General features: G+C 62.8%; 56 protein-coding genes and 2 tRNA genes (2 of these 58 running past the window's edge). 40 read left to right on the top strand and 18 right to left on the bottom strand.

Annotated features, from left to right (window positions below; translation table 11 throughout):
• Together GRI42_RS06475 and GRI42_RS06470 are read left to right on the top strand one after the other, a co-directional pair.
• Positions 1–188 carry the 3' end of a phosphatidylserine decarboxylase gene (locus GRI42_RS06475; protein ID WP_160607497.1) on the top strand. It extends 562 nt beyond the left edge of the window, so 188 of the gene's 750 nt are visible here — the last part of the coding sequence; its start codon lies off the left edge, out of view; its stop codon occupies positions 186–188.
• Positions 185–1,024 carry a CDP-alcohol phosphatidyltransferase family protein gene (locus GRI42_RS06470; RefSeq protein ID WP_160607496.1) on the top strand — a complete coding sequence of 280 codons (840 nt, stop codon included), beginning with the start codon at positions 185–187 and terminating at the stop codon, positions 1,022–1,024. Before GRI42_RS06475 ends, GRI42_RS06470 begins: the two co-directional genes overlap by 4 nt.
• On the opposite strand, the gene GRI42_RS06465 is transcribed toward GRI42_RS06470, so the two are convergent.
• Positions 993–1,232, bottom strand: coding sequence for a hypothetical protein (locus tag GRI42_RS06465; protein ID WP_160607495.1), 240 nt, complete (start codon positions 1,230–1,232; stop codon positions 993–995). The two genes, GRI42_RS06470 and GRI42_RS06465, sit on opposite strands and share 32 nt — an antisense overlap.
• Positions 1,233–1,585: 353 nt before the next feature.
• Here GRI42_RS06465 and rpsB point away from each other — a divergent pair, with 353 nt between their 5' ends.
• From rpsB to rpmE, 13 genes are all read left to right on the top strand, one after another.
• A complete protein-coding gene (gene rpsB / locus GRI42_RS06460) occupies positions 1,586–2,335 on the top strand; it encodes a 30S ribosomal protein S2 (RefSeq protein ID WP_160607494.1) in 750 nt (249 codons plus the stop codon).
• A 112-nt stretch (positions 2,336–2,447) separates the two neighbouring features.
• Complete coding sequence (gene tsf, locus GRI42_RS06455; protein WP_160607493.1) at positions 2,448–3,374, top strand: translation elongation factor Ts; 927 nt, start codon at positions 2,448–2,450, stop codon at positions 3,372–3,374.
• 384 nt (positions 3,375–3,758) lie between these two features.
• Entirely contained in the window at positions 3,759–4,484 is a 726-nt protein-coding gene (pyrH, locus tag GRI42_RS06450) for a UMP kinase (protein WP_160609108.1), read from the top strand.
• Positions 4,485–4,513: 29 nt separating this feature from the next.
• Complete coding sequence (gene frr / locus GRI42_RS06445; RefSeq protein WP_160607492.1) at positions 4,514–5,071, top strand: ribosome recycling factor; 558 nt, start codon at positions 4,514–4,516, stop codon at positions 5,069–5,071.
• A gap of 136 nt (positions 5,072–5,207) precedes the next feature.
• Entirely contained in the window at positions 5,208–5,849 is a 642-nt protein-coding gene (gene uppS / locus GRI42_RS06440; RefSeq protein ID WP_160609107.1) for a polyprenyl diphosphate synthase, read from the top strand.
• A gap of 4 nt (positions 5,850–5,853) precedes the next feature.
• Positions 5,854–6,540, top strand: a complete 687-nt coding sequence (locus GRI42_RS06435; RefSeq protein WP_234033876.1) for a phosphatidate cytidylyltransferase — start codon at positions 5,854–5,856, stop codon at positions 6,538–6,540.
• A complete protein-coding gene (dxr, locus tag GRI42_RS06430; protein ID WP_160607490.1) occupies positions 6,537–7,694 on the top strand; it encodes a 1-deoxy-D-xylulose-5-phosphate reductoisomerase in 1,158 nt (385 codons plus the stop codon). Before GRI42_RS06435 ends, dxr begins: the two co-directional genes overlap by 4 nt.
• Positions 7,695–7,719: 25 nt before the next feature.
• On the top strand, positions 7,720–8,829 hold the full coding sequence (rseP, locus tag GRI42_RS06425; protein WP_160609106.1) for an RIP metalloprotease RseP: 1,110 nt from the start codon (positions 7,720–7,722) through the stop codon (positions 8,827–8,829).
• Positions 8,830–8,962: 133 nt separating this feature from the next.
• A complete protein-coding gene (bamA, locus tag GRI42_RS06420; protein ID WP_160607489.1) occupies positions 8,963–11,674 on the top strand; it encodes an outer membrane protein assembly factor BamA in 2,712 nt (903 codons plus the stop codon).
• The gene (locus GRI42_RS06415; protein ID WP_160607488.1) at positions 11,674–12,354 is read left to right on the top strand and encodes an OmpH family outer membrane protein; all 681 of its coding nucleotides are present in this window, start codon (positions 11,674–11,676) and stop codon (positions 12,352–12,354) included. Before bamA ends, GRI42_RS06415 begins: the two co-directional genes overlap by 1 nt.
• 25 nt (positions 12,355–12,379) lie before the next feature.
• Entirely contained in the window at positions 12,380–12,832 is a 453-nt protein-coding gene (fabZ, locus tag GRI42_RS06410) for a 3-hydroxyacyl-ACP dehydratase FabZ (RefSeq protein ID WP_160607487.1), read from the top strand.
• 75 nt (positions 12,833–12,907) lie between these two features.
• Positions 12,908–13,876, top strand: coding sequence for an acyltransferase family protein (locus GRI42_RS06405; RefSeq protein WP_160607486.1), 969 nt, complete (start codon positions 12,908–12,910; stop codon positions 13,874–13,876).
• 110 nt (positions 13,877–13,986) lie between these two features.
• Positions 13,987–14,211 carry a 50S ribosomal protein L31 gene (gene rpmE / locus GRI42_RS06400; RefSeq protein WP_160607485.1) on the top strand — a complete coding sequence of 75 codons (225 nt, stop codon included), beginning with the start codon at positions 13,987–13,989 and terminating at the stop codon, positions 14,209–14,211.
• Positions 14,212–14,277: 66 nt separating this feature from the next.
• Here the strand turns inward: rpmE and GRI42_RS06395 are convergent, their stop codons facing one another.
• The 3 genes from GRI42_RS06395 to GRI42_RS06385 all read right to left on the bottom strand — a co-directional run bounded on the left by GRI42_RS06395 (position 14,278) and on the right by GRI42_RS06385 (position 15,724).
• Positions 14,278–14,595: a TraR/DksA family transcriptional regulator gene (locus tag GRI42_RS06395; RefSeq protein WP_160607484.1), complete on the bottom strand. Its 318-nt coding sequence runs from the start codon at positions 14,593–14,595 to the stop codon at positions 14,278–14,280.
• 69 nt (positions 14,596–14,664) lie between these two features.
• Positions 14,665–15,087: a GFA family protein gene (locus GRI42_RS06390; RefSeq protein WP_234033874.1), complete on the bottom strand. Its 423-nt coding sequence runs from the start codon at positions 15,085–15,087 to the stop codon at positions 14,665–14,667.
• Between the two features lies 1 nt (position 15,088).
• Positions 15,089–15,724 (bottom strand): prolyl hydroxylase family protein, encoded by a 636-nt coding sequence (locus GRI42_RS06385; RefSeq protein WP_160607482.1) that lies wholly within the window; start codon positions 15,722–15,724, stop codon positions 15,089–15,091.
• Between the two features lie 195 nt (positions 15,725–15,919).
• Here GRI42_RS06385 and GRI42_RS06380 point away from each other — a divergent pair.
• The 11 genes from GRI42_RS06380 (at position 15,920) to GRI42_RS06335 (ending at position 24,619) form a co-directional block, all read left to right on the top strand.
• Positions 15,920–15,996, top strand: a tRNA-His gene (locus GRI42_RS06380).
• 48 nt (positions 15,997–16,044) lie between these two features.
• Positions 16,045–17,109 carry a Leu/Phe/Val dehydrogenase gene (locus tag GRI42_RS06375; protein WP_160607481.1) on the top strand — a complete coding sequence of 355 codons (1,065 nt, stop codon included), beginning with the start codon at positions 16,045–16,047 and terminating at the stop codon, positions 17,107–17,109.
• A 65-nt stretch (positions 17,110–17,174) separates the two neighbouring features.
• Positions 17,175–17,897: a heme ABC transporter permease CcmC gene (gene ccmC / locus GRI42_RS06370; RefSeq protein WP_160607480.1), complete on the top strand. Its 723-nt coding sequence runs from the start codon at positions 17,175–17,177 to the stop codon at positions 17,895–17,897.
• Position 17,898: 1 nt separating this feature from the next.
• Positions 17,899–18,039 carry a hypothetical protein gene (locus GRI42_RS13825; protein WP_170290004.1) on the top strand — a complete coding sequence of 47 codons (141 nt, stop codon included), beginning with the start codon at positions 17,899–17,901 and terminating at the stop codon, positions 18,037–18,039.
• Positions 18,036–18,497, top strand: a complete 462-nt coding sequence (ccmE, locus tag GRI42_RS06365) for a cytochrome c maturation protein CcmE (protein WP_160607479.1) — start codon at positions 18,036–18,038, stop codon at positions 18,495–18,497. Before GRI42_RS13825 ends, ccmE begins: the two co-directional genes overlap by 4 nt.
• Positions 18,494–20,446: a heme lyase CcmF/NrfE family subunit gene (locus GRI42_RS06360; protein WP_160607478.1), complete on the top strand. Its 1,953-nt coding sequence runs from the start codon at positions 18,494–18,496 to the stop codon at positions 20,444–20,446. The genes ccmE and GRI42_RS06360 overlap by 4 nt, the downstream gene beginning before the upstream one ends.
• Positions 20,446–20,973, top strand: a complete 528-nt coding sequence (locus GRI42_RS06355) for a DsbE family thiol:disulfide interchange protein (RefSeq protein ID WP_160607477.1) — start codon at positions 20,446–20,448, stop codon at positions 20,971–20,973. The genes GRI42_RS06360 and GRI42_RS06355 overlap by 1 nt, the downstream gene beginning before the upstream one ends.
• Positions 20,970–21,374 carry a cytochrome c-type biogenesis protein gene (locus GRI42_RS06350; protein ID WP_160607476.1) on the top strand — a complete coding sequence of 135 codons (405 nt, stop codon included), beginning with the start codon at positions 20,970–20,972 and terminating at the stop codon, positions 21,372–21,374. The genes GRI42_RS06355 and GRI42_RS06350 overlap by 4 nt, the downstream gene beginning before the upstream one ends.
• A complete protein-coding gene (locus tag GRI42_RS06345) occupies positions 21,371–22,018 on the top strand; it encodes a tetratricopeptide repeat protein (RefSeq protein ID WP_160607475.1) in 648 nt (215 codons plus the stop codon). Before GRI42_RS06350 ends, GRI42_RS06345 begins: the two co-directional genes overlap by 4 nt.
• A gap of 119 nt (positions 22,019–22,137) precedes the next feature.
• Positions 22,138–24,075: a potassium transporter Kup gene (locus GRI42_RS06340; RefSeq protein ID WP_160607474.1), complete on the top strand. Its 1,938-nt coding sequence runs from the start codon at positions 22,138–22,140 to the stop codon at positions 24,073–24,075.
• A gap of 73 nt (positions 24,076–24,148) precedes the next feature.
• The gene (locus GRI42_RS06335; RefSeq protein WP_234033873.1) at positions 24,149–24,619 is read left to right on the top strand and encodes a hypothetical protein; all 471 of its coding nucleotides are present in this window, start codon (positions 24,149–24,151) and stop codon (positions 24,617–24,619) included.
• Here the strand turns inward: GRI42_RS06335 and GRI42_RS06330 are convergent, their stop codons facing one another.
• Genes GRI42_RS06330 through GRI42_RS06310 form a run of 5 tightly spaced genes read right to left on the bottom strand, consistent with a single transcriptional unit; the run spans position 24,620 to position 29,850 of the window.
• Entirely contained in the window at positions 24,620–25,267 is a 648-nt protein-coding gene (locus tag GRI42_RS06330; RefSeq protein WP_407692154.1) for an inner membrane-spanning protein YciB, read from the bottom strand. It abuts the gene before it with no gap.
• Positions 25,264–26,187, bottom strand: a complete 924-nt coding sequence (gene ftsY / locus GRI42_RS06325) for a signal recognition particle-docking protein FtsY (RefSeq protein ID WP_160607471.1) — start codon at positions 26,185–26,187, stop codon at positions 25,264–25,266. Before ftsY ends, GRI42_RS06330 begins: the two co-directional genes overlap by 4 nt.
• Positions 26,184–27,359 carry a MiaB/RimO family radical SAM methylthiotransferase gene (locus GRI42_RS06320; RefSeq protein ID WP_160607470.1) on the bottom strand — a complete coding sequence of 392 codons (1,176 nt, stop codon included), beginning with the start codon at positions 27,357–27,359 and terminating at the stop codon, positions 26,184–26,186. The genes ftsY and GRI42_RS06320 overlap by 4 nt, the downstream gene beginning before the upstream one ends.
• The gene (gene dapF, locus GRI42_RS06315) at positions 27,356–28,165 is read right to left on the bottom strand and encodes a diaminopimelate epimerase (protein ID WP_160607469.1); all 810 of its coding nucleotides are present in this window, start codon (positions 28,163–28,165) and stop codon (positions 27,356–27,358) included. The genes GRI42_RS06320 and dapF overlap by 4 nt, the downstream gene beginning before the upstream one ends.
• A 41-nt stretch (positions 28,166–28,206) precedes the next feature.
• A complete protein-coding gene (locus GRI42_RS06310) occupies positions 28,207–29,850 on the bottom strand; it encodes a putative bifunctional diguanylate cyclase/phosphodiesterase (protein ID WP_325065307.1) in 1,644 nt (547 codons plus the stop codon).
• Positions 29,851–30,052: 202 nt separating this feature from the next.
• On the opposite strand from GRI42_RS06310, the gene GRI42_RS06305 reads away from it, so the two are divergent.
• Entirely contained in the window at positions 30,053–30,463 is a 411-nt protein-coding gene (locus GRI42_RS06305) for an EVE domain-containing protein (RefSeq protein WP_160607468.1), read from the top strand.
• A gap of 115 nt (positions 30,464–30,578) precedes the next feature.
• A complete protein-coding gene (locus GRI42_RS06300; RefSeq protein ID WP_160607467.1) occupies positions 30,579–30,761 on the top strand; it encodes a CsbD family protein in 183 nt (60 codons plus the stop codon).
• A 71-nt stretch (positions 30,762–30,832) separates the two neighbouring features.
• Here the strand turns inward: GRI42_RS06300 and GRI42_RS06295 are convergent, their stop codons facing one another.
• Positions 30,833–32,500 carry a thiamine pyrophosphate-binding protein gene (locus tag GRI42_RS06295; protein WP_160607466.1) on the bottom strand — a complete coding sequence of 556 codons (1,668 nt, stop codon included), beginning with the start codon at positions 32,498–32,500 and terminating at the stop codon, positions 30,833–30,835.
• Between the two features lie 149 nt (positions 32,501–32,649).
• On the opposite strand from GRI42_RS06295, the gene GRI42_RS06290 reads away from it, so the two are divergent.
• The gene (locus GRI42_RS06290; protein WP_160607465.1) at positions 32,650–32,844 is read left to right on the top strand and encodes a hypothetical protein; all 195 of its coding nucleotides are present in this window, start codon (positions 32,650–32,652) and stop codon (positions 32,842–32,844) included.
• Here the strand turns inward: GRI42_RS06290 and GRI42_RS06285 are convergent, their stop codons facing one another.
• Entirely contained in the window at positions 32,845–34,188 is a 1,344-nt protein-coding gene (locus GRI42_RS06285; RefSeq protein ID WP_160607464.1) for an MFS transporter, read from the bottom strand. It lies immediately after the preceding gene.
• Between the two features lie 114 nt (positions 34,189–34,302).
• On the opposite strand from GRI42_RS06285, the gene pgsA reads away from it, so the two are divergent.
• Positions 34,303–34,896 (top strand): CDP-diacylglycerol--glycerol-3-phosphate 3-phosphatidyltransferase, encoded by a 594-nt coding sequence (gene pgsA, locus GRI42_RS06280; protein ID WP_160607463.1) that lies wholly within the window; start codon positions 34,303–34,305, stop codon positions 34,894–34,896.
• Here the strand turns inward: pgsA and GRI42_RS06275 are convergent.
• Positions 34,893–36,359, bottom strand: a complete 1,467-nt coding sequence (locus GRI42_RS06275; protein ID WP_160607462.1) for an oligosaccharide flippase family protein — start codon at positions 36,357–36,359, stop codon at positions 34,893–34,895. The two genes, pgsA and GRI42_RS06275, sit on opposite strands and share 4 nt — an antisense overlap.
• A 199-nt stretch (positions 36,360–36,558) precedes the next feature.
• Here GRI42_RS06275 and GRI42_RS06270 point away from each other — a divergent pair, with 199 nt between their 5' ends.
• Positions 36,559–36,828, top strand: coding sequence for a hypothetical protein (locus GRI42_RS06270; RefSeq protein ID WP_160607461.1), 270 nt, complete (start codon positions 36,559–36,561; stop codon positions 36,826–36,828).
• On the opposite strand, the gene GRI42_RS06265 is transcribed toward GRI42_RS06270, so the two are convergent.
• The gene (locus tag GRI42_RS06265) at positions 36,825–37,721 is read right to left on the bottom strand and encodes a hydrogen peroxide-inducible genes activator (protein WP_160607460.1); all 897 of its coding nucleotides are present in this window, start codon (positions 37,719–37,721) and stop codon (positions 36,825–36,827) included. The genes GRI42_RS06270 and GRI42_RS06265 overlap by 4 nt on opposite strands.
• The gene (rnd, locus tag GRI42_RS06260) at positions 37,718–38,920 is read right to left on the bottom strand and encodes a ribonuclease D (RefSeq protein WP_160607459.1); all 1,203 of its coding nucleotides are present in this window, start codon (positions 38,918–38,920) and stop codon (positions 37,718–37,720) included. Before rnd ends, GRI42_RS06265 begins: the two co-directional genes overlap by 4 nt.
• Positions 38,921–39,075: 155 nt before the next feature.
• On the opposite strand from rnd, the gene aspS reads away from it, so the two are divergent.
• Both aspS and GRI42_RS06250 read left to right on the top strand, forming a co-directional pair.
• The gene (aspS, locus tag GRI42_RS06255) at positions 39,076–40,863 is read left to right on the top strand and encodes an aspartate--tRNA ligase (protein WP_160607458.1); all 1,788 of its coding nucleotides are present in this window, start codon (positions 39,076–39,078) and stop codon (positions 40,861–40,863) included.
• Between the two features lie 88 nt (positions 40,864–40,951).
• Entirely contained in the window at positions 40,952–41,950 is a 999-nt protein-coding gene (locus GRI42_RS06250; protein ID WP_160607457.1) for a hypothetical protein, read from the top strand.
• A gap of 14 nt (positions 41,951–41,964) precedes the next feature.
• On the opposite strand, the gene GRI42_RS06245 is transcribed toward GRI42_RS06250, so the two are convergent.
• On the bottom strand, positions 41,965–43,941 hold the full coding sequence (locus GRI42_RS06245) for a serine hydrolase domain-containing protein (protein ID WP_160607456.1): 1,977 nt from the start codon (positions 43,939–43,941) through the stop codon (positions 41,965–41,967).
• Positions 43,942–44,092: 151 nt separating this feature from the next.
• Between GRI42_RS06245 and GRI42_RS06240 the strand changes: the two genes are divergently transcribed.
• From GRI42_RS06240 to GRI42_RS06220, 5 genes are all read left to right on the top strand, one after another.
• On the top strand, positions 44,093–44,329 hold the full coding sequence (locus GRI42_RS06240) for an acyl carrier protein (protein WP_006834437.1): 237 nt from the start codon (positions 44,093–44,095) through the stop codon (positions 44,327–44,329).
• Between the two features lie 93 nt (positions 44,330–44,422).
• Complete coding sequence (fabF, locus tag GRI42_RS06235) at positions 44,423–45,682, top strand: beta-ketoacyl-ACP synthase II (RefSeq protein WP_160607455.1); 1,260 nt, start codon at positions 44,423–44,425, stop codon at positions 45,680–45,682.
• Position 45,683: 1 nt separating this feature from the next.
• Positions 45,684–46,658, top strand: a complete 975-nt coding sequence (gene mltG, locus GRI42_RS06230; RefSeq protein ID WP_160607454.1) for an endolytic transglycosylase MltG — start codon at positions 45,684–45,686, stop codon at positions 46,656–46,658.
• A complete protein-coding gene (locus GRI42_RS06225; RefSeq protein ID WP_160607453.1) occupies positions 46,655–47,173 on the top strand; it encodes a 2'-5' RNA ligase family protein in 519 nt (172 codons plus the stop codon). The genes mltG and GRI42_RS06225 overlap by 4 nt, the downstream gene beginning before the upstream one ends.
• A gap of 77 nt (positions 47,174–47,250) precedes the next feature.
• Positions 47,251–47,327, top strand: a tRNA-Met gene (locus tag GRI42_RS06220).
• Positions 47,328–47,608: 281 nt separating this feature from the next.
• On the opposite strand, the gene nhaA is transcribed toward GRI42_RS06220, so the two are convergent.
• The gene (nhaA, locus tag GRI42_RS06215) at positions 47,609–49,078 is read right to left on the bottom strand and encodes a Na+/H+ antiporter NhaA (protein ID WP_199800437.1); all 1,470 of its coding nucleotides are present in this window, start codon (positions 49,076–49,078) and stop codon (positions 47,609–47,611) included.
• Positions 49,079–49,192: 114 nt separating this feature from the next.
• On the opposite strand from nhaA, the gene fumC reads away from it, so the two are divergent.
• On the top strand, positions 49,193–50,584 hold the full coding sequence (gene fumC / locus GRI42_RS06210) for a class II fumarate hydratase (protein ID WP_160607452.1): 1,392 nt from the start codon (positions 49,193–49,195) through the stop codon (positions 50,582–50,584).
• Positions 50,585–51,296: 712 nt separating this feature from the next.
• Positions 51,297–53,129, top strand: a complete 1,833-nt coding sequence (locus GRI42_RS06205) for a tetratricopeptide repeat protein (protein WP_160607451.1) — start codon at positions 51,297–51,299, stop codon at positions 53,127–53,129.
• A 128-nt stretch (positions 53,130–53,257) separates the two neighbouring features.
• On the opposite strand, the gene GRI42_RS06200 is transcribed toward GRI42_RS06205, so the two are convergent.
• A complete protein-coding gene (locus tag GRI42_RS06200; RefSeq protein ID WP_160607450.1) occupies positions 53,258–55,507 on the bottom strand; it encodes a copper-transporting P-type ATPase in 2,250 nt (749 codons plus the stop codon).
• Between the two features lie 158 nt (positions 55,508–55,665).
• Positions 55,666–56,299, bottom strand: partial view of a class I SAM-dependent methyltransferase gene (locus tag GRI42_RS06195; protein ID WP_160607449.1) — the 3' portion only. 200 nt of this gene lie beyond the right edge of the window; only the last 634 of its 834 coding nucleotides appear in the window; its start codon lies off the right edge, out of view; the stop codon is at positions 55,666–55,668.

Genomic DNA, 56,299 nt, shown 5'->3' with positions numbered 1-56,299 from the left:
TCGTGAAGCCGGGCGACACTCTGGGCGTTGGGCAAAGAGTGGGGCTGATCCGCTTTGGCAGCCGCGTCGACGTCTACCTGCCAGCAGGCACCGGCTCTCGCGTGATGCTGGGGCAGCGGGTAGTGGCCGGCGAGACTGTCATTGCCGAACTGGGCAAGCAGCCCCTGCGTGAAGGAGTGTCGCAATGAGCTTGCCCCCGGCCGGACCACACGGCGATTTCGAGGAGCGTGCGCGCCTCGGCCCCAAGTCGGCCGAGGACGAGAAGCCCTTGATGGGCCGTTCGCGCGGGCTGTCGCTGCGGGCGATGGCTCCCAATGCGATTACCGCTGCGGCGCTGTGTTCGGGCCTTACTGGCATCCGCTTCGCCATTTCCGACCAGTGGGCCGCTGCGGCAGTCGCGATTATCGTGGCCGGTATCCTCGACGGGATGGACGGTCGCATCGCGCGCCTCCTGAAAGCCCAGTCGCGCTTCGGGGCGGAACTCGACAGTCTTGCCGATTCGCTGAGCTTCGGCACGGCGCCGGCGATCATCATCTATCTCTGGTCGCTGTCGGCCGAACCGCGCTGGGGCTGGTTTGCCGCTTTGGCGCTGGCCATCTGCTGCGCCCTGCGGCTTGCGCGCTTCAACGCGCAGATCGACATGGAGCACCAGCCGCACAAATCGCTGGGCTTCCTCACCGGCGTCCCTGCGCCGATGGGGGCAGGGCTGGCCTTCATGCCGTTCTTCCTGTGGTCGGCCACGGGGCTCGACATTTTCCGCGAGCCGATCGTGGTGGGGCCGTGGGTGCTGGCCGTCGCACTCCTGATGATTTCGAGCATGGCGACACCCAGCTGGGCATCGCTTCGTCCGCGTCGGGGCATTCGCTTGTGGGTGCTGGCCTTTATCGGCCTGGTATTCGCGGCGCTGCTTTCAGAACCGTGGTGGACGCTGAGCGTGATCGGGATCGGTTACCTGGCGCTGCTGCCGTTCACGCTGATCCGCTATGCGCGGATCAGGCGGCGCGCCGAACCGTCTGGCGCGTAACCGCAGCTACGCGGCCGGGGCGGGTAAAGCCGCCGTGGGCAAGCGCCGGGCGCATTCCGCTTTCGCAGACCTGTGCTTCCGTGGGGAGCTGGAGGCGATGCCGCAGCTGGCCGAAAGCGGACCACCAACGCAGTCCGCCATCGACGAGCAGGGCCACTGCCGCAATTGCGGCGAGGGCGGAAACGGCAGTCAGGAACAGTGCGAACATCCGAGTATCTCCTGTCCCGGGCCTGTCGACAAAGCTGTTGACAGCCTGGGCAATTCTACGGGAAAACACCTATGGCCCACCGGTTGTTCCGGTGACGAGGACAATGTTCCTGTTTTGTTCCCGCCTGTCAAGCGCTTTTCGCGCCCGGATTCCCTTTTTTAGCGGTGAATCGAGTCTGGATTTGCCTGCAAAAGCCCGCTAAGGGCGCGCCGTTCGCTTGAGATTCGGCCAATTCGGGCCGGTCATACAGCGGGCAAATCCACATGGAAGGCGCACATACCGGTGCCCGGCCGCGGGATATTCCGCACCACGGGTTCCTGCCTTCCAGAGGTATAACCGGAAAGGAAATGACCATGGCGGCTCCTACCGTCACCATGCAGCAACTGATCGAGGCCGGCGCACACTTCGGCCACCAGACCCACCGTTGGAACCCGCGCATGAAGCCGTACATCTTCGGCGCGCGCAACGGCATCCACATCATCGACCTGTCGCAGTCCGTGCCGCTGTTCGCGCGCGCGCTCGACTTCATCAACCAGACTGCCCGTTCGGGCGGCAAGGTGCTCTTCGTCGGCACGAAGCGCCAGGCACAGGACGCGATCCGCGAAGCCGCGCTCGCCTCGGGCCAGCACTACGTCAACCACCGCTGGCTGGGCGGCATGCTCACCAACTGGAAGACCATCAGCGAGCGTATCAAGTACCTCAAGACCCTCGACGAGCGTCTGGCGGGTGACAACGCCGGCCTGACCAAGAAGGAAATCCTCGACCTGACGCGCAAGCGCGACAAGCTCGAGATGTCGCTTGGCGGTATCCGCAACATGGGCGGTATTCCGGACGTGATGTTCGTGATCGACGCCAACATGGAAGATCTGGCCATCAAGGAAGCCAACGTTCTCGGCATCCCGGTCGTCGCCGTGCTCGACACCAATGTCGACCCGAGCGGTATCGCCTTCCCGATCCCGGGCAACGACGACGCTGCCCGCGCCATCAAGCTCTACTGCGACGCCGTCAGCGAAGCAGCCCGTTCGGGCAAGGGCGAAGGCATCCAGGATTCGGGTGCAGACGTCGGCGCGATGGAAAATCCGCCGGAAGAAGCCGTCGCCTGACCGGCAATTGACTGACGGGCGCGCCATGCGCCCGTCACAATGCGACGATACGCGCCGGGCCGCTCCTCCAGCTGGCCCGGTGCCCGCACACTGATTTGAGAAGGAAAGTATCATGGCTGCATTCACTGCCGCTGACGTGAAGGCCCTGCGCGAGAAGACCGGCGCGGGCATGATGGATGCCAAGAAGGCTCTCGAAGCCGCCAATGGCGACATCGAAGCCGCAGTCGACGCACTGCGCGCCAAGGGCCTGGCAACGGCCCAGAAGAAGTCGAGCCGCACCGCTGCAGAAGGCCTCGTCGGCATCGCCGTCGAAGGCACCAAGGGCGTTGCCGTCGAAGTGAACTCGGAAACCGACTTCGTCGCCAAGAACGACAAGTTCCAGGACTTCGTGCGCAAGACCACGCAGACCGCGCTCGCCACTGCCGGCGACGACGTCGACACGCTCAAGGCTGCTGCTTACCCCGATGGCGGTACCGTCGGCGAAAAGCTGACCGACAACGTCGCGACTATCGGTGAAAACCAGCAGATCCGCCGCATCAAGACCGTCTCGGTCACCAACGGCGTGATCGTGCCCTACATGCACAACGCTGTCGCTCCCGACCTCGGCAAGATCGGCGTGCTCGTCGCTCTTGAAAGCGAAGGCGACAAGGCCAAACTGGAAGAACTGGGCAAGAAGCTTGGCATGCACATCGCCGCTGCTTTCCCGCAGGCGCTGACCGCAGAAGGCCTCGACGCCGAAGTGATCGCGCGCGAGCGTGCCATCGCTGCCGAAAAGGCTGCCGAAAGCGGCAAGCCCGCCGAAGTGCAGGCCAAGATGGTCGACGGCGCGGTCAACAAGTACGCCAAGGAAAACGCCCTGCTCAGCCAGGTCTACGTGATCGACAACAAGACCCCGATCGCGCAGGTTGTCGAGCAGGCCGCCAAGGACGTCGGCGCCAAGGTCGAACTGGTGGACTACGTCCGCTTCCAGCTCGGCGAAGGCATCGAGAAGGAAGAAAGCGATTTCGCAGCCGAAGTGGCTGCCGCCGTCGCCGGCTAAGCCTCCTTCCAGGCAAATTCGAAAAGGGGCTGTCCGCCATGCGCGGGCAGCCCCTTTTTCATGCCTGCGGCCAATTGTGCAGATTAAGGGGTGGGGGGGCGACCCTGCCACAAAACCGACTTTTTTCGCGCGGGAACTCTGCTACATCGCCATCGTCACCTGCGGGCTTTCGCGCGCCCCTGATCCCTTCGGGTCGCACCGTTGAGAGAAATTGGGTAGCCCCCGGGAAACGGGGAGGTGGCACTTCTTTTTCCCTCACGCTCCTGTCGCGCACAACGGCTGCGTCCCGCTTCCGCCAGGGTTCGTGGGGCTTTCCCTTTGCGCGCATCCGTCTTCATGGCTAAGGAGCCGCATCCCACCATTCATACGGATTCTCCGCCTGCCATGACTCTCCCCAAGATGAACCGCGTCCTCCTGAAGCTGTCGGGCGAGGTGCTGATGGGCGACCAGCAGTTCGGGATCGATCCCGCTTTCGTCCTCGAACTGGCGAAGGAAGTTAAGGCGGCCAAGGAAACGGGCCTCGAAATCTGCCTCGTCATCGGCGGCGGCAATATCTTCCGCGGCATGGCCGGGGCGGCGCAGGGCATGGACCGCGCGCAGGCCGATTACATGGGCATGCTGGCCACGGTCATGAATGCGCTGGCAATGCAGAGCGCGCTCGAACAGCTCGGCGTCCAGACCCGCGTGCAGAGCGCGGTCCAGATGGACCAGGTGTGCGAGCCGGTGATCCGTCGCCGTGCCGAACGCCACCTCGAAAAGGGTCGCATCGTGATCTTCGCCGCCGGTGTCGGTGCACCCTATTTCACCACCGACAGCGGTGCTGCGCTGCGCGCTGCCGAAATGAATTGCGACGCGCTGCTCAAGGGCACCAGCGTCGACGGCGTCTACGACAGCGACCCCAAGTCCAACCCGTCGGCCACGCGTTACGAAACCGTGAGTTACGGCAAGGTGCTGGCAGACAATCTCAAGGTCATGGATGCGAGCGCAGTGGCGCTGTGCCGTGACAACGACATTCCGATCGTGGTCTTCTCCATCCGCGAGAAGGGCAATCTGGCGCGCGTCCTGTCGGGCGAGGGCGTCCAGACCGTCGTTACCGATCACACCGCATAAGAACACACGAGAGAGACGAGGAAGCCACCATGGCCAAATACGACAAAGCCGATATCGAGCGCCGCATGAAGGGCGCCGTGGAAAGCCTCAAGGGCGACCTGTCGGGCCTGCGCACCGGCCGCGCCAACACCAGCCTGCTCGATCCGGTCGTGGTCGAAGTCTATGGCGCGATGATGCCGCTCAACCAGGTCGCCACCGTGTCGGCCCCCGAACCGCGCATGCTCAGCGTGCAGGTGTGGGACAAGGCCAATCTGATCGCGGTCGAGAAGGGTATCGCCAAGGCGAACCTCGGCCTCAACCCGATGATCGACGGCCAGACGCTGCGCCTGCCGATGCCCGACCTCACCGAAGAACGCCGCAAGGACCTCGCCAAGCTGGCGGGCGAATATGGCGAGAAGGCCAAGATCGCGATCCGCAACGTGCGCCGCGACGGCATGGAAGCGCTCAAGGACGACGAGAAGAAGAAGGAAATCTCCGAAGACGAGCGCAAGCGTTCGGAGGACGAGGTCCAGAAGCTGACCGACACGCACGTCGCCGAAACCGACGCGGCGGTCGAGAAGAAGGTCCAGGAAATCCTGACGAAGTGAGCCGCGCGGCGCCAGCCTGCCGCGGCCCCGGGCCGTTAGGGCAGGCAGGGGCGCCGATGCGGCCCGCCTTCGCCCTGTGCGATCGGATGGCCCTGTGACCTCTCCCGAAAAGACCGCCCGCCACGTCGCCATCATCATGGATGGCAACGGCCGCTGGGCGAAGCGCAAGCACCTGCCGCGGGTGATGGGCCACAGGAAGGGCGTGGAGGCCGTGCGCGAGCTCGTGCGTAGCCTGAAGGACACCTCGATCGAGTGCCTGACGCTCTACGCCTTCAGCAGCGAGAACTGGAAGCGTCCGGAAGAAGAGGTCGACGACCTGATGAACCTGATGCGCAAGTTCATCAAATCGGACCTGCCCGAATTCATTGCCAATGACGTCCGCCTCAAGATAATCGGCGACTGGCAATCGCTTGCGCCCGATATCGTCGAAATGCTCGAGGATGCGCTGGCGAAGACCGCGCACGGTTCGCGAACGCTGGCCGTCGCACTCAATTACGGGGCGCAGGCGGAAATCGTGCAGGCCGCGGCCAAGGCGGCAGCGGCTGGCGAGGTGACCGAGGAAAGCATTGCCGCCAACCTCTATACCGCCGACTTGCCGCCGCTCGACCTGCTGATCCGCACCAGCGGCGAAGTGCGCCTGTCCAATTTCCTCTTGTGGCAAGCGGCGTATGCGGAAATGATCTTCACCGACGTGTTGTGGCCCGACTTCACGCCGGCGCACCTGATGGATGCGCTCGACCAGTTTGCAGGGCGGGAGAGACGATTTGGGGGACGCTGAGGCCTTGGCGCCGAAAAAGAATGCCGATTTGCCGGTCCGGATCGCCTCTGCGGTCGTAATGCTGGCGGTGGCGATCGGCGCACTTGTCGCAGGCGACCCGTGGCTCGACTGGTTCATCATCGCGGTCGTGCTGGCGACGCTGGTGGAATTCGTCCTGCTGGTGCTGAAGGCGACCGGAAAGGCGGCCAACCGCTTCGTCGGCATCATCGCCGGCACGCTCTACATCGCGGCAGCGGGCATCATCCTGACCCGCTTTCCGGCGCCCATGATTGTTGGCGTGGTGGGAACGGTCATCGCCGTCGATACCTGCGCTTATTTCTTCGGGCGCGCACTAGGCGGGCCGAAGATCGCGCCTTCCATCAGCCCGTCCAAGACCTGGGCCGGCCTGCTCGGCGGTATCGTCGGGGCAAGCACATGGCTTGCGGCTTTCATCTATTTCGCAGCCCGCCAGACGAGCGGCCCGACCACCATGGGCTTCGACCCGCGCGAGACGGGCATCATTGTGCTGATCGGCACGGTGCTGGCGGTTGCGGCACAGTCGGGTGATTTTCTCGAAAGCTGGCTCAAGCGGAAGGCGGGCGTGAAGGACAGTTCGAACCTGATCCCGGGTCATGGCGGCTTCTTCGATCGCACCGACGGCATGATCCCCGTGGTGTTGATTGCAGGCCTGTTCCTCGGCATGCCTGCATGACGCGTAGCATTTCCATCCTCGGCGCCACCGGATCGGTCGGCGCCTCCACGCTCGACCTCGTGCGGCGCAATCGCGGTGAATGGCAGGTGGCGGCGCTGACCGCCCATTCAAACGTCGCGGACCTCTCCCGGCTGGCGCGCGAATTCGAGGCAGAGGTCGCGGTAATCGCGGACGAGCGGCATTACGATGCGCTGAAGGACGCGCTGGCAGGCTCCGGCATCGAGGCTGCCGCAGGGCGCAAGGCGCTGTGCGAAGCGGCTTCGCGCAAGGTCGATATCGTCATGGCGGCCATCGTGGGCTGTGCAGGGCTGGGCCCGGTCATGGCAGCGATCGAGCAGGGCACCACTGTCGCGCTCGCCAACAAGGAAGCGCTGGTGTCGGCCGGCGAGGTCATGACTGCGGCCGTAGCCAAACACGGCGCACGCCTGCTGCCCGTCGACAGCGAGCACAATGCCATTTTCCAGTGTCTTCAGGGCGGCAGGATGGAAGAAGTGCGCACCATTACGCTGACCGCCAGCGGCGGGCCGCTGCGCACCTGGACGAAAGAGCAGCTCGACAAGGCGACGCCTGCACAGGCCATCGCGCATCCCAACTGGGACATGGGCGCCAAGATCAGCGTCGACAGCGCGTCCATGTTCAACAAGGGCCTCGAACTGATCGAGGCGCATCACCTGTTTCCCGTCGGCCTCGACCGCATCCGTATCGTGGTACACCCGCAAAGCGTGATCCATTCGATGGTCGAATATCGCGACGGATCGACGCTGGCGCAGCTCGGGCCTTCTGATATGCGCGTGCCGATCGCCTCCTGCCTCGCATACCCTGCACGCATGGAAACGCCGATGGACCCGCTTGATCTCGCGGCCATCGGCGAGCTGACCTTCCACGCGCCGGACGAGGAGCGGTTTCCCGCCACTCGGCTGGCGCGCGAGGCGGCGCAAGCGGGCGGGGCGGCCCCGGCCGTGCTCAATGCCGCGAACGAGGTAGCGGTGGCGGCCTTCCTTGGAGGTAACATCCCGTTCAGCCGGATTGCGCTAATGGTGGAGCGCATTCTTACGGAAACCGAACTTCCATCACCGCCGCGGACCCTGGAAGAGGTCCTGCGCGTTGACGAGGATGCGCGGATGCGCGCAAGCGCCATGCTGGAGCATTGCTGAGTTGGACGGATCGATCCCCTTCTGGATGTACATCATCGGTTTCCCGCTGCTGCTGGGGCCGCTGGTAACGTTGCACGAACTGGGCCACTATCTCGTGGGTCGCTGGTTCGGGGTTAAGGCGGAAGCCTTCTCGGTCGGTTTCGGCAAGGAAATCGCAGGCTTCACCGACAAACATGGCACACGGTGGAAATTGAGCGCCCTGCCGCTGGGCGGCTATGTCCAGTTCAAGGGCGACATGAACCCGGCCAGCGTTCCCAACCCCGAAGAGATCGCCAATGCGACGCCGGAAGAGCGGGAAGGCAGCTTCCACCATGCCAGCCTCGGCAAGCGTGCGCTGATAGTCTTTGCCGGTCCGGCGATGAACATCCTCGTGACGCTCGCGATCCTCGCCAGCTTTTTCATGATGTTCGGCAAGCCGGTGATCGCCGATCCCGAACAGACCAACGTAGTGGTGCGCTTTTCCGAGGAATCGGCTGCGCGCGATGCCGGGATCGAGGAAGGCGACCGGATCGTCGCCATCGATGGCGACCGTGTGACGGAATTCGACGACATCCAGGACCGGGTCATGATGTACCCGGGCAAGGACATCGTCATGCGCGTGGAACGCGACGGCGGCACGATCGACGTTCCGGTGACCATCGCCGACGTCGAGGAAGAGGACCGCTTCGGCAATGTCTCGCGCATCGGACGCATCGGAATCTATTCCTCGGCCATGTCGTTCGAGCCCGTGGGCGTGATCGAGGCGACGCGTCTGTCGGTGGAGCAGACCGGCAAGCTGGTCGACATGATGGTGACCGGAATCAAGCAGATCGTCGTGGGCGACAGGTCGGTCAAGGAACTGGGCGGACCGGTCACGATCGGCAAGTTTGCCGGCGAACAGTTGAGCCTCGGGCCGCTTGCATTTTTCAACCTGGCAGCGCTGATCTCGCTTAACTTGGCATTCATCAACCTCCTGCCAATCCCGGCGCTCGACGGCGGACACCTGGCATTTTACGCAGCGGAAGCAGTCCGCCGCAAACCGCTGGGCCCCCGTAGTACGGAGGTGGCCTACCGGGCCGGTGTGGCAATCGTGCTTGCACTGATGGTATTCGTCACCTTCATCGATATCGCCAAACTCCCGTTCTTCGGGAATTAGGCGGGGACAGGGCCTTGTGAAGGCGCGTTTGCGGCGTCACACGGCTTGATTGCCTGGCGCGCATGGGGCAGGGGGCCTCCAGACGCTCCGCAAGGCGTCTTTTGTATTTTTGAGGACGGGAACTCCCTTGTCGATGACTGGATTTGCGAACGCCGCGAGCAATAGGAAACCCCACGGCGCGCGTCTCGTCGCCGGACTGCTGGCCGGAACGGTGCTGGCCGGCGTGCCGGTGGTGGCACTGGCGCAGGACACCCAGGAAGGCGAGCAGGCTGCCCCGCAGTCGATGTTCCGTGAAGACACGGTCCGCTCGATCGCCGTTGCCGGTGCCCAGCGTCTCGAACCGCAGACCATCCTGTCCTACATCCGCCTTCGTCCGGGCGATGCCTATACCGCCGCAGCAGGCGACCAGGTCATCAAGGACCTGTCGGCGACCGAACTGTTCTCCACCGTCTCGGTGACGAACAACAACGGCGACGTGGTCATCACCGTGGTCGAGAACCCGGTGATCAACCGCATCATCCTGGAAGGCAACGACCGGATCAAGAACGACAAGATCCTGCCGGAAATCCGCCTCGCGCCGCGCCAGATCTTCACCCGTTCCAAGGTCCGCGCCGACGTTGCGCGCATTATCGAGCTCTACAAGCGCCAGGGCCGCTTCGCCGCCACGGTCGAACCCAAGCTCGTCCAGCTGAGCCAGAACCGCGTCGATATCGTCTTCGAGATCGAGGAAGGTCCCAAGTCGAAGATCCGCCAGATCAACATCATCGGCAACGAGGCGTTTTCGGACGGCAAGCTGCGCGGCGAAATGGTCACCAAGCAGTCGCGCCTGTGGACCTTCTTCAGCTCCAACACGAGCTACGATCCCGACCGCCTGGCCTTCGACCAGCAGCAGCTGCGCACCTTCTACCTGACTCAGGGCTATGCCGACTTTCGCGTCGTTTCCGCCGTCGCCGAGCTGACGCCGGACAAGGAAGACTTCATCATCACCTACGTGGTGGAAGAGGGCGAGCGCTACAAGTTCGGCGATGTGAAGGTCGAAAGCCAGCTGCGCGACTTCGACAGCGACACCATGACCCAGCGCCTGCCGATGCAGAGCGGCGAATGGTACGATGCCGAACGCGTCGAAAACACCGTCGAGCAACTGACCGAACTGGCCGGCACCTTCGGCTATGCCTTCGCCGACGTAGCCCCGCAGTTCACGCGCAATCCGGAAACCCTGACCATGGACGTGACCTTCGCCATCCGCGAAGCGCCCCGTGTCTATGTCGAGCGTATCGACGTCAACGGCAACACGCTGACGCAGGACAAGGTCGTGCGCCGCGAATTCCGCGTGGCGGAGGGCGATGCCTTCAACAGCCTTGCGATCAAGCGCTCGGAAGCGCGCATCAACTCGCTCGGCTATTTCCAGGAAAACTTCGAGATCGCCCAGTCGGAAGGCAGCGCCCCCGACCGCATCGTGCTCGAAGCCAATATCGAGGAACAGCCGACCGGCGAACTGCAGCTGTCGGCCGGTTTCTCCTCGATCCAGAGCTTCATCCTCGCCGGCTCGATCCGCCAGCGCAACTTCCGCGGCCGCGGCCAGACCATCGGCCTCAGCGTCAACTATTCGCGCTATTCCAAGTCGGCGCAGGTGAGCTTTGCCGAACCCTATGTGTTCGACCGCAACATCTCGCTCGGCGCGGACATCTATCACCGCGAATACGACAACGACTTCTTCGCGACCGATTTCAACCGCTACAAGCAGGCGCAGACCGGCTTCAGCCTGCGCGCCGGCGTGCCGCTTTCGGAATACATGTCGCTCGTCGGCAGCTACACGCTGCAGTATGAAGACGTGTCGATCGGCAGCGGCTTCTTCTCGGACATTGACGGCGACGGCGAACCAGAATGCCAGCAGTCGCGCTTCATCTGTGAAGCGGTCGGCACGCGTACCGTGTCGATCCTCGGCGCGACGCTGAACTTCGACAATCTCGACAGCCGCATCCGTCCCACGCGCGGCGAACAGATCAGCATCACCGGGGAATTCGCCGGCCTCGGCGGCAATGTGAAATACCTGCGCATGCGTTCGCGCATGGGCAAGTGGTTCGACCTCGGCAGTGGCCTCATCTTCTCGCTCAACGCGGAAGGCGGCTGGATCCACGCGCTCAGCGAACGTGCGGAGCCCGGCTTCGACGACGTGCGCCTGACCGACCGCTTCTTCCTCGGCGAACCGCAGTTCCGCGGCTTCGACATTCGCGGCGTTGGTCCGCGCGTGGTGCGCCTGCAGTATCTCGACGACGATGCCGATCCGACGACGCCGCGCGTCCTCGAGACGATCGAGCAGTTCCGCGAGACCAAGAACCGCGCCTTCGACGATGCGCTGGGTGGTCGTGCCTATTACCTCGCCCGTGCAGAGCTCGAGATTCCGCTGGGTTCGGGCGTGCGCGAAATGGGCATCCGTCCCTCGCTCTGGGTGGACGTAGGCTCGCTCTTCGCAATCGATACGCCGCAGCTCGACGATTTCCCGAACAGCTTCCAGCGCAGTGTCAGTGGCCAGCTGGTTTATACCGGCCCGCTGTATGACGAGGACGGCGATCCGCTCCTGAATACGGACGGCGATCCGATCATCGGCGACACGTTCGACCAGTTCGATGCCGACGGCAACGCCAACGCCATCTCTCTCGAACCGAGCGGCTATTACCGCGAAGTCCTGTTCGGCGACAGCATCAGCCCCCGCATCACCGCGGGTATCGGGGTCAACTGGAACTCGCCCTTCGGGCCGTTCAGGATCGATCTATCCCAGACGATCAAGAAACAGCCGGGTGACGACACCAAGACCATTTCCTTCAATGTAGGAACGCAATTCTAATGAAACTGATTTCCAAGACGCTCGCCGCTGCGGGCCTTTCCGCCGCCGCAATGGCCGCCACGCCTGCTGCCGCGCAGGTCAGCGGCAACATCGGCATCGTGAGCGCGCCGGCTGCCATCGCCGCCACCACGGCCCGTGCGACCGCCTACCAGCAGATCTCGACGACCTATGCCTCGCAGATCCAGCAGATCCAGCAGAAGCAGCAGCAGGCGCAGACCCTGCTCCAGCAGCTCGACACCAACAAGGACGGCCAGCTCGACGAAGCCGAGCAGCAGGCTGCCCAGAACACACCGCAGGCAACCCAGCTGCAGACGTTGGACCGTGAAAGCGCCCAGCTTTCGGCCCAGATCGACAGCGCCCGCGTCTACGCGATCGAGCAGATTCTCCTGCAGTACAACGCTGCCCTGCAGACCGTCGTCCAGCAGAACAACGTTCAGGTCGTCTTGGCTCCCGACGCCGTCGCCTACTCGGTCCCGGCCGCAAACATGACCGAAAAGGTCGTGGCTGCGCTCAACGCCCGCGTGCCTTCGGTGCAGATCACGCCGCCGCAGACCTGGCAGCCCAGCCAGCAGGCGATCGGTGCCTTCCAGCAGGTCCAGCAGATCCTCATGGTCGCTGCCGCCCGCCAGCAGGCTGCCGCACAGCAGCAACAGCAGCAGCCGGCACCGACCGGCCGCTAAGCAGCGCAAGACAGGGAGCAGGGGCATGAGCGAGACCGGTTTCGACGTCGTCGAGGTGCTGAAGCGCCTTCCGCATCGCTATCCCCTGCTGCTCGTCGACCGCGTCAAGGAACTCGTCCCCGACGAGAGCATCCACGCGATCAAGGCGGTCAGCTTCAACGAAGACTTCTTCCAGGGCCATTTCCCCGGCGCACCGATCATGCCCGGCGTGCTCCAGATCGAAGCGCTGGCGCAGGCCGCCGGCGTGCTCGCGGTGGAAAGCCTCGGCCTCGCAGGGTCGGGCAAGCTGGTGTATTTCATGGCGATCGAGAACGCCAAGTTCCGCGCGCCGGTCACGCCCGGCGTGCTGCTCGACCTCAAGGCGAGCTTCGTCCAGAAGCGTGCCCGCGTGTGCAAGTTCGCAGGCGAGGCCAGCGTCGACGGCAAGGTGACGTGTGAAGTGCAGTTCACCGCGATGATCGCCGACGCGCCGGAATAGGCGCCTCCCAAACGCGCAATCGTCCGCACCGGACGCTAACTGCCTGATAACCCTAATCTGCTAGTAACCGCTGCGATGATGCAGGGTTCACGCTACGCGACTCTCGATGCCATGAGGGGCATGGCCGCGATTGCGGTGATGGTCTGGCATACGCCGGGCGGATCCGACCTCGTGCCCGGCGGTTTTCTAGCGGTCGACCTGTTCTTCGCCATGAGCGGTTTTGTCATCGCGATGAGCTATGGCGAAAGGCTGGCGGCAGGCCTTCCGGCCGCGACCTTCATGAAGCTTCGTATCGCGCGCCTCTGGCCGATGCTCTTCCTAGGGGCGGTTCCTACGGTGCTCGTCGGCGGTTGGGCAGGGTCACTGATCCTCGTGCCCGATCCGGACGCGCGATCGCTCTTCCCGCTCACGCCGGTTTACTGGTCGCTCCTGTTCGAGATGATCGCCTATGTCGTATTCGCCTGCGGGCTCTACCGTCTGTCGACGCGCACGCTTGTCCTGATGTGCGGGACGTGCGGCATCATGCTGGCAGCACTGGTGCTGGGCAAAGGTCCGCCATTCCACGAATTCGGGGCTTTCTGGTTTGCACTGCCGCACGGTCTGGCACGTCTTGCGTTCCCGTTCGTGCTCGGGATGCTCGCATACCGCCATCTCGCCGGAGCCAATGCGGTCCGCAAGGAAACCGCGCTTGCCTGGCTGGTACCGACAGGTGCGGTCGCCGCCATGTGCATGGTGCCGACGAAGGACGATATTGCCGCACTGGCATTTGTTCTGCTTGCAGTCCCTGCTGCCCTGCTCTTCGCGCTGCGGTTCGAAGTGCCGCAGGTGCGGATCGCGGACCGGCTCAGCGACCTGTCCTATCCGCTTTACTGCATCCATGTGACCGGACTTCTGGTGCTCGACGCGGCTGGTGTTCCGGCCAGCCTGTCCTGGGCCTTGCTGATCGTTCTGGCCCTGTATCTCGACAAGATCTGGGACAGGCCAGTCCGCAATTGGCTGCGCGATGTGCTTACGCGGCGGGTACGAAGCCGGCAGCCGGCCTGACCGGGCGAGCGATAAGGCTTGCAAATCGGCGCGTGCGGCGCTACCCGCGCGCCTTCTCCACAAACAGCTGGACCGGTCGGAACCGTTCCGAAGCTATAAGGACGTTTATCATGAAGGCCGAAGGGCACCCCGATTATCACACGATCACGGTCAAGATGACCGATGGTACGGAATTCCAGACGCGCTCGACCTGGGGCAGCGAAGGCGATACGCTGACGCTCGACATCGACCCGACGAGCCACCCGGCCTGGACCGGCGGCAAGCAGCAGATCGCCGAAGGCGGCCGCGTTGCAGCCTTCAACAAGCGTTTCGGCGGCCTTACGCTCAAGAAGTAAGCGTTCCGGCGATCGACAGATCAGGGAAGGGCGGTCCGGTCGGGCCGCCCTTTCTCGTTGGGGATCCTAGTCGGCGCAGTCGATGCAGCGCGTGGCGATCGGGCGTGCCTCGAGCCGCGCGCGGGCGATGTCTTTCCCGCATTTGGCGCAAGTGCCATAGGTGCCGTTCTCGATCCGCTGCAGGGCGTAGCGGATCTGCACGATCTCGGCGCGAAGCACATCGTCGACGCCTTCCAGCGCTTCGTCATCGGCAAGGTCGACCGCCTGCTCGCTCGAATCGGCATCCAGCGGGTGGCGCAGATCGTCCTCAATCACCTCTGCGCGTTCGAGCAGGTCGGCAAGGCGTGTCTTCAGGCGGTCCTGCAGGTCGCTGTATTCGGTCATTCCTCGGTCCCTTCGGTCTGTCTCGCTTCGTAGGCTAGCGCGTAGGATACCCCAAGGGATTGATCGGGATCAATTTCGGTGGCGTTCGAACCGCATTACCCCGACATATCCGTATTCGCCGCCGTCACCTGGGTGGTTCTGGCCATCGAAGACGGGAATCTCCGGCAGGTCGTAGATGGTCATGCCCTCGATACAGGCCAGGTTGATGCCGTAATGATCGGGTTCGGACCGCAGCTGGTGGAACGGGTGGATTCCGCATTTCGAACAGAAGCGGTGCTTCGCCTGCCCGCTGCCGAAGGTGTAGAGGGTGAGCGCGTCTTTCCCCTGCAGGATTTCGCAATCGGCGATCGACACGTCGAGCATTACTACGCCCTTCATGGCGCAGATCGTGCAGTTGCACCGCCGGATCACGGGCTCTGCCGGCATGGTGAAGCGGAACCGCACCGTGCCGCAATGGCAACCGCCTTCGTAAGTCTTGCCGCCCTCGATCATGTCACCAGCTCCAGGGCCTTTCGCGGTACCACTTGGTGATGACATATTTCACGCCGCGCCGCACTTTCATGCCGTGATGGATGGTGTTGGGGTTTTCCCGCCCGTCGGGGCGCCAGTTGTTCCAGCACACCAGCTTGCCCGCTTCGGGCTGGAAGCTCTTGCCGATCGCCTTGAACCGCGTGGCGCCGCCCGCCTCGACATCGTTCAGGTAGACCATGAAGGTCCAAGTCCGCTGGCCCGAGACCGAGCAGAACCTTTCCCAGTCGCGCCCGTCGCGGTTGAAGTAGTCGCAATGCGCCTTGAACTCCTGCCCGACGTCGTAGCGCTGGCCCTGCAGCGGCTCCCCATGCGCGGGATCGATCCCGTTGAGGGCGGCGAAGAGCGCTTCCATCTCGCGCACGGCAGGCTCGTCCGCATCGAGATCGCAGGTCTCGCTGGTCCGGAAATACCGGTCGTCACCCGCATCGGCCAAGGTGGAAGGGCGGCGATCCTTCTCGATCAGGGCGATCAGCCTGGCGCACAACTCGGGACCGACGAAATCGCGCAGCTGGAAAAGCTCCAGCCGGTCGGTGGGTACACGCTGCACGCCGGGGCGCGACAAGAGCAGTAATGCCGAGGATTCGCCGGGTCCGATCATGGCTTTGCACGATAGCTGTGACTGCAAGCCCTGCAAGGGCCTGAAAGATAGTTGCGCAGATGGCCCGCCTGACGCTTTTTCGCTTCCCATTCGAAGCGCATTGTGCAACAGGCACGCGCCGTTGCGGAAGGCGGGTTGACGCCCGGTTCCCCGCGATTATGTGCCGCCTACCCGGCTGCGTTCCGGGGGCGTGTGGCGATCGTAGCTCAGTTGGTTAGAGCGCCGGTTTGTGGTACCGGAGGTCGCGGGTTCGAACCCCGTCGATCGCCCCATTTTTTCCCCATTGCGCAGTCACGTACAACTCCTTGCAGGGGCATGCGATGACGGCTTTCTGGACCGAAGCGGATTACGACGATCACGAGCTGGTGCAGCTCGTACGCGACGCGAAGAGCGGCCTGACGGCGATTATCGCGCTTCATTCCACCCATCTCGGCCCCGGCGCAGGCGGCACGCGTTTCTGGCACTATGCCGAGCCCGCGGATGCCATGCGCGATGCGCTGCGCCTGTCGCGCGGCATGAGCTACAAGAACGCCATGGCCGGCCTGCCCATGGGCGGCGGCAAGGCGGTCATCCTGGCCGGTGCCAACAAGACCAAGACTCCCGAAATGCTCGCGGCCTTCGCGGACGCGGTCGAAGCGCTCGGCGGCAAGTACGTCACGGCCGAAGACGTCGGCATTTCCGAAGCCGACATGGCTGCTGTAGCGCAACGCACCCAGTATGTTTCCGGCCTCCCGGTCGAGGGCGAGGACGCTGCAGGCGGCGATCCCGGTCCGTTCACCGCGCTCGGCATCTTCCTCGGCATCAAGGCCGCGGTGAAGCACAAGCTCGGCAAGGACAGCGTCGAAGGCGTCCACGTCGCGATCCAGGGCACCGGCAGCGTCGGGGGCGGCGTTGCTCGCCTGCTGGCCCGCGACGGTGCGAAGCTGACCGTGTCGGACATCCACATGGACCGTGCAGAAGCGCTCGCCACCGAAATCGGTGCCGACACCGCTGCGCCGGACGCGATCATGTCGGTTACCTGCGACGTCTTCAGCCCGAACGCGCTGGGCGCGATCCTCGACGATGCGGGCATTGCCCGTCTCGATTGCAAGGTCGTTGCCGGCGGCGCGAACAACCAGCTGCAGCGGCCCGAACATGGCCCCATGCTGGCCAAGCGCGGCATCCTCTATGCGCCGGATTACGTTATCAACGCCGGCGGCATCATTTCTGTGACGCTCGAATACCTCTGCCGCAACGACAAGGCGCCCTGCGACATCAACGAGGTGCGCAAGCGTATCGCGCTGATCCCGGGGCGGCTGGAACAGATCTGGCAGGAAAGCGACAGCACCGGCGAATCGCCCGACCAGGTCGCCGACCGCATGGCGCAGGCGCTCATCGGGCGCTGAGACCTTCGATCACCCCTTGCGGGGCAGGGCCGCACCTGTAAAAGCGCGAGCGACGGCTCATTATCATGCACGGCTTTGCCAATCCCAAACGGTTCCTCGGTCTGGCTCGGTGGCTCACCCCGCTGCTGCTGGCCCTCGGCCTGTTGCTGACGGGAATCGCGCTGTTCTGGGGCATGACGTCGGTTCCGCCCGACCGCCTGATGGGCGAAACGGTGCGCATCCTCTTCATCCATGTCCCGACCGCGTGGCTCGGCATGGGCGGGTGGAGCGCGATTGCGATTTCCAGCCTCGTTTTCCTCGTCTGGCGGCACCCGCTGGCGGCCATCGCCGCGCGCGCCGCTGCCGTGCCGGGACTGGTCTTTACCGTGATCTGCCTCGTCACCGGCTCGATCTGGGGCCGCCCGACCTGGGGCACCTGGTGGGTGTGGGACGGCCGGCTCACCAGCATGCTGGTGCTCGCCTTCCTCTACATGGCCTATATCGCGCTCGCCCAGGCGGCGGAACGTGAAGGCGTATCGGCGCGCATCCCGGCCATTTTCGGCCTGCTCGGCGCGATCAACATCCCGATCATCAACCGCAGCGTGGTGTGGTGGAACTCGCTCCACCAGCCGCCCAGCATCACCATGGGCAAGAGCACGATCGACGCGGTCTTCCTGCAGCCGCTGCTGCTCGCGGTGCTCGGCTTCTCGCTGATTTTCGGCGGCGTGGTGCTGGCCCGGATGCGCGCGCTGCTGGCCGACATCCAGGCCGAAGCCCGCCTGCGTCGACGCGCGATGGAGGCGGACTGACATGCGTGAAGCCCTGGACCAGTGGGATTTCGTGGTTGCCGCCTATGTCGTCGCGATCGCCGGCACGCTCGCCATGATTGCGTGGAGCTGGATCGCGATGAAGCGCGCGGAAAAACGGCGCGAGGAGGCGAGGCGCAAGTGAAGGCGAAACACCAGAGGCTGGTCCTGATTGCGCTGGCGCTGGTCGCGCTGGTCGGCGCGGGCCTGCTCGCTGCCTATGCGCTGCGCAACCAGGCGAGCTATTTCTACCTGCCCGAACAGATGGCGGCGAACCCGCCGGAACCCGGACAGGCAGTGCGCCTCGGCGGCATGGTCGAGCCCGGCTCGCTCGAGACGTTGCCGGACGGCGTGACCGTGACCTTTGCTGTTACCGGACGCGAGGATTCGCGCATTCCCGTGCGGTTCGCCGGCATCCTGCCCGACCTCTTCGTCGAAGGTTCGGGCGTGGTGGCGGAAGGCAGGCTTGGGGCGGACGGCACCTTCGTGGCCGACAACCTCCTTGCCAAGCACGACGAGAATTACGTGCCGCGCGAACTGGAAGGCATGAGCGAGCACCAGGCCGCCGAAATGGCCGAAGAGACCACGGTCGGCCTCGAATGATTGCAGAACTCGGCCATGCAGCCCTGTGGCTGGCGGCGGCGCTGGCGTTGCTCCAGCTTGTCGGCGGGGCGCTGGCGCTGCGCGGGGGCGAGGCGGACGGCATTACCGGTCTCGCGCGGCCTGCCGCCGTCCTGCAGGGCGGTCTGGCCGGATTTGCCTTCTTTGCGCTGCTTTATGTCTTTGCCGTCACCGACCTGTCGGTGAAGCTGGTCGCCGCGAATTCGCATTCGCTCAAGCCGCTGATTTTCAAGCTTTCGGGCGCATGGGGCAACCATGAAGGCTCGATGCTGCTGTGGGTGACGGTCATGGCGTTGGCCGGCGGCCTGATCGCGGCGGTGGAGCGCCGCCTGCCTGAAAACACCATGCAGGCCACGCTGGCTGCGCAGGGGTTCGTGGCGCTCGGGTTTTATGCCTTCCTGCTCCTGAGCTCCAACCCGTTCGAACGGCTGCCGGAACCGGCCATGGAAGGCCTTGGCCTCAATCCGCTACTGCAGGACATCGGCCTCGCGCTGCATCCGCCAACGCTTTATTTCGGCTATGTCGGCCTGTCGGTTGCCTTCAGCTTTGCTGTGGGCGCCATGCTGACCCGCTCCGTCACGCCCGATTTTGCCCGCGCCATGCGGCCTTGGGTGCTTGGCGCGTGGGTGTTCCTGACGCTGGGTATCACCGCCGGCAGCTATTGGGCTTATTACGAGCTCGGCTGGGGTGGCTGGTGGTTCTGGGACCCGGTGGAAAACGCCTCGCTCATGCCGTGGCTGGCAGCGACCGCGCTGCTGCATTCGGTGAGCGTGCTCGCCAGCCGCGACGCGCTGCGGGTGTGGACCATCATGCTGGGCGTCGTCGCTTTTTCAATGAGCATGCTCGGCACATTCCTCGTGCGCTCGGGCGTGTTGACGAGCGTCCATGCCTTTGCGGTCGATCCCGAACGCGGCAGCTTCATCCTGGCGCTGCTCGCCATCTATATCGGCGGAGCGCTGCTGCTGTTCGCCCTGCGCGCCTCGTCGATCAGCGAGGGGGAGCGCTTCGCCGTTGCCAGCCGCGAAGGCGCGCTGGTGTTCAACAACGTGATGCTCAGCGCCATCCTGGCGGTGGTGCTGCTCGGCACGCTCTACCCGCTGCTGACCGAGGCCTTCGATGTGCGCGTTTCGGTCGGACCGCCGTATTTCAATCCTGTCTCCGCGATCTTCACCATCCCCATGCTGCTGGCCATGGCAGTCGGCCCGCTGCTGCGCTGGCGCGGGGATAGCTGGGCGCGGATATCGAAGGAACTTGCGCTGATTGCCGCCTTGGTGATCGCGGGCCTCATCTTCTTCGCACTGTTCGAAGGCGGCGCGCTGCTCCCGCTGCTGGGCCTAGCCATTGCAGTGATGCTGGCAGTGGCAAGCTTCCTGCCGCTGAGGGGCCGCAATCTGAAACGCCTTCCCATTGCCGTTTGGGGAATGGTCATTGCCCACTTCGGGATCGCGGTCGCATTGTTCGGCATGGCGAGCGAAAGCGCTTTCTCGACCGAGCGGCTCGCCGCGCTGGAAGTGGGTCAATCGGCCACGGTCGGCCCGTGGGAAGTCGAACTTGCATCGGTTCAACCTGTTGCAGGGCCGAACTGGACCGCAATCGAGGGCAGAATGCTCGCCAGTTACCGGGATGGTGAAGCCCAGCCGATCGCACCGCAGTCGCGCAATTTCTGGGCTCCGGCGCAGCAGACCACCGAAAGCGTGCTGCTGACCCGCTGGAACGGGCAGCTCTATGCGGTGATGGGTAACGAGGCGAATGACGGCCGCTGGCAGCTCAGGCTCTGGTGGAAGCCCTTCGTGACCTTCATCTGGTACGGCGGCATGCTGGTCGCGCTGGGCGGTGTTCTCGCCATTATCGGCAGGGTGCAGCAGGACCTCAAGCGGCGCTCGATCCGGCGCATGGGCGCGGTGCGTCGCGCGGACATGGGGACGGTGTGATGGGCTGGCGCATGTGGCTTCCGCTGATGTTCTTCGCCCTGTTTCTGGGGCTGGCGGCCTATCAGCTGACCCAGCCGAAGGACGAATTCGTCGAAAGCAGGATGATCGGCCAGTCGCTGCCCTATTTCGATCTTCCCGCTGCGACCGACGGATTGCCCGGGGTCAGCAGCAAGGACTTCGCCGACGGCAAGCCCCGCCTGCTCAATATCTGGGCCAGTTGGTGCCTTCCCTGCATCGCCGAGGCGCCGCAGCTCGAAGCTCTGAAGGAACAGGGCGCGGACATCGTCGGCGTTGCCATCCGCGACGATCCGGCAGACGTGGCCGAATTCCTCGCGCGCCACGGGAATCCCTATTCGCGTATCGGTCGTGACGACCTGTCCGAAGTACAGCTGGGCATCGGGTCTTCCGGTGTACCGGAAACCTTCGTGATCGATGGCAAGGGAACGATCACCTACCAGCACATCGGCGACATCCGTGCAGACGACGTACCGGTCCTGCTCGAGAAACTGCGCGAGGCCGGGCAATGAGGGGGCTGCTCGCCCTCTTGCTGGCGGCCATGGCCATGCCGCTCGTCGCGCAGGGCAATGCGCCGCCTGCGCCCTATGCCTATCGCCAGCTGGACGATCCGGCGCAGGAAGCCGCTGCGCAGGAACTCATGGAGACGCTGCGCTGCCTGAAGTGCCAGTCGCAGTCGATTGCCGACAGCGATGCGCCGATGGCGGGCGATATGCGCCACCAGGTCCGAATCCGTATTGCCGCAGGTGAGAAACCGGAGGACATCCGGTCCTGGCTCATGCAGCGCTACGGTGATTACGTGAGCTATGCGCCGGTCGTCAGCGCGCGTACTTGGCCGCTCTATGCGTTGCCGGTCGTGTTCCTGCTTATCGTCGGCGCGATCCTATGGCGCCGCTTCCGGAGGCGCGCATGAGCTGGCTGCCGATCGTTGCTCTGGCGCTCGTCGTCTGCGTGGTTGCGGCATTCCTGTTGAAGCTGCCGCGTGCCTCGTGGACGATCCTTGGGGCCGCCCTTTTGGTCGGCCTTGCCGGCTATGCGATCGAAGGGTCTCCCGGGCAGGCCGGATCCCCCAAGGACGCAGCGCGCATGCAGGCCGAAAGCGGCGAACTCATCGTTGCTGCCCGGCGCCAGTTCTTCGGGAAGGGACAATTGCCGAGTCGCTGGGTGGTAACCGGGGACGGCTTCGCTCGCCGCGGTGATTTCACGCAGGCTTCCGGTCTTTATGCCAACGCCACCGAAGAGAATCCGGCGGATACCGAGGCCTGGCTCGGCCTCGGCATTGCACTCGTCGAGCATGCCGAGGGCAATCTTACGCCCGCAGCTCTGCATGCTTTCGAGAAAGCGGCTGCACTTTCGCCCGAGAACGGCGGGGCGCGCTACTTCCTCGGCCTAGCTTGGCTGCGCGCGGGCGAAGTGGGCAGGACGCGCGAGCTCTGGGCCGAAGCGCTCGAGGCTGCACCTGCCGATGCCGAGTGGCGCGAATTGCTGGCGTTGCGGCTGGAAAGGCTCGATGCGATCATCGAAATGGCCCAGGAACAGGGCGATACCGCTCCGTGACAGGCGCTACGCTCGCCATTGCGGGCGATGCGCAGCGGTGCTAAGCGCCGCGACCTTGCGAAGAGCACGGGCCCTTCGGGACAGGCAGACCATCTGATGCAGCCGGACACCATCTTCCCATGAGCGACAGCGCGACCGTAGGTGATACGGCCCCCGAGGGCGCATCCGGCCAGCATGGCAACGGGCACGCCGCCTCGCGCACTGCCCTGGCAGTGGGCGCGATCGGCGTCGTGTTCGGCGACATCGGCACCAGTCCGCTCTACGCATTCCGCGAAACCTTCTCCGGCGCGGTCGATATCGCGATTGACCGGATGCACGTGCTCGGCGTGGTCAGCCTCATTTTCTGGTCGATGACGATCGTCGTGGCGATCCAGTACGTCACGATCCTCATGCGTGCCGACAACAAGGGGCAGGGCGGCAGTCTCGCCCTGATCGCGCTGATCAGCCGCCACATCGGGCAATCGAGTTACGGCTGGCTGGTCGTCTTGCTGGGGGTCTTCGCAACCTCGCTCTTCTACGGCGACAGCATGATCACACCGGCTATCTCCGTCCTTTCTGCGGTGGAGGGCCTGACAGTGGTCGACCACAGGCTCGACCCGCTGGTTATCCCGATCGCCCTTGTCCTTCTGGTACTCCTGTTCCTCTTGCAAAGCCGTGGCACCGCCAAGGTCGGGGCGCTGTTTGCGCCCGTGATGATCATCTATTTCATCACGCTTGCAGGCCTGGGTCTCAACCAGATCTTCAAGAACCCGGACATCCTGTGGGCGCTCAATCCCTATTACGCCTTCATGTTCTTCGTGACCGACGGGGTTATCGCTTTCCTTGCCCTCGGCGCGGTAGTTCTGGCCGTGACGGGTGCGGAGGCGCTCTATTCGGACATGGGGCATTTCGGCCGCGGACCCATGCGCCTTTCGTGGTTCGGCTTCGTGATGCCGTGCCTGCTGCTCAATTACTTCGGGCAGGGCGCGATGATCGCCGGCCTGCCGCCAGAACAGGCGGCAGAAGTCGTGAAGAACCCGTTCTTCCTGTTGGCGAGCGAGGAATATCGCCTGCCGCTCGTGATCCTCGCGACAATGGCGACCTTCATTGCGAGCCAGGCGGTAATCTCGGGCGCGTTCTCGATCACGCACCAGGCGATGCAGCTCGGCTTCATGCCGCGCCTGTCGATCCGCCACACGAGCGAAACCGAGGCCGGCCAGATCTACATCCCGATCATCAACTGGGCGCTGATGGTGGCCGTGATCGTACTCGTGCTGACCTTCCAGAGTTCTTCCAACCTCGCTGCCGCCTACGGCATCGCGGTGACCGGCGCAGTCACGATCGACACTATCCTGATGGGTGTCCTGTTCGTGGGCGTATGGAAGTGGAAATGGTGGGTCGCGCTGCCGATCGTGCTGTTCTTCCTCATCGTCGATGGCGCTTACTTCGCCGCGAACCTCGTGAAGGTGCCTGATGGAGGTTGGTTCCCGCTGGTCGTCGGCCTTGTCGCCTTCACCCTGCTGACCACCTGGGCCAAGGGTCGAAAGCTGATGCGCGACCGCATGAGCGAGACCGCGCTGCCGATCGAAATCTTTGCCAAGAGTGCGAAGAATTCGGCCACCCGCGTTCCGGGCACGGCAATCTTCATGGCCAGCCAGACGGCGGGCGTGCCTTCGGCGCTGCTCCACAATATCAAACACAACAAGGTGCTCCACGAACGCGTGGTCATCCTGACCGTGCTGATCGACGACACGCCCTATGTCGATGCGGTGCACCGTTGCGAAATCCATGATCTCGGCGACGGTTTCTACCGCGCGGTCCTGCATTACGGCTTCATGCAGGAAACCGATGTCCCGCAGGGGCTGAAAGAGATGGAGCGCTGCGGCGGCAAGTTCGACATGATGCACACCAGCTTCTTCCTCAGTCGCCAGACGCTTCTCGCCAGCGACAAGCCGGGCATGCCGATCTGGCGCGAGAAGATCTTTGCCTGGATGCTCAGGAATGCAGCGACAGCGATGGATTTCTTCCGCCTGCCGACCAATCGCGTAGTGGAACTGGGGAGCCAGGTCGAGATCTAGCCAATCAGGAACGACCGCTCCGCCCGTTCATAATTCAGGCATGAAGGAGCTTGTCACCTGTTACCGTTGGCCGTTGGCCACCTTCCTGCTTGCCGCGTTAGTGGGATACGGTGCGCGGTCCGCTATCGGCCGTGTCTACAGCGCCGCAGAGGCGGTGGACCTTCTCAATGCCCTGTCGCGCGCCGGCCTATATCTCGGTTCGGCCATCGCCACGGCATCGGCCACGATCATTGCCCTGATGCTGACGCTGGTCGGGATGATCCGCCGCATGGACGAGGATTTCGACCACTCCGCCTATCGTGATGTGGCAATGGTCGGGCGATTGTCGGCGCTCACCTTGCTCGTTTCGCTGTTCCTGCTGATGGCGTTCGCGCTGCCGATCGGCGAATTTGAGGAACTGCCGCCGGCGTGGTTCAAGAACGTCTATGACGGCCTATTCGCCGGAACCGTGCTGATGGTCGGCCTGTCGGCCGCAACGGTGGTGCTGATCTACACCACGCTGATGCGGGTAATGATCAAGATCACGCCGGGAGACGATGTCTGATCAACCGGTCGGCGGTTCGTCCTGCATCACTTCGTCCGTGTCCTCGAACGAGAGGCCATGGCGGAGCAGCATCGGAATCTGCGTGAAGGTGAACAGGAAGCTGAGCGGCAGGAACACCCACAGCTTCGCCCAGAGCCATCCTTCGAAGCTCATGGTTCGCACGAGCACTTCGTTGAGCGCGGCGAGTGCGAAGAAGAAGATGCCCCAGTTGCGCGAAAGCTTGAGCCAGCCGTCATGCGTCACACCCTCGAAGGCGGCACCGAGCAGGACCTGCAGCCACGCCCTGTCGCGCAGCCAGCCGATGATCAGCACGACGCCGAACAGGACGTAGATTGCAGTCGGCTTGAACTGGATGAAGCGTTCGTCGCGCAGCCAGATGGTCAGCGCGCCGAAACCGACGATCAGTGTGGTCGAGAGGATCAGCATCGGGCTGACCTTGCCGAATTTCCATTTGCTGAAGACCAGCGCGACCACGGCAGCGACCATGAAGGCCACCGTGCCGTAGATGACCGCAGCGATCTCGCCAAAGGTGGAATCAGCGGGCGGCTGGGAGAATTTGTAGACGCCGAGGAAGACCAGCAGCGGGCCGTAATCGACCAGCGTGTGCAGCCATCCGGTGGGTTTCTTCTCGCTCGTTTCGGCCATCATGCAATCCCCGCGATGACACGCGCGACAAGGTCGGGATCGAACGGGCGCAGGTCGTCGATTTTCTCGCCCACGCCGATGGCATGGATGGGCAGGCCGTATTGCTCGGCTGCCTGCACCAGCACGCCGCCGCGTGCCGTGCCATCGAGCTTCGTCATGACCAGGCCGGTGACACCGGCGACCTCCTTGAAGACATCGATCTGCGAAAGCGCGTTCTGCCCGTTGGTCGCATCAAGCACCAGCACCACGTCGTGCGGCGCTTCGGGGTTGAGGCGGCCGAGGACTTTGCGGATCTTTGCCAGCTCGTCCATCAGCTCGCGCTTGTTCTGCAGGCGTCCGGCAGTGTCGACAATCAGCACGTCGGTGCCGATTTCCGTGCCCTTCTTGACCGCGTCGAACACGATCGACGCGGGATCGCCGCCTTCGGGGCCGCGCACAATGGGCACGTCCACCCGGTCGGCCCAGGTCTGGAGCTGGCCGATGGCCGCCGCGCGGAAAGTATCGCCTGCCGCCAGCATGACGGCGTAATCGTCTTCCTTGAACAGGTGGGCCAGCTTGGCGATCGTCGTGGTCTTGCCACTGCCATTGACGCCGATCACCAGCACGACTTGCGGGCGCGGGAAGGCCGTGATTTCGAGCGGTTTGGCAACAGGGCGCAGGATGGCGGCGATTTCTTCCGCCACCGCTTCCTTCAGTTCCTGCACGCTGATTTCGAGGCCGAAGCGCTTGTCCTTGAGCTTGGCGCGGATGCGCGCGGCGGCACTCGGGCCGAGGTCCGACATGATCAGCGCATCTTCGACATCGTCGAGCGTGGCATCGTCGAGCCGCGCCTTGCTGACCACCTCGGTGAGGTTTTCGCTCAGGCGTTCCGACGTCTTCTTGAAGCCGCCGAACAGGCGCTCGGTCCAGCTGGGTTTACTCATACCAGGAGGTCGTCCTCGATAGTCTTGGGGGCGATCGTCACGATCCGCCCGGCCTTTGTACCCGCGGGCATCCGTACCCGTGCGAAGTTTTCGGAATAGCCCGTCCCGTCACGTTCGGCGAGGACGGAGAGCGGCTTATCGACGAGCGTGGCCAGCCACTCTGCGCGCACCTTGGCGACGCCTGCGCGCAATTCGCCAGCACGGCGCTTTACCACCTCCCGCTCCACCTGCGGCATGCGCGCGGCAGGTGTTCCGGGTCGCGGAGAGTAGGGGAAGATATGCCCGTGCACGATGCCGAGTTCTTCAATGATCGACAGGTTCGCAGTGTGGTGTTCCCCGGTTTCGGTCGGGAAACCGGCGATGAGGTCGGCCCCGATGGCGATGTCAGCCCGGCGACGTTTGAGTTCCGTTACGAGTTTCACGGCATCGGCGCGGCTGTGCCGGCGCTTCATGCGCTTCAGGATGAGATCGTGGCCGTGCTGCAGCGAAAGATGGAGATGCGGCATGAGGCGGTGCTCGGCCGCGAACAGCTCGAACAGTTCCTCGTCCACCTCGATCCCGTCGAGCGAGGACATGCGCAGGCGCGGCAATTCGGGAAAGCTGTCGAGTACGGTGCGCACCATCGCGCCAAGCGCAGGTCGGCCGGGCAGGTCGTGACCCCATGAAGTCACGTCGACGCCGGTCAGGACGACCTCCTGCGCGCCTTCCGAAACATGGCGAGCCACTTCCGCGACCACTTCGTCCACGGTCAGCGAGCGGCTGGTTCCGCGTCCCTGGGGGATGACGCAGAAGGTGCAGGCATGATCGCAGCCGTTCTGGACCGCAACGAAGGCGCGGGTGCGCTGCATGGCTACCGGCGGCGGCGATTGCGGGACGTTCCACGCGCGCGGGTCTAGCTTGGCGGTATTGGCGACAAGGCCGTCGACCTCCGGCATTGCGGCGATAGCATCACGCTCCACCTCGGCGGCGCAACCGGTGACGATGAGGCGAGCGTCGGGATTGGCGCGGCGCGCGCGGCGGATGGCCTGGCGCGTCTGACGCACCGCCTCGCTGGTCACGGCGCAGCTGTTGACGACGACGAGCTCGGTCTCGCCCGCCAGCATCGCGCGGATGCGTTCGCTTTCGGAAATGTTCAGGCGGCAACCTAGCGAGACGACTTGCGGCGCATTCATGCGTAGTCGGCCCATTCGAAGCTGCCGCGGAAGCTTTCGGTCGCAGGACCGGTCATGCGAATGCTGCCGCCTTCGCTCCATTCGATCCGGAGATCGCCGCCGGGCAGCGTCACCGTGACCTTGGGCTCGACAAGGCGGCGGCGCATGGCGTGGACTGCCGTGGCACAGGCACCCGTGCCGCAGGCGAGGGTAAGGCCGGCACCCCGTTCCCAAACCCGCAGGCGAATGTGGTCGGGTGCCACGATGGTGGCCACATTGACGTTCACCCGTTCGGGGAACAGCGGATCGTTTTCGATCTCGGGGCCGAGACGATCGAGCGGGACTGCATCGGTATCGTCGGCGAAGAAGATTACATGCGGATTGCCCACGTTCACTGCGCCGGGGTTCTCCAGCATGTCCCAGGCGACCGGCATGGACAGCGTGTCCATCGGGTAGGCGAGGGGGATCGCTTCCCAGTCGAAACGCGGCACGCCCATGTCCACGCTCGCCCCGCCTTGGGTAGGTGACGCCAGCAGCAGGCCACCGGCGGTGGCGATGCGCGCTTCCTTGCCGTGGAGCATGGCAACGGCGCGGGTCGCATTGCCGCAGGCGCCGACTTCGCCGCCGTCGTGATTGAAGATGCGCATCGCGAAGTCTGCATCCGCGCTCGGCGCGAGAAGAATGAGCTGGTCGCAGCCGATACCGGTAAAGCGGTCGGCCAGCCGCCGCACCGTTTCGCCGGTCAGTTCGGGCACGTCGTCGACGCGCGCATCCAGCACAACGAAGTCGTTGCCGAGGCCGTGCATCTTGATGAAGGGAACGCGCATTATGGCGCGCATCTATGCCCTCGCGGGCCTAGCGTCCAGTATCAGCCGGCGCGCTGGTCTACCGAAGACTTGCCGCTGCGCTTCTCGCGCTGTTCGGCAAGGTCCACCACCTGCTCCGACGGGCCGGCAAGAAGACCGTGATCGGCAAGCCTCTCGCGAACCTTGTCCGCCGGCTCGGGGCGGCCATAGTGATACCCTTGGCCTTTCATCTTGCCGAGGCGCTTCAGGGCCTCGAGGATGGTTTCGTTCTCGATCCCTTCGGCGGTGATCGGCAGTTTCAGGCCATCGCTCATGGCAATGATCGCATTGACCAGCGCATCGCCATTTTCCTGCTGGCGCAGTTCGCCGATGAAGCTGCGGTCGATCTTGAGCCGGTCGAACGGCAGGCTGCGCAGCTGCGAGAGGCTGGAATAGCCCGTCCCGAAATCGTCGAGGCTGACATGCACGCCCTGGTTGCGCAGGCTGGTAATCATCGACCGGACCATGCCGACATTTTCGTGCAGGCAGGTTTCGGTGATCTCGATGTCGAGCCGGTTGGGCGGGAAACGGTGCGCCACCAGCAGCTTGAGGATTTTCTGGGCGAACCAAGGATCGCGCATCTGCACGGGCGAGATGTTGACCGACAGGGTCAGTTCCGGGTCCCATTCCTTCGCATCTTCGAAGGCCTGGGCGATGAGGTTTTCGGACAGTTCGCCGATGGCACCGATTTCCTCGGCGATCGGGATGAAGATGTCGGGGCCGACCACGCCCAGTTCGGGCGATTCCCAGCGGGCCAGCATCTCGAAGCCGACCAGCTGGTCGGTCTCAAGATCGACCTGCTGTTCGTAGTAGGGGACGAATTCGCCGTTTGCGATGCCTGCGCGGATGCCGGCTTCCAGCTTGTTGCGGAAACGCAGTTCGTTTTCCATCGGCGCTTCGAACCAGTAGTAGCGGTTCTTGCCCTGCTTCTTGGCGTGATACATGGCGATATCCGCCTTGTGCATCAAGTCCTGGGCCGCACTGTCAGCAGCCAGATCCTTGTCCAGGTGGATAGAGCTGGCGATGCCGATGGACACCGTCACGTCGAGCGATACGCCCTCGTGCGAGACCGATGTCGCCACGGCTTCGATCATGCGGGTCGCGAGGTGCTCGATCCGGTCCGACACATTCACGTAGTACGGAACGACACAGAGGAATTCGTCGCCGCCGATACGAGCGAGGACGCCGCCTGCCGGCAAGGTGCGCTCGATCCGCTGCGCCGTGGCACGCAGGACGGCATCGCCCGCCATGTGTCCGTTGAGGTCGTTCACCTGCTTGAAGTTGTCGAGGTCGACCGCGATGGCAGCCAGTGCCCTTTCGTCGCTGCATTCGGTCTTGAGCAGGACCGCGAGACGGTCCGCGAAACTGCGCCGGTTGAGGCAGCCGGTAAGATCGTCGATTTCTGCAAGGCGACGCGCTTCCTGTTCAGACTTGCGGCGTGCGACCAGTTCGGTGTTCAGCGCCTTGTAGCGGTGCCAGCCCAGCAAGATCAGCGCGATGTTGAGGATCAGCGCATTGGTCAGGATGATGTCCGGTCCGCCTGCGCTTCCGGTCCAGGTCTTGAAAACATTGGGCAGGGCAACCCCTGCAGTGCCGACGAACAGGATCATCGCGGCAAAGGCGATGCCGCGCGTCAGCAGGTCATGCGGAGCTTTCGGCAGCCGCACTTTCGCTTCCTTGTCAGTCCGTTCCCTGGTGGGTTCCTGGCCCAATTTGTCCCCCGCGACACTCTTGTCAGATCGCTGTTTCTACGGGGGGATATCTAAGAAGCGGTTAACCCCGCAGGGCGCCTGTGGAGGGGGTTCTGGCCATGCCGCGAAGCTCGCGCTAGGGCATCGCGGCAAGCAAGCACGAAGGAGATTTCCCCACATGGCCCGCTACTGGCTGATGAAGTCCGAACCGTTCAAATACAGCTGGGACGATCTCGTCGCGGAAGGCGAGGGAACCTGGGACGGCGTGCGCAATCACCGGGCCAAGAACAACCTTGCCGCAATGGAGGTAGGCGATCAGGCCTTCTTCTACCATTCGCGCGAAGGGCTCGAGATCGTCGGCATTTGCGAAGTCAGCGTGGCGGGAATCACGGATCCGACCGATCCCGAAGGCAAGTGGGCGGCGGTCAAGGTGAAGCCCAAGACCAAGTTGCCGCATGCCGTCACGCTCAAGCAGATCAAGGCCGAACCCCAGCTCGAAAATTGCGAGCTGGTGAAGCTGTCTCGCCTATCGGTGGCGGAGATCACCCCCGATGAATGGTCTGTCATTTGCTCGATGGCGGGTATTTGACTTCGTCGCTCGCCGTAAACAGCTGGCCGCAATGCACGGAACGCTCGCGTGCTGACCGGACTTACCCTTCTGTAACTACGTCACTTTTGGCGTATCAATCAGAAGGAGAGGCCCCATGGGCGAGCTTACCGAAAAGATCAAAGGCAATGCCAACGAACTGAGTGGCAACACCAAGCAAGCGATCGCCGAAATGACAGATAACGAGCGGCTCGAGCGCGAAGGCGAACGTCAGGAGCGCAAAGGGGAAGCCCAGCAGTTCGTCGGGGAAGTCGAAGGAAAGCTCGGAAACGACATCTGACCTTCGGACACTAAGTTCAAACACAGCGAGGAAGGGCCGTCTCCCGATTGAGGGAGGCGGCCTTTCACTTGTCAGCGATTGCGTAGTCCGCTGACGGTTGCGCCGCTGGCGGCAAGCTGTTCGACCTCGATTACGCAATGGATCAGTCGCAGGCCGTTTCGGCCCTGTGCGGCTACGAGCGCATCCTTGAACTCCTGCGTGGTTTCGGCGCGGGCGGACCAACCGCCATAGGCCGAGGCAAGCGCCGCGAAATCGGGGTTGGCGAGGCGCGTGCCGCTGATCCGCTCGTCCCCTGGAAATTCGCGTTCCTGGTGCATGCGGATCGTGCCGTAGGCGCCGTTGTCGACCACGATCACGAGGAGATCGGCTCCGTGTTGCACGACCGTGGCGAGTTCCTGGCCGTTCATCAGGAAGTCCCCGTCTCCAGCAACAGCCACGACCGTGCAGTCCTTGTGGCGTAGTGCGGCCGCAACTGCGGCAGGCACGCCGTAACCCATCGCGCCGCAGGTCGGTGCGAGCTGGCTGGGATAGCCTTCGTACCGCCAGTAGCGGTGCCACCAGCCAGCGAAATTGCCGGCGCCGTTGCAGATGATGCTGTCGGCAGGAAGCGTGTCGCGCATGAATTGCACGCAGGACGCCATGTCGAGCGCATAGTCGCCCGGCTTCGCGGTCGCCCAGGCCTGCCATTCGGCATTCGCCTCGGCACCGGCGTCGAAGTCGATGACGGAGCCATCGTCCCACAGCGCTGCACTTTCCGCGAACTCGTCCATCTCGGCACAAATGGCGAGATCGGCGGGGTAGACGCGATTAAGCTCGTTGGGATCGGGATGCACGTGCACCAGCTTGCGATCCTCGGCGATCAGCGGCGGGACCGTATAGCCATCGGTGGTCGCTTCGCCGAGGCGGGCGCCCACCGCCAGGATCAGGTCGGCATTCTTCACCCGTTCGACAAGCTTGGGGTTGGGGCCGTAACCCAGCGCGCCGGCATAAACGCGGCTTGAGGGCGATATCGCGTCCTGCCGGCGGAAGGCGGTGGCGACCGGGATGCCGATCCGTTCGGCAAAGAGCTGGAAATGCTCGCGCGCCTTGGCGTTCCAGCCTGCGCCGCCGATGATGGCAACGGGCGCTGCGGCATCGGCGATAAGGTCCATCATTGCCTGCATGGCGTCGGGGCAGGGGGCCTGTGCCGGACGCTCGACCCGCTTTCGCGGACGGGCAGAGGTCTCGTGGCTCAGCATGTCTTCCGGCAAGGCAAGCACGACCGGGCCGGGACGTCCGGAGATAGCCGTGGCGTAGGCGCGCGCGACGTACTCGGGGATGCGATCGGCCGAATCGATCCGCGTGGCCCATTTGGCGACAGGGCCGAAGAAGGCGGCAAAGTCGACTTCCTGGAAGCCTTCGCGGTCGCGCATGCCCGAATCGACATCGCCCACGAACATGATCATCGGCTGCGAATCCTGCATGGCGACATGGACGCCGATGCTGGCATTGGTCGCCCCCGGGCCGCGGGTCACGAAAGCGACGCCGGGCCTGCCGGTCATCGCTCCGTCGGCGCACGCCATCATCGCGACCCCGCCTTCCTGGCGGCAGGTCACGAGATCGATGGAATCCTGCCCTGCCAGCGCATCGAGCACCTGCAGGAAGCTTTCGCCGGGCACGGTGAAGATACGCTCGCACCCCTGTTCGATCAGGCAGTCGACGAGCAGCTTGGCTGCGGCGGGGGTGGGGCGCGTGGTCATGGCTGACGCGGTTAGCGCCCGGCGCTGGCCTGCGCAATCGCGCCGGCAATTCTTGCGCTTTATCCTCACCGGAAAGGCTTAATGTCCCGCATTGCGACAGCGCGTTTTCAACGGGACCCCGAAGGTTAAAAATGCGTTAAACCCGCATCATGAGACGCGCACTTGTCCTCAACAGCGAAGCAGCCCGCCACTGGCTGCGGGTCAGTCTTCCCCAGCGGCGGATGATGTTTGCCGACATCCCGCAGGACCAGCCGGTCGACTGGAAGCTGACCGCGTCCGACGTGCGCGGCGCTGCATCAGTCTATTTCGCGACCTTCGCCGCAGTCCTCGCCTTTATCGCCTGATCAGGCCACTTCGCGCGCGGCCGCCTGCCGCTCGGCATCCAGCAGTTTGCGCCCCAGCCATGCCGAAACAAGGCACATGGCGGCGCTGATCAGCACCTGCTCGACGATAGGCACGCCTGCAGCGCTCATCGCCATGGCGAGAAGAGACCCGCCAACCATCGCACCGGAATTGACGATATTGTTCGCCGCGATCGTGCGTGACGCCTTGTCGGGCGCGACGCGGGTGGTGAGGAAAGCATAGAGCGGGACCACGAACATCCCGCCTGCAATCGCAATGCCGAGCAGGCAGAGCAGCAGCACCGTTGCCATCGGCCAGGCAAGGAAGCCTGCCACATCCAGCAGTTCGGTCGGCTGGTCGGCCTGCCACAGCTTCGCCACGGCGTAGAAAGCTATGACGAAGAGGCCCATGACGATTACGGAAGGCGGCGAATAACGGGCCGATACCTGCCCCTTGAGAAGGGCGTTGATGGCGACCGAACCGATGGCGATGCCGACCGAGAAGACGACGAGGAACAGGCTCGCCACTTCCTTGCTCGCCATGATCACATTCTTGGCCAGCGGCGGGAACTGGATGAACAGCACTGCGCCGATGGTCCAGAAGAAGCTGATTGCGATGATGGCATAGAAAACCTCGCCCACGTGCATCGTCTCGCGCACGAGCTTCACCGAGGCGCGCAGGATGTGCCAGTCGAGCTGTTCCACCGTGCCTTGCGGCGGCGCGTCGGGAATCTGGCGGCTGACGAGATACCCCACGACCGAAGTCAGGATGATGCCTATTGCGGCCACTTCGACCGGTATCCAGCCTGCCAGGATCGTCCCTGCCAGGATCGCGATGTAGGTTCCGGCCTCCACAAGCCCCGTCCCGGCGAGCACTTCGTCCTTTTTCAGGTGCTGGGGCAGGATCGCATATTTGATCGGGCCCAGGAAAGTCGACTGCACCCCGGTCAGGAACAGGGCGAGGAGCATCAGGACGATGGGAAAGGTTGTCTGGATGCCGAAGAGCGACACGGGCATCTCGTACCCGCGCCATGCAAGGTAGAGCCCGCCTGCACCAATGATCATCAGCACGATCTCGCAGAACTTCACCTTGCGGATAATCGCCGCCTTGTCGCGCATGTCGGCAAGCTGGCCCGCCAGCGCCGAAAGTACGAAGAATGGCAGGATGAACAGTCCCGACGCAATGGCGCTGAACTGTCCTTCCGCCTCTTCCGAATTGTAGATCGAATAGACGACGAACAGCACCATGGCTGTCTTGTAGAGGTTGTCGTTAAAGGCGTTGAACAGCTGCGTGACGAACAGCGGCAGGAACCGCCTGCTGCGCAGCAAATGCGTTGATGTAAGCATGACCCCCCGTACGCAACCCCGCGTGCGCGGCCCTTGTGAGGAACAACACGGCGGCGGACAAGGACATTGTGCGGCTTTTGCGGCGGACCGTTTGTCGTTAGGGGGAATGCCATCATGTTGAGCCTGCCCAACATCCTCACGCTGTCGCGCATCTTCGCGATCCCGCTTCTGGCCTTCCTGTTGTGGTGGCCGGGCTGGGAAACCGGCTATCTTGCCGCCTTCGTGCTCTACTGCGCGATGGGGATCACCGACTATTTCGATGGGATGCTGGCGCGTTCCAGTGGCACGGTTTCCAAACTGGGCATCTTCCTCGATCCGATTGCGGACAAGATCATGGTCGCCTCGGTAATCCTCGTGCTGGCGGCCCAGGGCGTGCTGCGCGGTCCCTATGTCGGGGACATGCATGTCGTGGCGGGGCTCATCATCCTCGTGCGCGAAATCGCCGTCTCGGGCCTGCGCGAATTCCTTGGCGGCTTGCAGATTTCCGTTCCGGTGAGCCGGCTCGCCAAGTGGAAGACGACTTTCCAGCTAATGGCGCTGGGATCGCTGATCCTCGGCCAGGGCCTGCCGCGCTGGACGATGCAGATCGGCGATATCGTCGCCAACGTCCCGCACACCGTTGGCCTCGTATCGCTATGGGGTGCTGCCATCCTGACGCTTGTGACAGGATGGGATTACCTGCGGGTCGGCCTCAAGCATATGGACTAAAAGCGCGCGAGCAGCCTTCGGGCCACGCGCAGCATTTCGGCCTCGCTCGATTGAGGCCGTCCCGACACCAGCCAGAGCAGCATCAGTGCGGCGAAATAGGCCGCGGCACCAAGCGCGGCACGCCATACCAGTTCAACGAATTGTGACGGCGAGAGAACCGGCATCGCGTGGACGAGGAAATACATCGCCGTGCCCGCAAGGAACGGCCTTGCCACGGCTATAAGGAAGCTCGCCACATCATGCCGTGTGAAGTGCGCCATCACGCCAAGTCCGGCAAGCAGGGTCACCGCGCTCACTGCCATCCCGGTTTGAGCTATTGAAAGGGGACTTCCGCCCGCATGCGCGACCATGCCGACTGCGACTGCCAGCCCTGCCAGGCCAGCGATGCACAGGAGGCCGGAGGCTTTCTCGTGACCGCCGGCCTGCAACGATGAGGCGATCAGGCGGAATACGGCCATCAGCGCCGTAGCGACAGCAATGGGGGCGACAAGAGGCACTGCCGAGCCCCATTGCCCGCCCAGGAAGACCCGGATGAAGTGTTCGGCCACCGCTGCGAGGCCAAGTCCCATAGGCGCCGTGATCATCGCATAGGCACCCAGCGAGCGGGCAATTCGATCGCCCTGCGTGTCGAAGGCTCCGCTACGAGCCGTGGTCACAAAGGTCACGCGGTTGAGTGCCATGGCGATTTCCTGCGTGAGGATGTTCGACACGTCCTTGCTGACCGAAAAGGCACCCACGGTCCCCGTGTCGGCAGTACGGCCGACCACGATCCGTTCGACCTGGCTGTATAGAGTTTGCGCAACCACGCCTGAGAAGATCCACAGCGAAACGCCCAGGAGTTCGGCGCGGCGCGCCAGCGACAGGCGCGGGCGGTATGGCTGCATCGTGTAGGACAGGATCGTCAGGACCAGCGATTGCACGATCATGCCGACCACGAGCGCCCAGTAGGATCGCAGCCACAAGGCCAGCGCTACGGTGACGAAGAACGAGACGATCCGCGCCGTCGCCTTCATCTTGAGATCCCGCCCGAAGGCGAAATCGCGCTCGAACTCGACGACACCGATGTTGACGAGCCCCAGCATCACGAACCTTAGCGAGAGCGCGTAGATGACGGGTTCGACGCGCGGTTCACGGAAGAAGTCGGCGGCGGGGGCAGCAATCGCGAACAACAGCAGGCCAAGCGCTGTGAACATGATCAACTGGATGGTGAAAGCCGTGTCGTAATAATCCCGGTCCGGCTTTTCCATCCGCAGCAGGGCCTGCTTCATGCCGAGGTAGGAGAACGTCTCGACCAGCGCGACTGCGGTCATGGCGAGGCCGACGACGCCGAAATCGGACGGGGTGAGAAGCCGAGCGAGGATGAAGACCGAGACCAGCCCGATCGCGCGCAGCACCCAGGTCAGGGCAACCGCAATCGCCGCGCCTCTATAGACGCTGCCCCTGCCTGGCGATCCGCTGCTCATCGGCTGGCCGTGTCCTGCGGACGCTGTCGTACCGGCATGCTTCCCCTCGTGTGTCGCAGCCAGCGCTACGCGTTAGCGGCCCGGGATGCACCCAAAAATTGCGGGCCTGCGGGGGCGGAACGGGGGATCGACGGGACGAACGGGGGAAACCGGAGCGTGGTCAACGGTTCCTTTACCAAAGGCAATTAACAACGGTCGCATGGGTACGACCATACACATGATCCTTGCCGCGCTGCTCAAGGTCAGCGCAGTGGCAATCATCTTCAACGAGATCCGTGGGTTCATCCTCGCGGCGCCCGTCCTGTACGGCCTCTATCTTTCGGGCGGCACGGCCATGGCGATCTGGATCGCCTTCTGCTCGCTCGCCGGGATTGCCCTCAGCGTCATCGTCCCGATGTTTGCGGTGAAAAAGCTCGACAAGTTCGTGAAGTCGAAGGCCGCGAAGACCCGGGAACCGCTTACCGCCTAACCGGCGCGCAATTCTTCCGCCAACAATTCGAAATCGTCCCGGCGCGGGGAATTCTTGCGCCAGATGAGCGCGATCTCGCGGCTCGCCTGCTTGCTCTTGAGCGGGCGGGCGACGACATCGGTGCCGTTCAGGATACCGGCTTCCACGGCCATTTCCGGCAGCATCGTCAGACCGAGGCCGTTGTCGACCATCTGCACCAGAGTATGCAGGCTGGTGCCGATCATCGTGGCGCTTCCGCGCAGTTCGGGCCGGTTGCAGGCCGCCAGCGCGTGTTCCTTGAGGCAGTGCCCATCTTCCAGCAGCAGCAGTCGCCCTTCGTCGATCATGTCGGCTGACACCGTTTCGGGTGGATCGCGCGGATCGTCTTTCGGGAAGGCGACGTAGAGCGGATCGTCCGAGATATGTGCTTTCTCGACCTCGCCCGTGGCGAAGGGCAGGGCGAGCAGCACGCAATCGACCCTCCCGTGCTGGAGCGATTCGACCGCGTCGTGACTGGTTTCCTCGCGCAGGAACAGCTCGAGGTCGGGGCGCTCCTTGCGCAGACGCGGGAGGAAGCGCGGCAGGAGGAAAGGTGCGATCGTCGGAATGACGCTCATGCGCAGCTGCCCTGCCAGCGGCTTGCCCGCGGCCTGGACGAGGTCTGCCAGCTCTTCCGCCTCGCGCAGGATGCGGTGTGCCTTCTCCACCACCTGGTTGCCGAGCGCCGTGAAGCGGACGACCCGTCGGCTGCGCTCGACCAGCGTCACGCCCAGCAGCGACTCGAGCTCGCGGATGCCGGCCGAAAGCGTCGACTGCGAAACGAAGCTGGCCTCTGCCGCGCGGCCGAAATGGCCGTGCTCGTGCAGCGCGACGAGATATTGCAGCTGCTTGAGGGTGGGGAGGTAAGTGCTCACTCCGCGGCCTGTGCCTCGGTCAGTTCTTCGCCCATGTTATCGACGTGGGTCATCAGCAGCTTGCCGTCCTTGACCGCGAAGGCCAGTCGCCCCTCGACCAGTTCGAGCGCGTCCTTGCCGAAAACTTCGTATCGCCAGCCTTCGAGGATGGGCAGCTTGCGTACGCCAGCCGCCAGTGCTTCCATCTCGTCCGCCTTGGTCAGCAGGCGGGCGGCGACGTCGATTTCGCGGGCACGGATCTTGAGCAGTAGCTTGAGCAGGTCCGCCACCAGCGCGCCTTCCTTGCCCAGCGGAGCGCCGCGCTTGGGCTTGTCGGGCATTTCTTCCTTGGTCAGCGGCTCGGCTTTTTCGATGACCTTCATCAGCCGCTTGCCGATGTCGTTGTCCTTCCACGCGTTCGACAGGCCGCGCACCTTGGTCAGGTCGACCTGCTTCTTTGGCGGGTGACTGGCGATGTCGGCGAGCGTTTCGTCGCGCATGATGCGCCCACGCGGGATGTTCTTGTGCTGCGCTTCGCCTTCGCGCCATGCAGCCAGTGCCTTGAGGCGGCCAAGCACGGTCGGATTGCGACCGGGCGAGCGGATGCGCTTCCACGCGATGTCGGCGTCATTGGCATAGTTCGCCGGATCGGCGAGCTTGTCCATTTCCGCATCGAGCCACGCACCGCGGCCAGTCTTCACCAGCTTTTTGAGGATCTTGGGAAAGATTTTCGAGAGGTGGGTCACATCGCCGATGGCATATTCGATCTGCCGGTCGGTCAGCGGGCGGCGGCTCCAGTCGGTGAAGCGGGCGCCCTTGTCGACCGTGATGCCCAGCCAGCTTTCGACGAGATTGGCATAGCCGATCTGCTCCGACTGGCTGATCGCCATCATCGCGATCTGCGTGTCGAAGATCGGGTGCGGCGTCTTGCCGGTGAAATTGTAGACGATCTCGACGTCCTGTCCGCCGGCGTGGAAGACCTTCAGGACTTCCTCGTTCTCGCACATCAGGTCCCACAGGGGTTTCAGGTCGATGCTGTCGGCCAGAGGGTCGATGGCCGCGGCTTCTTTTTCGTTGGCGATCTGCACCAGGCACAACTCCGGCCAATAGGTGTTCTCGCGCATGAATTCGGTATCGACAGTGACGAAATCGCTTTTCGCCAGGCGTTCGCACAGGTCTGCGAGGGCCTCGGTAGTCGTAATCAGGTCGTGTATCTTCATCGTGTCTTTTCTTGCTCTTGAGCGGAGTACCGCTCTCGCACCGCAGCGAGCCTTGACAAAAACCCGCAGGTGCCCTGTTAGCGCGCGCGATTCCTGCTAGAGGAGCGCGACGCCGCGCCCCTAGCGCCATAGCTCCGAAAATGGAAAGATTTTAGATGCACGCCTATCGTACCCACAACTGCGCTGCGCTGACCAAGGCAAATGTCGGCGAAACTGTCCGCCTTTCCGGCTGGGTGCACAACAAGCGCGATCACGGCGGTGTGCTCTTCGTCGACCTGCGCGACCATTACGGCATCACGCAGATCGTCGCCGACAGCGACAGCGAAGCGCTGACGGTGCTGGAAAAGCTCAAGCTGGAATCGGTCATCACCATCGACGGCGATGTGAAGGCGCGTGACGATGTGGCAGTGAACAAGAACCTGCCGACCGGCGAGATCGAGGTCTTCGCCCGTTCGGTCACGGTGCAGAGCCGTGCCGACGACCTGCCGCTGATCGTGAACCAGGCGGAAGACTATCCCGAGGAAACGCGCCTCAAGTACCGCTTCGTCGACCTGCGCCGCGAGCGCGTCCACGCCAACATCATGCTGCGCAGCCAGGTCATCTCCAGCCTGCGCCGCCGGATGCAGGACCAGGGCTTCTTCGAATTCCAGACCCCCATCCTCGGCGCGTCGTCACCCGAAGGCGCACGCGACTACCTCGTACCCAGCCGCCTCCACCCGGGACGTTTCTACGCGCTTCCGCAGGCGCCGCAGATGTTCAAGCAGCTGCTGATGGTCGCCGGTTTCGACCGGTATTTTCAGATTGCCCCCTGTTTCCGCGACGAAGACCTTCGTGCCGACCGTTCGCCCGAATTCTACCAGCTCGATTTCGAGATGAGCTTTGTGACGCAGGAAGACGTCTTCCAGGCGATCGAGCCGGTTCTTGCCGGCGTGTTCGAGGAATTCGCGAACGGCAAGACAGTCACCCCTGCAGGTGAATTCCCCCGCATCCCCTATGCCGAAGCCATGCTGAAGTACGGCAGCGACAAGCCGGACCTGCGCAACCCGCTGATCATCAGCGATGTGACCGAGCACTTCACCACCTCGGGTTTCGGCCTGTTCGAGAAGATCGTTGGCACCGGGGGCCGCGTGCGCGTGGTTCCGGCTCCGAACACCCACGAGAAGAGCCGCAAGTTCTTCGACGACATGAATGACTGGGCGCGCCGCGAAGGTTTCGCGGGTCTCGGCTACGTCACCCGCAAGGGTGGCGAATTCGGCGGTCCGATTGCCAAGAACCACGGCACCGAGGGCATGGAAAAGCTCTACGCCGAACTCGGCCTTGGCGAGAATGACGGCCTGTTCTTTGCCGCCGGCAAGGAGAAGGACGCGGCCAAGCTGGCCGGTGCCGCCCGCACCCGCGTGGCCGAGGAACTCGGCCTGATCGAGGAAGGCTGCTTCAAGTTCTGCTGGATCGTCGACTTCCCGATGTTCGAATACGACGAGGAGCAGAAGAAGGTCGACTTCAGCCACAACCCCTTCTCGATGCCGCAGGGCGAGATGGAAGCGCTCGAAACGCAGGACCCGCTCGAAATCAAGGCGTGGCAGTACGACATCGTCTGCAACGGATACGAGCTGTCCTCGGGCGCAATCCGGAACCACAAGCCGGAGATCATGTACAAGGCGTTCGAAATCGCCGGCTACACGCAGGCCGACGTCGACGAGAACTTCTCCGGCATGATCGAGGCGTTCAAGCTGGGCGCGCCGCCGCACGGTGGTTCGGCTCCGGGCATCGACCGCATCGTGATGCTGCTCGCCGACGAGCCGAACATCCGCGAAGTGATCGCTTTCCCGCTCAACCAGAAGGCGCAGGACCTGATGATGGGCGCTCCCAGCCTCGTCAGCCCGCGCCAGCTGCGCGATGTCCATATCCGCACGGTTGAGGCACCCAAGACCGAAGGCGCCTGATCGCCCTTGCGCGGGCTGCCTGCGCATTCGTTCATGACAAGGCCACCGGATTGGGGCTAGCCTTCCAAAAAAGGGGGGGAGGGTTCGAATGCGTGTTGGTATCCGCGTTTCCGTGGCAGCGCTGGTCGTTGTACTTCCGGCTGCGGCGAATGCCGAAGTTCTGACGGTCGAAGGTGTCTATGCCGCCCGCGATGCTGGCGCGATCGAAGTCGAGGAAATCACTATCGAACGCTTTGGTGGCGAAGTGGGCGAACGGCTTGCCATCGCACTGACTGACCGGCTCGAAGGCGTGCAGATCGACGGCGCGCCGTACTTTACCGTTCGCGCCGGTTCCGGAGGTGGCGACACCATCTACATTTACGGGGCTGACACGCCTGCCAGTGCAGCTGCTGCGGTGGCCGAGGCGGGGCCGGTGTCCGCCACCATGCGCGGCACGGCATCAGGCGAGGTTTCGGATTACCGGTCCGGAACTACGAAAAAGACCCGCTGCGTGAAGAAGGACGAAAACAAGAACTGTGTCGAGGAACGGGTCGACGTCTACGAATGCCGGACGATGACCGTCAGCTTTTCGCCATCGCTCCGCCTGATCGCGCGGGAAGGCGGCACGCTTTACGCAGCAGATGACCGCAAGAGCCAGTCGCAAAGCTACTGCGCGAACGAGTATTCGCAGCCTTCCGCCAACAAGATGATGGATGCGCTGGTGGATAGCTTCGCGGCCCGCGTCAGGCTCGACCTGGCGCCTGAATTCCGGCGCGAGGACATCCGTATGCTCGAAAGCCGCAAGGGCCTGGCCAAGCAGGATTCCAAGGATTTCAAGACCGCAGTTCGGCTAACCAAGAACGACCAGTTGGCGGCCTGCATCCGTTTCAAGGAGATGGCTGGCCGCAACCCGGAGCAGGTATCGGCGATCTTCAATGCCGGACTTTGCGCAGAGCGCGACGGACGGCTGGAAGAGGCTGCCGACCTCTATGGGCGCGCGCTGGCGAGCGGCGAGAGCAAGGATTATTCGCAAGCAGGACTGAACCGCGTCTCGAGCCGCCTCGAGGCGGAGCGCCAGCTCTCACTGCGCTATCCGCCGCAAGACTGAACCGGGGGACGCCGTCAGGCGGCGTCCTCGGTGAAGACATATTCGTGCTGGGCATCCATCAGGATCAGCACGCGCTTGCCCTCGCGCTCGCCCATGATCAGGGGAAAGCCGAAGAAGCCGGGCGTCATGAAGATGACCGAATTCGTGCCATCGTCATTGGCCTTGGTGCCGATGGCTGACTTGCCGGAAGTCACAGTTGCCCAAGTCAGGCCATTTTCGGTCGAGATGGTCAGCGGACCCAGTTCGGGGCTGACGTAACGCGGCGCGAGCGTTGCCAGAACGGCGGGATCGCCTTTCTCGACGATGCCCTCGCGACCCTTCTCGCGCGCTTCCGCGCCGAGTTTGACAGATGCTGCGAGGTTTTCGTCGGCCTCCTTGTTGCCGTCGTAGAGCAATTCGAGGAGCTTTCGCTGGAACAGGCCCAGTATGCCTTGCCCGGTATCCGAATTGGTCAGCAGCACCGCGCCGATGCCGTCTTCGGGAATGAACCAGAAGTTGCTCTTGAAGCCGATCAGGCTGCCGCCGTGGAAATAGACCTGCTTGCCAAGGCTTGCGTCCTCCATCAGGCCCATGCCGTACCAGCTGTCTTCGCCCAGCGGCACGTACCGCTCGCGGCGCTTGAGCAGGTTTTCCGCCGACGCTAGCTGACTGCCGTCCGCCAGCTTGCCGTTGTTGAGCTCGTTCAAGGCATAAAGCGCCATGTCATGGGCGGTCGACCACACGCCCCCTGCAGGGCGATAGGGATAGACCATGTAGTTCCAGTCCATGGGGGCTTCCTCGACCGGCCCGGCATACCCGCGAGCGTGCGGCTTGGCCCAGTTGGCCTTCATCGCCTCGGAAAAATCGAAGGTCGTATTGTTCATCCCAAGCGGATCGAAGATGCGCTCGTCCATCGCCCGGTCGAATGCGGCGCCCATTTCCATGTCGGGGTAGACCAAGTGGCCGCCGATATAGCCCGCTGCGCTCGCCATGAGGTTGTTGTACTGGAATACCTCGCCGAAGCCGCTGGTCGGCTCCGTCAACGCAAGCTGGGCGAAGGTGTCGCTGGCAGGCGTCTTTGCACTGGTATTCATGACCCATTGCATGTCCTTGCGCGGCAGGCCGGTGCAGGCGCAGATCAGGTGTTCGACCCGCACGCTGTCGGTGGTGGCATCGCTGCCGAGGCGGAATTCGGGATAGACTTCGGTAACTTTCTGGTCCCAGGCGAGCTTGCCCTCATCCACCAGCGTGGACAGGAGCAGGGTGGCCATGCCCTTGGTGTTCGAGGCGACCATGAAGCTGGTGTTTTCGTCCACTTTCTGCGTGCCGCCCTGTTCGGTAAGCCCCAGGCCGCCTTCCCACACGATCTTGCCGTCCTCGATCAGCGCAAGGCCGACGCCGGGCACTTCGAGCCCCGTCATCGCCTCTTCGACGAAACCGGTGATTTCGGCGATGCGTGCAGGCGTCAGCGCATTTGCCTCCTTGCCCGCGAAAGTCTCGCGCTCGAAATCGGCTGGCTTGAGCGAGCCGAAGGCCTGGTTGAGCTGGGCATTGCGCTTGGCGATGGTGGCTAGCGCGCCGTTGATCAGCACGACCGTCCAGCGGTCGCCCTTGCGCAGGCCGATGCCCTGCACGGCGATCTTTTCTGCCGGGGAGCTCTTGTAATTCACCACCGTGATCTGGTCCCAGCCGTCGCGTGCGGGCGGATCTTGCGCGATCAGCACGTCGCGCTCGAAACCGGGCGACAGCTTCTGCCACGCGGCGGCCACGGCAGCGCTGCCATCCTCTGCTGCATCGACTCCGACGACTGCCGCCGTCGCATCGCCTTCCGGCGCTGTGAAGACGAGCATGCCTTCGCGCGTCTCGCTTGCCCAGCCGGGCACCGGAACGATCGTTGCGCCCGTGCCGGTATCCACAGCCTCCTGCGCCGCGGGGGCAGCTCCCTGCGCCAACAGGGGCAGGGGCGATGCGGTCAGGAGAAGGGCAGAGGCAGCGAGGGCAAGCTTTTTCATGGCGTTGGGCTCCTTGTGTCTTATCCACACAATACGCCATATCCGTGACAGGTCAATTTCAGCTACGGCATCGCGAGCACTTGCGCTTGGCCGCGCCGTTCATTAGGGCGAAACCCAATTTCAAACCCCCATGAATTCGAGAGGGAATAAAATGAGCGATACTGCCGACCGCGTGCAGAAGATTGTCGTCGAGCACCTCGGCGTCGAAGCCGACAAGGTGACGCAGGAAGCCAGCTTCATCGACGATCTGGGCGCAGACAGCCTCGACATCGTCGAACTGGTCATGGCGTTCGAAGAAGAATTCGGCGTTGAAATCCCCGACGATGCGGCTGAGAAGATCACCACCGTCGGCGACGCGACCAAGTACATCGAAGAGCACAAGGGCTAAGCCTTTCGCTTTTCGAAGCCCGCGCCAATGCGGGACCGGACAGGCCCGACCCGATAGCGGGCCGGGCCTGTTGTCTTATCTGCGGAGAATTACATGCGTCGTGTGGTCGTAACCGGACTTGGCCTTGTCACCCCCTTGGGCGGCGATGTCGAAACCTCGTGGGCAAACCTGATCGCTGGCAAGAGCGGGGCGGGGCAGATCACCCGGTTCGACACGTCCGACCAGAAGTGCACCATCGCCTGCGAAGTTAAGCCGAAGGATCACGAATACGGCTTCGATGCCGACAAGCGCGTCGACCACAAGGTCCAGCGCCAGGTCGATCCCTTCATCGTTTACGGCATCGACGCTGCCGGACAGGCGCTCGAAGATGCCGGCCTTGCCGAGATGGATGACGATCTCAAGCTGCGTGCTGGCGTGTCCATCGGCTCGGGCATCGGCGGCCTGCCGGGTATCGAGAGCGAATCCATCGTGCTGCATGAACGCGGTCCCGGCCGTGTCAGCCCGCACTTCGTCCACGGTCGTCTCATCAACCTCATCAGTGGCCAAGTTTCGATCAAGTACGGCCTCATGGGTCCGAACCACGCTGTGGTGACCGCATGTTCCACCGGCGCGCACTCGATCGGTGACGCGGCGCGCATGATCAAGGACGGCGATGCCGACGTGATGCTGGCGGGCGGTGCGGAAAGCACGATCAACCCGCTGGGCGTGGCAGGCTTTGCCCAAGCCCGTGCGCTTAACATGAGCATGAACGACCGCCCGACCGAAGCCAGCCGCCCCTATGACAAGAACCGCGACGGTTTCGTCATGGGCGAAGGCGCGGGCGTGGTCGTGCTCGAGGAATACGAGCACGCCAAGGCGCGCGGCGCCAAGATCTACGCCGAAGTGGTCGGTTACGGCCTTTCGGGCGACGCCTATCACGTCACCGCCCCGCATCCGGATGGCAAGGGCGCGGAACTCGCCATGCGCATGGCGCTGCGCAAGGCCGGCATGGAGCAGGGCGACATCGATTACGTGAACGCGCACGGCACCTCGACCATGGCGGACACCATCGAACTGGGCGCGGTGAAGCGCGTGCTGGGCGACAACCTGGGCGGCGCGTCGATGAGTTCGACCAAGTCGGCCATTGGCCACCTCCTTGGCGGTGCAGGCGCTGTGGAAGCTATCTTCTGCATCCTCGCCATCCGCGACCAGATCGTCCCGCCGACGCTCAACCTCGACGATCCGGACGAAGGAACGGAAGGCGTCGACCTTGTCCCGCACACCGCCAAGAAGCGCGAGGTCAAGGCCGCGCTGAACAACAGCTTCGGCTTCGGCGGCACCAACGCATCGCTGATCGTCAAGAAGGTAGACTGACGTGAAGGCACGGGGCGCGCTGGTCCTCGGCGCACTCGCTGCGCTGCTTGTCGCCGTGGGTGCCGTCTGGTTCGCCAGCGGGTGGTGGGGCTCGGCTAAGATCGGGGAGGATACGTCCTTTACCGTGCCGTCCGGTTCGACGTTGACCTCGGTCGCGAACAGGCTGGAGGAGGAAGGGATCATCGCCTCGGCGGATGCCTTCCTGCTGCGCGCCAAGATCTTCGGCGGCGGCGATCCGATCCAGGCAGGCGAGTTCCTGCTGCCCGCCAATGCGAGCCAGGCGCAGATCCTCGACATGTTCCAGGATGGCGAAGTCATTCGCCGTTTCGTGACCGTGCCCGAAGGCATGCCCTCCATCCTCGTGTGGGAACGCCTGATGGCGGAAGAACACCTGACCGGCGAAATCCCCGTGCCGCAGGAGGGCAGCGTGCTGCCCGACACCTACGACTTCGAACGCGGGGAAGAGCGCGCCGCAGTGCTGGCGCGGATGCAGGCCGCCATGCAGAACTACCTCGCCGAAGCATGGCCCAAGCGCAAACCGGGCATTGCGGTCGACAATGTGAAGGACGCGTTGGTTCTCGCCTCCATCGTTGAAAAGGAAACCGGCGTTCCGGGCGAGCGCCGGATGGTCGCAGGCCTCTATTCCAACCGCCTCAAGGACGGGATGATGCTGCAGGCGGACCCGACGATTATCTATCCGATCACCAAGGGCAAGCCGCTGGGACGGCGTATCCGGCAGTCGGAAATCTCGGCCGTGAACGACTACAACACTTATTCGATGGTCGGGCTGCCCAAGGGGCCGATCACCAATCCGGGTCGCGAATCGATTGCCGCCGTGCTCGATCCGGCAAAGACCGAAGCGCGCTACATGGTCGCCGACGGGACTGGCGGACACGCTTTTGCCGAAACGCTGGCCGAGCATAATGCGAATGTCGAAAAGTGGTTCGCCCTGCGGCGCGCCCGCGGTGAGATGTGAGCGCAGGCGACGCGCCCCTCATCCTGACGGCGGAACTGCCGCCCGACCTGCATCGCCGCTATACCGACCTTCGTACCGAGTATTTTCCGCCGGAGCGAAATTACCTCGAAGCGCACGTCACTCTTTTCCACGCCTTGCCGGCGCAGTGTGAGGATGAATTGCGCCGCTACCTTGCCCGCCTGACGGGAGAGATCACCCCCGTTCGCGGGCAGGTGGAAGGACTGATGCCGCTGGGCGGCGGCACGGCCATCAAGCTGTCGAGCCCCGAAATGCTGACCTTGCGCGATGAGATCGCCGAGCATTTCCGCGGCATGCTGACCAATCAGGACCAGCACCGTCCGAGGCTCCACGTGACCATCCAGAACAAGGTCACGGGCAAGGAAGCGCAGGCGCTGCAGGCCCAGCTTGCAGGCACGATAGAGCCGCGCCCTTTCACCTTTCCGGGCCTTGCGCTGCACGCCTATCGCGGCGGTCCGTGGGAGTTCATCCGCCGCTTCGCATTTCGCGGGAAATGAGTGTTGACCCGCGCGCAACCGCGCCCTAAATGCGCCGCCTGCCGAGCGGGCACTTGCCCGCCGACACGGCCTTTCGGGGCGGAGTAGCTCAGGTGGTTAGAGCAGCGGAATCATAATCCGCGTGTCGGGGGTTCGAGTCCCTCCTCCGCTACCAGACATGCTGGGAACCAAGGCCCATCAATCCATAAAACCTTTGACAAGCGCACAATAGTCGGGCCCCAAACGGGTCGTTAGCGGCTGGTCTGCTTCTGGCACATCGCTAGCTCGGCGATGCTGTCACGAAGTGGGGTGGAAGCGCAGGAGTCTTCTTAGCGCAATCGTCAAGCGTTGGCTGCTCAACATCAGCCTTAGAACGGGTGGCGTGACCACAAATCTTCAGTCTGACAATGCGCCGGGATCGATTGTAGGCAAGCAATTGCCTTATGCATGAGGACACTATCTTTTCTTGATGTGAATCCTGAGCAGAAGGATGAAAATTCCGATGGTCGCGGAAATCGCAGACCCCGCGAGAATGCCAATTTTCGCAGCCGGAAGCAGAGCCGAGGTAAAGGCCAAGTTCGCAATGAAGAACGACATGGTGAAACCGATGCCAGTCAGGAAAGCTCCTGCCGCAAGATAGCCCCAGTCAAGGCTTGGCCCCATTGTCGCAAACCGCAGGCGTATCGCCAGCCAAATGAACAACAGCACGCCGAGAGGCTTTCCCACCACAAGCCCTGTAAATACGGAAAGCAGGATCGGCTCGTTGAAATTAATGCCTGAGAAGGCCACACCGGCGTTGGCCAAAGCGAATATCGGCATGATAGCAAAGCTTACCCACGGGTGCAGCCTGATCTCCAGCCGCTCCAGAGGTGAGAGCGACTCCCTGATAGCTCGTCCGGCAAGCCTCAGGTCTTTGCCATCGGACGTATCACCGCTCCTGTTTTCGCCTTTAGGGTGGGCAATGACCCGATAGAGCATGGGCCGCAGCCGCTGATCGGCGACCCACGCGCCGGCAGGCGTCATCAACCCGAGGATTACACCGGTTATGGTTGCGTGGATTCCGGAACGATCGAAACACAGCCATATGGCTACACCGAGCAGGGAATAAACCGCCATGCTCCGAATCCCAATACGGGCAAGCAAAAGGAGCAATGCTAGCAATCCGGCCGCCAATCCAAGCGAAATGAAGTCGAGATCGTCCCCGTATCCAATCGCAACCACCATTATTGCTCCGACATCGTCAAATATCGCTAGCGAAACGAGAAAGACCCGCAGGCTGGCTGGTATGGCAGCGCCGAACAGGGCGAGTGCACCGATAACGAAGGCGGTGTCTGTAGCCATAACCGTGCCCCAGCCGCCGGCACCTGCCTGTCCGTCCATTGCCAGCAAAAAGATCCCGACGGGAAATATCATTCCGCCTGCGGCTGCCGCGATGGGGAGCGCAGCAGCGCGGGGATGGCGGAGTTCTCCGAGCACAAGTGCCCGTTTGAGTTCGAGGGCAATCACGAAGAAGAATAGGGTCATAAGGCCGTCATTGACCCAATGTCTCAGCGATCTCGTCAAATCGAACTGTCCCCAATGTACGCCGAGAGGTGTCTCCCAGAAGTCTAGAAACGGTCCGGACCAAGGCGAATTTGCAAGCCCGATTGCGGCAAGTGTGAATGAGAGAAGAAGGCCTCCTGCGACAGCTTCGATCCTGAGAAAACGCGCAAACGGCTTTGTTAGAGCGTCAACGATCTCTGGCGGCAGGCCATCCAGTTTGTTCTTATCGCGAACGATATTCCGTTCCCCATTGAGGAGGTCGCCGCACAATCGAGTTCTAAGCAAACGACGAGCTGCAATTTCGTAAGCAAACATCCTATCAGAACTACCCTGAAAAGGCTCTATCGAACTCTGGGCCTGCGCCTGCTCGCCAAGGTTGGTCACGAATCCAAAGACAATTGATCTGCCGTTTGGTGGCAAGGGCAGCAGAAGGGTCAGACATGTTGGAGGCCATGCCTCCGCTGGCAATCTTATGGTTCAGAAGCTAATCAAGGTGCCATGAACAACACACGCCAAGAAACCGACAGCCTTGGCACTATCCGTGTGCCTCGCAACGTTCTGTGGGGTGCACAAACACAGCGCAGCCTCGAGAATTTCCGGATCGGAGATCAGCGGATGCCGCTGGAAATTGTTCACGCTCTTGGCCAGATCAAGCGGGCGGCGGCACGTACTAATGAGGCTTTCGGCTTGCTCAGCCAAGAGCTTTCCGACGCGATCGTTGCAGCTGCTGACCGAGTAGCAAAGGGAGAGTTGGACGATCACTTTCCGCTTGTCGTCTGGCAGACGGGTTCTGGCACACAGTCCAACATGAACGCGAACGAAGTGATCGCGAACGCTGCAAATATCGCACTTGGTGGACAGGCCGGAGCAAAAAGCCCAGTCCACCCCAACGATCACGTCAACCTGAGCCAGTCGTCTAATGACACTTTCCCGACAGCAATTCACCTTGCTACGGTGACTGTGCTGACGCAGCGGCTTATCCCTGCGTTGAAAGCGCTACACGCTGCCCTTGCGTCAAAGGCGGCTTTGTGGGGCGACATAGTCAAGATTGGCAGAACCCACACACAGGACGCGACGCCCATCACTCTTGGGCAGGAGTTCTCAGGCTATGCCGCGCAGGTCGAAGCGGGTATCTCACGTGTTGGACTGGCGATGCCAGGTCTGCGCCAACTGGCACAGGGAGGCACGGCGGTTGGCACTGGTTTAAACACCCCGAAAGGGTTTGCGGAGAAATTTGTCGAAGAGCTGTCACGCAATACTGGGCTCAGTTTTGAAAGTGCACCCAACAAGTTTGAGGCGTTGGCTGCACAGGATGCACTGATCTTTGCGCACGGCGCTCTCAACACGCTGGCCGCCAGCCTTTACAAAATCTCGAGCGATATTCGCTTACTCGGATCTGGACCGCGCGCGGGGCTCGGAGAACTGTCATTACCGGCGAATGAGCCGGGAAGCTCGATCATGCCGGGCAAAGTAAACCCGACGCAATGTGAGGCCATGACCCAAGTCTGTGCGCAGGTATTTGGTAATCACGCAACCATCACCTTCGCTGGCAGCCAGGGGCAATTTGAACTCAACGTCTATCGTCCAGTGGTCGGCTATAATTTCCTGCAAAGCGTGCAACTGCTGGCCGATGCCGCAGACAGCTTTCGAGTTAAGCTGTTAGACGGGCTGGAGCCACGCGAAGGCAACATCCAGAGAGGCCTTGAAAACTCATTGATGCTGGTGACAGCACTAGCCCCCACTCTTGGCTATGATAGGGCAGCAGAGATCGCCCGGACTGCAAACGAGCGGGGGCAGACGCTTCGCGAAGCAGCACTCGCCAGTGGTTTTATTTCGGCTGAAGAATACGATCGTGTTGTCCAGCCGGATAAGATGCTCGGTCCAACATAGGGATGAAGGCCTACGGTTTTGGCAAGCAACGAATAGAATACTGCCGCTGAACTCGTCGCACCGGTTACGCTCCAATGTTCTTTCCGTGCTAAGATCACTGGTAACGATGGTCGAGCCGGTAATATCTCAGCGGCTGCCGAGGGGGCTCTTATGCCGAATTCTAACTCTATCTCCACTCGCGCGGAGATTCTTCAGCAAGCGCTTTCGATATGGGACAATGAAGGCGGTGCCTTGGCTTCGAAGGCTGACGCACCCAGCTTAGACACTCACGAAATGACCAATGTGCAACTCGTGCACCTCCGTATCCGGGTCATCGCGCTCGAAAGTCTAATTCTCGCTGTGTTGGCCGAGGGCTCCGATCGCCAGCTTGAGGCCGCACGCGAGGTGGCAAAACACATCGCTCCTCGGTCTGGATTCACCCAACATCCCCTGACTCTTGAGGCGGCTGCTCACATAAATGACCTGATTGATAGAGCGGACAAATTCCGAGCGGTTCAAGAGTGATGGATAGGCCTCAGTGACGGTTCTTGTCGGACACCGATGCCCCACCTTTCTGCTATGTCAGCCTCCACCGCCAGGTGGCGCAAATCGGCGAGAAGCAGTGGTGGGGTCTAGCTCAGCCGAGTGTCTGCTATCGGGTCGTTAGCCGCCTGTCTGCTCCTGGCATTAATCGGACCTCGACTTCCAGTAATCAATCTGGATTTGAGGGCTGGTGACTGGTAAGATTTACCTCTGGTCGCGTTCCATTCCGGAGGAACTTGCGATGCATGTCCACTCCCGACTCCTTGCGATTTTCCTTGCGACGCTCGCCTCTGGCGGGGGCTCGGCGACCATTGCCGACGTGACGATGTCGCCGGATACCATCGCTGCGCTCGATCCGACTCTGCCAGGCCGCAACGCCTGTCGCGGCTTCAATGGCGCGAGCGCGGTACTCGAGGCCCGCCTTCGCCTTGCAAAATCCTTGAGTGAGGAGCGCGGCTACGGTTCGGGCGCAATCGGTATCTATTCGGGTATCGGAAGATCCGACCTTCCTCTGACTGACATGGACCCCCAAGCCCGGCGGTTTTTCGACCAAGGCCTCGCTTTTGCCTATGGCTTCAATCACCAGGCGGCAATCAGGTCCTTCAAACGCGCGCAGGAGATCGATCCCGGCTGCGCCGCGTGTTGGTGGGGCGAGGCCCTGGCTAATGGCCCGAACATCAACGCAGCGATGGATGACCAGCAGAACAGGTCCGCATTGAATGCTCTTGTCGAAGCGCAGCGCCTGTCCGCCAACGCAGCCCCCTTTGTGAAGGCTCTGATCGAAGCGCAAACCGTTCGCTATTCAGCAACACCCGATGCGGATCGCGGTGCGCTTGATCGTGCCTATGCTCAGGCGATGTTGCAGGTTTCAAGCAGACATCCAGAAAGCGACGACTTGGCCGTGCTTGCTGCCGAGGCGGCGATGAATACGAGCCCGTGGAACTATTGGACTGACGAAGGGCAACCGGTTCCCTTCATTGCGGAAGCGGTGGGGCTGATTGAAAACGTCATGGATCGAAATCCGACACACCCCCAAGCATCTCACCTTTATATCCACTTGCTCGAACTACCCCAGCCAGCAAAGGCTGAGGCCGCTGCGGATAGGTTGCGTGAAAGCAGCCCAAAGGCGCTTGGTCACCTCGTCCACATGCCTGCCCACATCTACTATCGGCTTGGAAGGTACCAGGATTCGATAGACGCCAATATCCGTGCCGTTGCAGCCGACGAAGCGTACCTACGCGAGGTAGGCGACGACGGTCTGGTCCGGTTCGGCTACTATCCGCACAATGTGCATTTCCTGCTGACATCTGCCCAGGCGATGGGCGACGTCCCGACGGTTGTGAACCAGACCGCCAAGCTGGAAAGCATTCTCGATGTAGAAACGGGCAGAGACCTTTACTGGGTCCAGGCGATCTACGCAGCGCCTTATTTCGCCTACGCCCAGTATTCATCCCCCGAAGCCATCATTGCCCTTACGAGCAAGCCGCACCCGCTCGAATACGTCGAGGCCATGCGTCATTATGCTCGTGCGGTAGCTATTGCGATCAATCCGGGCCTAGGTGACTTCAAAACGGAAGTTGACGCTATGCGGAAACTGGCAGGTACCGCTGGCGTGAAGCAAATGGAAGCTAACGGTTTCCCAGCGCCATTGATCATTGGCTTAGCGATCGAAGTTGCGAAGGGACGGAAAGCATTGGCCCAGTCGAAATTCGACCAGGCAATTACGCACTTCTCGCAAGCGGCGGAAATGCAAAAGCAGATCCCCTACAACGAACCGCCCTTCTGGTATTATCCGGTCGACCAGTCGCTGGGGGCGGCCTACTACAAGGCAGGTAAGTTTGCTGAAGCGAAGATGTCGTTTCGCGCGGCGCTCTTCGACGCACCCAACAGCGCACTTGCTCTCTATGGTCTCGCCCGCACCGAAGGAAAGCTGGGAAACCGTCTCGAACAGATTGCTGCAGATCGCGCCTTCAAGGCCGTATGGCGAGGCACCGCCGACAGGCCGGACATTGGACGAATTTGACGATATGTTACCGGACGCTAGTAGATAAATGTCCGCAATCGGGTCGTTACCTGACGGTCCGCTCCTGGCACATCGTTAGCTCGGTGAAACGGTCACGAAGTGAGATGGAAAGCGGACACGCCGCTTAATTAGATTTTTGCACTCCTTAGCCGAAGAGAATTCGTCACCACCGAAATTGAAGACGCGCTCATGGCGAAGGCGGCGAACATCGGGCTGATCAGGATTCCGAGCACGGGATAGAGTATCCCGGCGGCGACCGGCACGCCGAGCGCGTTGTAGAACAAGGCAAAGAACAGGTTCTGGCGGATGTTGCGCATCGTTGTGAGCGTGAGTTTTCGCGCGCGCACGATCCCATCGAGATTGCCGCTGACCAGGGTGATCCCCGCGCTTTCGATCGCGACATCCGCTCCTGTTCCCATCGCGATGCCGACATCGGCCTGGGCGAGCGCGGGCGCATCGTTCACGCCGTCGCCCGCCATTGCGACCTTGCTTCCCTGATCTTGCAATTCGCGAATGATGCGCGCCTTGTCTTCGGGCAGCACATCGGCGCGCACTTCATCGATGCCGAGGCGCCTCGCAATCGCGCGGGCCGTGCGTTCGTTGTCGCCCGTGGCCATGATGATGCGGAAGCCGAGCTCGTGCAGGGCGACAAGGGCGCCGTGGGTCGTCTCTTTCACCGGATCCGCGACGCTGACCATCCCTACCAGCGCGCGTTCGATGGCGACGAACATGACCGTCTCGCCCTCGTCCCGCCGCGCGTCGGCCACATCTGCCAGCCCAGCCAGATCGATCCCCAGGTCCCGCATCAGCGCCGCATTGCCGAGCGCCACTCGCTGCCCGTCGACCCGCCCCTTCACACCCTTGCCGGTTACCGCCTCGAATTCTTCCGTGTCCGAAAGCTGCAAGCCGCGATCCTGCGCACCGCTCACGATTGCTTCGGCAAGCGGGTGTTCGGAGCCGCGCTCCAGCGTCGCTGCAATCCGCAGCAGATCTTTCTCCGTGCTGCCCTCTTCGGGCATGACCGCGACAAGGCGCGGCTTACCCTCTGTCAGGGTGCCCGTCTTGTCGACGATCAGCGTGTTGATCGTCTCGAAGCGTTCCAGCGCCTCGGCATTCTTGATGAGAACACCCGACTGTGCGCCGCGACCCGTTGCTGTCATGATCGACATGGGCGTCGCGAGGCCGAGGGCGCATGGGCATGCGATGATCAGGACGGACACGGCCGCAATCAGGGCATAGGACAGCGCGGGGTCCGGTCCGAGAATTGCCCAGGCGACAAAGGCGGCGCCCGCAATCGCGATCACCGCAGGTACGAACCATCCGGCCACCTTGTCGGCATATTTCTGGATCGGAGCGCGAGATCGCTGCGCTTTTGCGACCATTGCTACGATCTGGCTCAGCATCGTGTCCGCGCCGACCCTGAGCGCTTCGATCACGAGGCTGCCGGTGCCGTTGATTGTCGCACCGGTGACCGGATCGTCCTTGGTCTTCTCGGCCGGGACGGGTTCCCCGGTAATCATGCTTTCATCCACCGATGAGCGGCCTTCGATCACGATTCCGTCGACCGGAACCTTCTCCCCAGGCCGCACGCGCAGCCTGTCGCCGACCTCGATTTCTTCGAGCGGGACTTCATCCTCGCTGCCATCTGCGCGGATGACGCGCGCGGTCTTGGCTGCCAGGTCGAGCAGTGCCCGGATTGCCTTGCCAGTCCCTTCGCGCGCCCGCAATTCCATCACCTGTCCCAGCAGCACGAGCACGACGATCACGGCGGCGGCTTCGAAATAGACAGGGACGTGTCCGTGCATGTCCCGGAAGCCGGCTGGAAACAGGCCGGGCGCGAAAACCGCTGCAATGCTGAACAGCCATGCGGCCATCACGCCCATTGCGATGAGGGAGAACATGTTGAGGTTCCACGAGGCAAAGGACTTCCAGCCCCGCTCTAGGAAGGGCCAGCCGCACCACAGGACCACCGGCGTTGCCAGTACCAGTTCCGCCCATTGCGCGCGCCCTTGCCCGATTGCCTCGCGGATCACGCCAAGGCCGATCATCGGACCCATGGCGAGGAGCAGCACCGGCACAGTCAGGACGGCGCCAATCCAGAACCGCCGTGTAAAGTCGGCGAGTTCTGGGTTCGGGCCTACTTCGGCATGCGCCGACCTTTCGAGTTCGAGCGCCATGCCGCAGATCGGACATGAACCGTGGTGCTTCTGGCGCACTTCAGGATGCATCGGACAGGTATAGACCGGCCCCCGATAATTCGCTGGGACCAGATCGTACCGGCCACCGCGCGCAGGCTCGCCATGCCCGCCATCGTCACCGCCATGGTGACAGGAATGGTTGTGCCGGTCTGACCCGCAATGGTCGCAGTCTGTGCTCATAGCAACGGAATATACAGGTCATCCTGCACATGCACCAATGTCCACTTCCGGGCCGTTAGCTGATGGTCCGCTCCTGGCGTATCGTTACCTTGGTGAAAGCGTAGTCAGATGGGTGGAAAGCCGACGTTCAAGCTCTAACCCCGGCGCGGACCAATTGCTCAGTTCTTTGCGAGCACGATAATATAAGCCGTGCTGGGCGCAAGGAGATCGCCATCAGGTTCCAGGTATTGCTCCGTTGTCGATGATAGCTTCGAGATTATGCGCTCTATTTGTTCGTCCTTTGCGCTGTCTGAAGGATCAAAAAGCGGGTGCATGGTTCCGTCGGCTCCAGGGCGGCCAAGAAACAACAAATCGAAGAGCACCAAAGTCCGTGGATCGGGTAGGCGCGCCATGCGCTCTTCCTTCTTCATAGCGATCAGTCTTAGACCTGAGTTTGCGACAACTTCTTCGATCTGGTTCTTCGAACCGAATGAAAATGGCCCGAATGGCACCAAATCGGCGCCGAGTTCTTCGGCTACGATCTTTTCGAAAGCTCCGAAAACTGGATTGCCATCGCTGCCTGATGTCCAGACAGCAAATGCGGCTTTCGCGCCTCGCGCGAGAAGCCTACCCGCTTCATTCAAGGCGGCAATCTTGTCAGGAAAAAACTGCAAGCCTTGTTGACAAAAGACCGACTGGAAATGGCCATCGGGAAAATCGATCTGATCCGCGCTGGCCACTTGATACTTGATCGGGCTCTCTGGATCTGTAGCCGCAATCGCGGCCTCAACCATTGGCGGTGCGATGTCGATA

Source organism: Qipengyuania gaetbuli, assembly GCF_009827315.1.
GTDB lineage: Bacteria > Pseudomonadota > Alphaproteobacteria > Sphingomonadales > Sphingomonadaceae > Qipengyuania > Qipengyuania gaetbuli.
The sequence above is the reverse complement of the archived record's forward strand: the minus strand, read 5'-3'. Positions and strand labels throughout refer to the sequence as shown.

Bases quoted from the DNA above. Each gene is read 5' to 3' on its own strand.
- GRI42_RS06470 (WP_160607496.1), top strand. From the start codon at position 185: ATGAGCTTGCCCCCGGCCGGACCACACGGCGATTTCGAGGAGCGTGCG.
- GRI42_RS06465 (WP_160607495.1), bottom strand. From the start codon at position 1,232: ATGTTCGCACTGTTCCTGACTGCCGTTTCCGCCCTCGCCGCAATTGCG.
- rpsB (WP_160607494.1), top strand. From the start codon at position 1,586: ATGGCGGCTCCTACCGTCACCATGCAGCAACTGATCGAGGCCGGCGCA.
- tsf (WP_160607493.1), top strand. From the start codon at position 2,448: ATGGCTGCATTCACTGCCGCTGACGTGAAGGCCCTGCGCGAGAAGACC.
- pyrH (WP_160609108.1), top strand. From the start codon at position 3,759: ATGACTCTCCCCAAGATGAACCGCGTCCTCCTGAAGCTGTCGGGCGAG.
- frr (WP_160607492.1), top strand. From the start codon at position 4,514: ATGGCCAAATACGACAAAGCCGATATCGAGCGCCGCATGAAGGGCGCC.
- uppS (WP_160609107.1), top strand. From the start codon at position 5,208: ATGGATGGCAACGGCCGCTGGGCGAAGCGCAAGCACCTGCCGCGGGTG.
- dxr (WP_160607490.1), top strand. From the start codon at position 6,537: ATGACGCGTAGCATTTCCATCCTCGGCGCCACCGGATCGGTCGGCGCC.
- rseP (WP_160609106.1), top strand. From the start codon at position 7,720: ATGTACATCATCGGTTTCCCGCTGCTGCTGGGGCCGCTGGTAACGTTG.
- bamA (WP_160607489.1), top strand. From the start codon at position 8,963: ATGACTGGATTTGCGAACGCCGCGAGCAATAGGAAACCCCACGGCGCG.
- GRI42_RS06415 (WP_160607488.1), top strand. From the start codon at position 11,674: ATGAAACTGATTTCCAAGACGCTCGCCGCTGCGGGCCTTTCCGCCGCC.
- fabZ (WP_160607487.1), top strand. From the start codon at position 12,380: ATGAGCGAGACCGGTTTCGACGTCGTCGAGGTGCTGAAGCGCCTTCCG.
- GRI42_RS06405 (WP_160607486.1), top strand. From the start codon at position 12,908: ATGATGCAGGGTTCACGCTACGCGACTCTCGATGCCATGAGGGGCATG.
- rpmE (WP_160607485.1), top strand. From the start codon at position 13,987: ATGAAGGCCGAAGGGCACCCCGATTATCACACGATCACGGTCAAGATG.
- GRI42_RS06395 (WP_160607484.1), bottom strand. From the start codon at position 14,595: ATGACCGAATACAGCGACCTGCAGGACCGCCTGAAGACACGCCTTGCC.
- GRI42_RS06390 (WP_234033874.1), bottom strand. From the start codon at position 15,087: ATGATCGAGGGCGGCAAGACTTACGAAGGCGGTTGCCATTGCGGCACG.
- GRI42_RS06385 (WP_160607482.1), bottom strand. From the start codon at position 15,724: ATGATCGGACCCGGCGAATCCTCGGCATTACTGCTCTTGTCGCGCCCC.
- GRI42_RS06375 (WP_160607481.1), top strand. From the start codon at position 16,045: ATGACGGCTTTCTGGACCGAAGCGGATTACGACGATCACGAGCTGGTG.
- ccmC (WP_160607480.1), top strand. From the start codon at position 17,175: ATGCACGGCTTTGCCAATCCCAAACGGTTCCTCGGTCTGGCTCGGTGG.
- GRI42_RS13825 (WP_170290004.1), top strand. From the start codon at position 17,899: ATGCGTGAAGCCCTGGACCAGTGGGATTTCGTGGTTGCCGCCTATGTC.
- GRI42_RS06360 (WP_160607478.1), top strand. From the start codon at position 18,494: ATGATTGCAGAACTCGGCCATGCAGCCCTGTGGCTGGCGGCGGCGCTG.
- GRI42_RS06355 (WP_160607477.1), top strand. From the start codon at position 20,446: ATGGGCTGGCGCATGTGGCTTCCGCTGATGTTCTTCGCCCTGTTTCTG.
- GRI42_RS06350 (WP_160607476.1), top strand. From the start codon at position 20,970: ATGAGGGGGCTGCTCGCCCTCTTGCTGGCGGCCATGGCCATGCCGCTC.
- GRI42_RS06345 (WP_160607475.1), top strand. From the start codon at position 21,371: ATGAGCTGGCTGCCGATCGTTGCTCTGGCGCTCGTCGTCTGCGTGGTT.
- GRI42_RS06340 (WP_160607474.1), top strand. From the start codon at position 22,138: ATGAGCGACAGCGCGACCGTAGGTGATACGGCCCCCGAGGGCGCATCC.
- GRI42_RS06330 (WP_407692154.1), bottom strand. From the start codon at position 25,267: ATGATGGCCGAAACGAGCGAGAAGAAACCCACCGGATGGCTGCACACG.
- ftsY (WP_160607471.1), bottom strand. From the start codon at position 26,187: ATGAGTAAACCCAGCTGGACCGAGCGCCTGTTCGGCGGCTTCAAGAAG.
- GRI42_RS06320 (WP_160607470.1), bottom strand. From the start codon at position 27,359: ATGAATGCGCCGCAAGTCGTCTCGCTAGGTTGCCGCCTGAACATTTCC.
- dapF (WP_160607469.1), bottom strand. From the start codon at position 28,165: ATGCGCGTTCCCTTCATCAAGATGCACGGCCTCGGCAACGACTTCGTT.
- GRI42_RS06305 (WP_160607468.1), top strand. From the start codon at position 30,053: ATGGCCCGCTACTGGCTGATGAAGTCCGAACCGTTCAAATACAGCTGG.
- GRI42_RS06300 (WP_160607467.1), top strand. From the start codon at position 30,579: ATGGGCGAGCTTACCGAAAAGATCAAAGGCAATGCCAACGAACTGAGT.
- GRI42_RS06295 (WP_160607466.1), bottom strand. From the start codon at position 32,500: ATGACCACGCGCCCCACCCCCGCCGCAGCCAAGCTGCTCGTCGACTGC.
- GRI42_RS06290 (WP_160607465.1), top strand. From the start codon at position 32,650: ATGAGACGCGCACTTGTCCTCAACAGCGAAGCAGCCCGCCACTGGCTG.
- GRI42_RS06285 (WP_160607464.1), bottom strand. From the start codon at position 34,188: ATGCTTACATCAACGCATTTGCTGCGCAGCAGGCGGTTCCTGCCGCTG.
- pgsA (WP_160607463.1), top strand. From the start codon at position 34,303: ATGTTGAGCCTGCCCAACATCCTCACGCTGTCGCGCATCTTCGCGATC.
- GRI42_RS06275 (WP_160607462.1), bottom strand. From the start codon at position 36,359: ATGAGCAGCGGATCGCCAGGCAGGGGCAGCGTCTATAGAGGCGCGGCG.
- GRI42_RS06270 (WP_160607461.1), top strand. From the start codon at position 36,559: ATGGGTACGACCATACACATGATCCTTGCCGCGCTGCTCAAGGTCAGC.
- rnd (WP_160607459.1), bottom strand. From the start codon at position 38,920: ATGAAGATACACGACCTGATTACGACTACCGAGGCCCTCGCAGACCTG.
- aspS (WP_160607458.1), top strand. From the start codon at position 39,076: ATGCACGCCTATCGTACCCACAACTGCGCTGCGCTGACCAAGGCAAAT.
- GRI42_RS06250 (WP_160607457.1), top strand. From the start codon at position 40,952: ATGCGTGTTGGTATCCGCGTTTCCGTGGCAGCGCTGGTCGTTGTACTT.
- GRI42_RS06245 (WP_160607456.1), bottom strand. From the start codon at position 43,941: ATGAAAAAGCTTGCCCTCGCTGCCTCTGCCCTTCTCCTGACCGCATCG.
- GRI42_RS06240 (WP_006834437.1), top strand. From the start codon at position 44,093: ATGAGCGATACTGCCGACCGCGTGCAGAAGATTGTCGTCGAGCACCTC.
- fabF (WP_160607455.1), top strand. From the start codon at position 44,423: ATGCGTCGTGTGGTCGTAACCGGACTTGGCCTTGTCACCCCCTTGGGC.
- fumC (WP_160607452.1), top strand. From the start codon at position 49,193: ATGAACAACACACGCCAAGAAACCGACAGCCTTGGCACTATCCGTGTG.
- GRI42_RS06200 (WP_160607450.1), bottom strand. From the start codon at position 55,507: ATGAGCACAGACTGCGACCATTGCGGGTCAGACCGGCACAACCATTCC.